Raw genomic sequence first — 57671 nt, 5'->3', positions numbered from 1 at the left:
ACGAGCGGTCTCGTCAGTTAGGAAGATACCAGTTGCTTCAGCAACTACATCAACACCAATTTCACCCCATTTTAGATCTTCAGGGTTGCGCTCTGCAGTTACGCGAACAACGTTGCCGTTTACTACTAAGTTACCGTCAACTACTTCTACGCTGCCGTTGAAGCGACCGTGAGTTGAGTCATACTTAAGCATGTAAGCCATGTATTCAACGTCGATTAAGTCGTTGATGCCTACTACTTCAATGTCGCTGCGCTCAACAGAAGCACGGAATACGAAACGTCCAATACGGCCAAAACCGTTAATACCAACTTTAATTGTCATAGTGATACCTAATGTTCCAAGTGTTAACAGATGTAGAAATTGGTTGTAAACTTACAACATTTTTAAAAATGGTCAAGTTCAATCGCCAATTAATTTGCGCGATATCAATTAATGGTTTAAAAATGAGCAAGCTAACATTTGCAGAACGAAGTATTAGCTCAGAAGTAAAAAAAAACAATCAATATCACTAAATCTCGGATAAAATTAATTTAGCGAAATTTGTGCTAGATCGATAAATCGAGCGTTAGGATGAGTACAATACACGCGCTAAAAAATAATAATTAGTTAGACAAAAGCAATAACTCGGGAAATGTTATGTCAGATCAAATCATTGAACAGTTGGTTAAGCTTCGCGGCATTGAAACCAGCTATGTAGATGCTTGGGGTAATCCGGCGCAAGTCGTACCTGAAAGCAAATCAAAACTGTTAAAAGCGCTTGGCTACCCTGTAGACGATGCAGAGCAACTAGCACAGCGTTATGAAGAGGACGTACTAAACTATTGGCAAAAAGTTATGCCGGTAGTAAAAGTGGTACGTGTAGCTTCTGAATATCCATTAGAGATCCGTGTTCCTATCGAGTTAGCTAATAAAGCGTTCACTTGGAAGTTGAAGACTGAGCAAGGTGAAGAGTTTAAAGGACAAATTACTCCTGTAGAGGGAGAGTTGATAGAAACTCACACTGTTAATGATGTTGAATACCAAGCTTACATCGTTAACTTAAACTTGGATTTACCTATTGGTTATCACTCTTTAAGTGTCTCTCTTAAAGGTGGTCGTAAGGTTCTGGCTGAAACTCGCTACATTGTTGCTCCCAAAGCCGCTTACATTCAGCCTCAAATTGCTAATGGCAAAAAAGTATGGGGCCCAAGTGTACAGTTATATTGTTTACGTACAGAGACTAACTGGGGTATCGGCGACTTCTCAGATTTACAGGTATTAGTTAAAAACATTGCTGAGCGTGGCGGTGATTTTGTCGGTCTAAACCCGATTCACTCGCTATACCCAGCTAACCCAGAAGCCGCCAGCCCTTATAGTCCATCCTCGCGTCGTTGGTTGAATATTGTTTATATCGACGTAGAAGCTATCACAGAATTTGCCGATTCAGATGCTGCAGCCCTAGTGGCTAGCGGTGCTTTCCAAAACCGTTTGGAACAGTTACGCAGCAGCGAGTGGGTAGACTACACCGGTGTAACGGAAGCAAAACTCGAAGCACTTAAGCTTGTTTTCAAGCAGTTCCAAACTATTCAGAAGGGTCGTACTAAGCGAGCTAATGAATTCCGCACTTTCGTTAAAGAAGGTGGCGAAAGCTTACAAGCTCAAGCTACTTATGATGCGCTACAAGCACATTTATACGACAGTATTGGTAATGCTTGGGGTTGGCCAGCGTGGCCAGACGAGTACAAAGAATACCACCTACCAGCAGTAGCTGAGTGGGTAAAAGCTAACCAAGAAGCTGTAGATTTCTACTTATGGCTACAGTGGATTGCCGATGAGCAATTAGCTGCTGTAGATGCGGTTGCTAAAGAGTCGGGCATGGTCATGGGCTTATACCGTGATTTAGCTGTGGGTGTGAGTGAAGGTAGTGTTGAGATATGGGCAAATGGCGATTTGTACTCTCTTGACGCAAGTGTTGGTGCTCCGCCAGATATTCTTGGCCCACTAGGTCAGAAGTGGGGCTTGCCTCCAATGGATCCAGCTGTGCTAGAAGAGCAACAATATCAGCCAATGGTTGATTTATTCCGTTCTAATATGCGCTCATGTGGTTCTTTGCGTATCGACCATGCAATGGCTCTATTGCGCTTATGGCTAGTTCCTGTTGAAGATTCAGCAGATAAAGGTGCTTACCTTTACTACCCAATTCAAGACTTGCTAGGTATTCTGGCACTTGAAAGTCATCGCAACCAGTGTTTAATCATTGGCGAAGACTTAGGTACTGTTCCTGATGGCATCTTTGAAGTTCTACAAGAAAACGGTGTTCACTCTTACCGTATTTTCTTCTTTGAGCAAGCAGAAGATGGTGGCTTTATTTCACCGGCGCATTACCCAGAGCAGGCAATGTCTGCGGTAACTACTCACGATATGCCAACCTTACGCGGTTTCTGGCATTGTGATGATTTAGCCTTAGGTCGCGAGCTAGGCATTTACCCTGACGAAGAAGTGCTACAAAGTCTTTACCAAGATCGTCATGAGAACAAGCAAAAGCTGTTAGATACCTTGCACGGTCACCAAAGCATTCCTGATTACATTTCTCGAGATGTAAACTGGGTGGGCATGGACAAAGGTTTGAACTACGGTATACAAGTTCACATGGCAAAGGGCAGCTGTAACTTACTATCTGTTCAGTTAGAAGATTGGATGGAGATGGATAAGCCAGTCAATGTACCGGGTACTTCAAGCGAATACCCAAACTGGCGCCGTAAGTTAACTTGGAATTTAAGTGACTTGTTTAACAATCATGATGTTCAACACTTAATGCACTCATTAACAGACGCTCGTAACAAAGCTAGCAAGTAAAAGTGATTATTTTATAAACAGGCGCTCTTCGGAGCGCTTTTTTTTGCCTATGAAAATGTTTTCTATCTCACTTTACTACTGATTAATTGAGAAAAGCGGTGAGAGTTGCGCTAACCTAAGCATTAATGACCAAATCCCCTTATTCTCAGGACGTTAAGGTAAGTACATAATGAAACAATCTTTGTCTTCTCAGGTTTCTAAATTAGTTCAACAATTGTCCAGCGTGCGTTTAAGTGAGCCATTTAATGCTCTTGGTTTAAACGTAAAAGCCAAAGGTAAAGGCTTGGTATTAAGGGCTTGGCAACCTGATGCAAAAGCGATAGCTGTGATGTCGCTAAATGGCGAAGTTTTGGGAGCAATGGGCCAGTTATCTCCGCAAGGCCTTTTTGAATTAGAGTTTGATACTGAAGAGCACTTTGCTTACCAGTTAGAAGTTGAATACGCCGACAGCAAACTAACAGTAGTAGACCCTTATCAATTTACCGACCAAGCTTATGAGGGTTTAGCCACAATGACTCATGCGCCGCAAAACCTTTACCAGGTGTTAGGCGCACAGGTTAAAACTATTGAAGTGGACGGCGTACAAGTAAAAGGGGTGCGGTTTGGTGTGTATGCGCCTAGTGCATCAAGTGTGAGTTTAATTGGTGATTTTAACCACTGGGATGGTCGTCGCTTGCCGATGCAGCGTTCACTAGACGGCCATTGGGTTTTGTTTGTTCCAGGATTGGATTCTGGTACCAAGTACAAGTACGAATTAAAAGATCGTCATGGTCATTCGCTGCCTCATAAAACTGACCCGGTAGGTTTTAGCTCTGAGCAGTACCCGTCATTTGCCTCAGTGGTTTGGGACCATGACCAATATCAGTGGAATGACGAAGAGTGGATACGTTCTCAAAATAACGATAAGCGTCACCAACCAATGAGCATATATGAAGTGCATCTTGGTTCTTGGCGTCGCAAAGTTGAGGCCACCGGCAACAACTATTTGAGCTATCGTGAACTAGCTGTTGAGTTGGTCCAGTATGTCAAAGAAATGGGTTACACCCACATTGAAGTATTGCCTATTTCCGAGTTTCCCTTTGATGGATCTTGGGGTTACCAGCCTATCGGTTTGTTCGCGCCAACCAGCAGATTTGGTAACCCAGATGACTTTAAATTTTTAGTCGATCAATGCCACCAAAATGGTATCGGCGTTATTGTTGATTGGGTTCCTGCGCACTTCCCAAGTGATTCTCACGGCTTAGCTCAATTTGATGGTACGCATTTATACGAGTATGAAGATCCGCGCCGTGGGTGGCACAACGATTGGAATTCATACATCTATGACTTTGGCAGAGATACCGTACGCCAATTCTTAGTTGCCAGTGCTCTAATCTGGTTAGATAAATTCCATGTGGATGGCTTACGAGTAGATGCAGTAGCATCGATGCTTTATTGGGATTACTCACGAGAAGAAGGCGAGTGGGTACCAAACGTAGATGGCGGAAATCATAACTACGAAGCTATTAGCTTACTTAAGTGGTTCAACGAAGAAGTTTATCGCCAGTACCCACATGCTATGACCATAGCTGAAGAATCGACGGCATTTTCGGGTGTTTCTCGTCCTACATTTACTGGCGGTTTAGGCTTCGGTTTTAAGTGGAATATGGGGTGGATGCATGACTCTTTAACTTATATGCAAAAAGATCCTGCATTCAGAAAGTATCACCACAACGAAATTACTTTCGCCATGGTATATAACTATGATGAGAACTTTGTATTGCCTATTTCACATGATGAAGTAGTTCACGGTAAGGGCTCATTACTAGGGAAAATGCCAGGTGATGAATGGCAACAAGCCGCTAACCTGCGCGCTTATACCGCATTTATGTACGCGCATCCGGGTAAAAAGCTAAACTTTATGGGTAACGAGATTGCACAAGCTAGTGAGTGGAATCACGATTCTAGCCTTGAGTGGAATGTATTGGAATATCCAAAACATAAAGGGCAGCAGGAGTTAGTTAAACAGCTAAACAAAGTATATCGCGAGCACCCAGCGATGTATGAAGGTGATTATGATACTCAAGGTTTTGAGTGGATTGATCACGACGACTGGGAAAAAAGTGTGTTGGTATTCCAACGTAATGCCCTAAATAGTCAGCAAAAAGTTATTGTTGTATGTAACTTTACTCCAGTTCCTCGTGATAACTATCGTTTGGCTGTGCCAGAAAAAGGCCGCTACCGGATCATTTTGAACTCAGATTCAGAAATGTACTGGGGTGGTAACTATGATGCAGGAACTGAATTCCAATCTGAATCTGTTGCTAGCCATGGTCGTGAAAATTCTGTGATTTTAAACTTGCCACCGCTATCAACATTGTATTTAATCAAAGTAGATTAAATACATTGTTAATAACCCCTCGCTGGAGCGAGGGGTTAATAAGGTTTGCATGTCTACAAGAAGTCAATTAAAGCCTTTACCTTTTAGCCTTAGTCAGTATCAGGTATCCCCTGGAAGGGACTATCCTTTAGGCGCTACTCTCGATGAAAATGGATGTAATTTTGCCATTCATGCCGGCGATGCTAAGCATATTGAGTTGTGCTTATTCGACGAACATGAAAATGAAGTCGCACGTCTAGTTTTACCTGGTAAGCAAGGCGGTATCCGTTTTGGTTATGTGAAGGGTATCAAGGTTAATCAATATTACGGCTATCGTGTTTTTGGTGCTTACCAGCCAGAACATGGCAGCTGGTACGACCCTCGAAAGCTCATTTTAGATCCCTATGCTAAAGCTATTTCACGGCCACTTATATGGGATAGTAAAGCTTACCAAGAAAATAATGCTGCTCTTATTCCAAAGTGTATTGTTTGTGATAACCATTTTGATTGGCAAGGGGTGACCAAACCTAAGGTAGAACGCCAAGATATGGTGTTGTACGAGACCCATGTAAGAGGGTTTAGTAAACTGAATGCCCAAGTTGCTGAGCACAACCGGGGTAGTTACCTAGGTGTATCAGATAGTGCAAGTATCAAACACCTAAAGGACCTAGGGATTACCTCTGTTCAGTTGCTTCCTACGGCTGCGTTTATGTCGGAACCTAGACTAAAAGGTCTTGGACTAAGCAACTATTGGGGGTACAACCCCATTTTATTTATGGCGCCGGAACCGCGTTATGCCAAAACCAATGCGCTGGTTGAGTTCAAAACCATGGTGCGAGAGCTACATCGAAATGGAATTGAGGTGATTCTGGACGTGGTGTTTAATCACACAGCAGAGTCTGGTGATGATGGCCCTACCTTATGTTATAGAGGTTTAGATAACAAACATTACTACCTGTTTGAACGAATTGGTGATAGCCCAGACTATAGCCATTACGCAAACAATACTGGATGTGGTAACAGCGTTAGTCTAGATCATCCGGTTAGTTTGAGGCTAGTGCTAGATAGTTTGCGCTATTGGGTTGACGAAATGCAGGTAGACGGCTTTCGTTTCGATTTAGCTGTTAGCCTTGGTCGAGAGAATAATCATTACACCAGTCAAGCTGCATTTTTTAAAGCTGTCGCACAAGATCCTATTTTGTCTCAAGCGAAGATGATCGCAGAACCTTGGGACATTGGCCCTAATGGTTATCAATTAGGCCACTTCCCTGAACGCTGGATGGAATGTAACGACCGATTTAGAGATACTAGCCGCGGATTTTGGAAAGGTGAGCATGGCTTATTGGGCGAGATGGCGACTCGTATTATGGGATCGCGAGATCTGTTTCTAGCCAGCCGCAGAAGTATTCACACTAGTGTTAATTATATTTGTTATCACGATGGATTTACCTTAGAAGACTTAGTTAGCTATGAGCAACGTCATAACCAAGCAAATGGTGAAGAGAATCGTGATGGTCACGGCCATAATATTTCAGCCAACTATGGTGAAGAAGGCCTAACTAAAGACAAAAAGGTTTTAGCCTTACGTCGTAAACAAAAGCGCAATTTACTCGCAACGCTGATGTTATCTCAAGGTGTGCCGCATTTTCTTGGTGGTGATGAACTTAGCCGCACTCAGCAAGGCAATAACAACGCATACTGTCAAAACAATGAAATAAGTTGGTTTAATTGGAATTTAGACCGTGATCAAAAACAGTTCTTGAACTTTTGTCAGCAACTTATGGCACTGCGCAAGCGTTCTCGTGTTTTTCACTATTTACAGTTGGAAAATGACAGCTACGAGAAATGCCATTCACAATTACATGGAGTGCGTTGGTATCGTCACGATGGTGAGAATATGCACCAAGAAGACTGGCATCAATCGCATGCTTGGGCTGTGGCAGTTGAAGTAAGAAATCTTCGAGAATCAAAAGAGCGTTGGTTATGGATTATTAACGCCAGCTCTCATGAAATTGACTTTGTGATCCCAACTGCCGAGGGTAAATCAATTTGGTGTCAACAAATGGATACTGCAAATGAGCAAGCCATATTTGAAAAGAAACTTCGCGGCGTAACTAGTGTCAAACTTAAAGCAAAATCAATGTTATTGTTGGAACAAGTAAAATCGTGAGTAAGATTGTAAAAGACGAGCAAGAATGGCATGCCTTGTTAGGTGAAATGGCTTACCAAGTAACTCGAAAAGGAGCCACTGAACGTCCATTTTCAGGTACTCTGCTACACAATAAACAGCAAGGTGTCTATCATTGTGTTTGCTGCAACCAGCTGCTATTTAACTCGGAATCAAAGTTTGATTCAGGTTGTGGCTGGCCGAGTTTTGATAAGATTGCAGAGAGCAGGGTAGTTACTTTTGTAAGAGACCAAAGTCATAATATGGAGCGGATCGAAGTACGCTGTAGCCAATGCGATGCGCATTTGGGCCATGTATTTAACGATGGCCCTACCGAGACAGGAGAGCGCTACTGTATAAATTCAGTCGCTCTAGATTTTACTGCTGAGTAAACCCGCCACTATAAACGGTATTGTCTTTTTTCTATTTGTTTAAAGATAATACTGGCTTCTTCTTTCAATACCTTCTGTTGCTCTTCTGATAGCTTTAACTTGTGGTTTAGACCGGAGTAGTCTTGTTTGCTGTGGTCCTCGAATAAGGCCGCTACTTGAGCCCACAAATAAGCCTGACGGTAATCTTTTAGCGTCATGTATTGAGAAGTAATCGCCTCTGCATATTTGGCAGGTATGGTTTCTTCCTCACCAAACAGCTTAAAGGAATTTTGCAGTATGCTGATAGTCTTTTTAGCGTCTTTGCCACTGTAGTAAATAGCCAATGTCCACTGTAAGTCGGGGTGATTAAGCTGCTCTGTTCCTTCAAGGGCAAGAAAGCGTTCTCCTGCTGCTTGATCGCGAAACTGTGTCCAGTGATACATAGACAAAAATGGGTAGTTAGACTCTTTAGTTTCTGCTTCTAGGCGTTCAAGTTCTTCTAGTGATGTTAGTAAGCCGATTACTCGTTGGGTTTTTCGAGACTTGTCGTATTTAGGTTCAATGCTGGCTGCTAGCTCTATGCAAAAATTATAATCTCGGTAGTTTTTAATCAAATGGTATTGGTTGATCTCATTTGTTTCATTCATTTCGTTGAAGCGGCTAATAATCACTCCATTGCGCTCTTTTTTACACCAGCCATCGCGATTTAAGTCTTCACATAATTCAGGGTTGCTTTTACATATACTTTTAACCGAGCGACTACCAAAGCCGAATAAATCAAATCCTGTGTCGCAACCACTTAGTACTAGAGGTAATGCTAAAAAAAAGCTATAGCCGAATGGCTTTACTAAAGACAAATCATTTCCCTGAATTCAATTTAAACAATGCTTTAATGGGCTAAGATTACCACAAATATTTTCCATATAGCTTCTCCTAATTTGCCCGATTAAGTTAACTGTTCACAATATAGCTTGGCAGTATTGTGTCGGTTTGTTAGTGTTTCCATAACATTATAGGAGTGATAAATGGATGTAGATAAATTGTTGGCTGCAATTAGCCCTGAGATTTACCAGAATATGCTAACGGCGGTAGAAACTGGTCGCTGGCCTGATGGTAAGCCAGTAACTGATGAGCAACGAGATCATACCCAGCAAATGGTTATCTTGTATCAGTCTAAACATAACCATCAGCCCCAACATTTTACTGTTGGAACAGATGGTGAGTTAGTAATGAAATCCAAACAAGAGTTGAAACGTCAGTACAAAGAGGACCAAACTATTATTAGTGTTCCTCAAAACGACAGTTAAATAGAGATTTCGCCTCGAATGTCTTGGCAAAGTAATTCACGAATTCGCTGGCTGGGTAGGTTTTTACTTAGTAAGTAATGCAATTTGGCCAGTGCCGCTTCGGTAGTCATATCGCCACCACTTACCACTCCAGCTTTCGCTAATGCATTGCCAGTAGCATAACCGCCCATGTTTACTTTACCTGTTAAACATTGGCTAAGGTTAATAACAATAATGCCTCTATCGCTAGCTTCTTGTAATTGCTCTAACATTGATTGATGCTGTGGGGCATTACCTACACCGTAACTTAGTAGTATTAACGCCTTAACGGGTTGAAGTAGCAAATTTCCAATAACTTCAGTTGATATTCCAGGGTAGAGGCTAACCACTCCTATAGGTTGCGGCACAATGGGGCTGATTTGTAGAGCACTAATCCCTGTTGGTCGAACTTGCCCTGTGATAACTTCAATATCAATGCCAGCTTTTAACAACGGCGGGAAATTAGGCGACATAAAGGCATCGAATCCGTCAGCATGCGCTTTAGTGCTTCTGTTTCCCCGTAACAATTTGTTGTTAAAGAATAAGCATACTTCATGAACTGGGTAATACGCCGCTAGGTACAAGGCATTTAGTAAGTTGGTTTGCCCATCTGATCGCAATTCACTAAGTGGAATTTGCGAACCAGTAACAATTACCGGTTTGCTTAAGTTCTCTAGCATAAAGGATAGAGCAGACGCTGTGTAAGCCATAGTGTCGGTGCCGTGCAGCACTACAAAGCCATCGTATTTTTCGTAGTTGGCTTGTATATCCTCAGCAATTAGTTGCCAATGCTGCGGATCCATATCTGCGGAATCTATTAGGGGAGAAAACTCATGTACCGTGAATTCGGGCATTTCATCGCGTTTGAACTCTGGCATCGCTTCTAGGCAATCACCCATGAACCCGGCAACAGGCACGTAGCCTCTTTCGCTACGTTGCATGCCGATGGTGCCGCCAGTATAAGCAATATATATTGATTTTCGATTCATCAGACTATAATTCAAAGAATTTGTGAAATTATAGTCTGATGTTTGTCTAAAGTAATTAGCCGTTTTTGTTTATTTAATTTGGCCTAAAATTGTTCACATACCGCACAGAAGCTGTATTGACCAAGTGGGTCGCTAAACTTGTCTATTGCAGGCGCTTGTCCAGCAATTTGGTTAAATAACTGCCAATTAGGAACAACATTAGCTAGCGCAGCACTAATTTGGCTGTCAAAGAATTGGGCAATTAGACGCTCTCTTGGGTTAAGCGGAGGAGTTAACGTTTCTACTTGGTAAGAATCCAACTCGTTTATACTCGCCGCGTAATCAATTGCGTCGTTTAAATCCCCTAGTTGGTCAACTAAGCCGTTGTTTAGTGCATCTTGGCCAGTCCAAATTCGTCCTTCGGCGATCTTTTCCATCTCAGATAACGGGATGTCTCGTCCAGCAGAAACTAGCGACAAAAAGTCGTGATATCCGTGTTCAACATTAAGTTGAATAATCTCAGCTAACTCTTTTGGTAAGGGCTGGAAAGGGCCAATCTCTGCCAGTGGGCTGGTTGCATAACCATCACTGCTAATGCCTAGTTTGGCTAAGGCATTTTCTAAAGTGGCAAACATACCAAAAATACCTATAGAACCAGTAATGGTTGTAGGGCTAGCAAAAATTTGATCCGCAGTTGATGATATCCAATAGCCGCCGCTAGCGGCTACGCTGCCCATGGAAACAACTACAGGAATTCCTTGTTCTTGGATTTGCTGCAATTTTTCACGGATAAGCTCTGAGGCAAATGCGCTTCCACCAGGGCTGTCTACGCGCATCACTACCGCTTTAATCTGCTCATCATCCAATACTTGATTGAGCTGGGCTAATACGGTGTCGGCTGCAATTACCTTTTCTTGTCCGCGGCCTCCCACAATGGCGCCTTGGGCAACAATAAGAGCGATTTTGTTTTCACTAGAAGGGTCATCTGCAACGTTTTGCAGATACTCAACGTAATGGCGAGCTTGATAGCTATCTCCTTCGTCATTTTTACCAAAAGTATCCACTAATATTTGTTTAGCTTGAGCGCGGGTAGTTAACTGGTCAACTAAACCAAATTTTTCTGCATATCGTGCCCCGTTGCCATCTACTGTTTTTAAGCGTGCTAGCAAAGCCGAAGGTTCAGGCAGAAGGTGATTGACCGATAGTTGACGGTTGTTTGCAACGGTATCTAAATAAGCAGACCACAATTGGTCCATCCAACGCGCTAAATCCTGTTTTGCTTCATCAGACATATCGTTGCGCAGATAGGGCTCTACAAACGATTTGTGGGTGCCTACACGAAACACGTGAGTGGTGATATCTAACTTGTCGATGGCATCTTTAAAAAACAAACGACGCGAGTTCATACCACGCATCAATACTGCGCCTTTTGGATTCAGCAATAACTGATCTGCAAAACTGGCTAAATAGTATTGGTGTTGGTCATAGTAGTCGGCATAAGCAATGATGGGTTTGTCGCTGTCTTTAAATCTTTCTAAGGCTTTGCCAATAATTGCTAATTTAGTCTGGCTAGTATTTGGCATTGCACCAAGCTCCAAAACTAATCCGGTAATGTTGCTATCAATCCTAGCTTCATCAATGGCTTTAACCACATTGTGCAGGTCAATCTCTTTTTCTGTGTTATTACCTAATAATTCGTTACTTAGCTCGGCCATCGGATTAACACGTTGGCGCTGCTCTACTATTTGACCATCTAATACAAGCCTTAGAGCTGCAGCACTTGGTGGTTCAACGGGATCTTGACTAACACTGCTTAATGCAATGATGACCATCACAACCATAAACAACAGAAACAAATTAACTAAAAGGGAGCGGATGAAGTTTAAGGTTCGCCAGAAAAAGCGAAATATGTTCTTAATTAATTTAAACACTGTGGGTCACTTAATAATGTCAACAATAACTAAACGTTACCATAGTCATATAAAACAGGCACCTGCAAATATTTAAACAAATGTTTGAAACAAAGGTTTGGTTTGTATACTCTATTAACAGTTTCATAACATTAACCAAGGATTGAGGTTACACAGATGACCAAGTACCCCCATTTACTAGCGCCATTAGACTTAGGTTTTACCCAATTGCAAAGCCGGGTATTAATGGGGTCTATGCATACTGGTTTAGAAGAAGAGAAGGGTGGTTTCGAAAAACTCGCTGCCTTTTATGCACTAAGAGCAAAAGGTGGGGTAGGTTTAATTGTTACCGGTGGTATCGCCCCTAATTTTAGAGGACGCTTAGCGCCAAACGGCTGCCAGTTAAGTTTTCCTTGGCAAGTAAAAAAGCATCGCACTATTACCGACGCGGTGCATAAAGAGGGCGGAAAAATCGCCCTGCAAATATTGCATGCTGGCCGATACGGATACCATCCATTTAATGTTAGTGCTAGTAAGATTAAAGCGCCCATTTCCCCTTTTAAACCTAAGGCAATGAGCGAGCGGCAAATAAAAAACACCATTGAAGATTTTGCCAACAGCGCAAAATTGGCTAAAAAAGCCGGTTATGATGGTGTCGAAATCATGGGTTCTGAAGGGTACCTAATTAACCAGTTTATTTGCGCACGCACTAACCAGCGTAGTGATGGTTGGGGAGGCAATTACCAAAATCGTATTAAATTCCCTCTAGAAATTGTTAAGAAAACACGTGCTGCCGTTGGAGACGATTTTATCATTGTATTTCGTCTTTCGATGTTAGATTTGGTTGAAAAGGGCAGCACTTACGACGAAGTTGTCACCCTAGCTAAAGCACTTGAACAAGCCGGTGTAACTATTCTAAATACTGGTATTGGCTGGCACGAAGCTCGTGTACCAACTATCGCCACCAGTGTGCCACGAGCAGCTTTTGCTTGGGTAACAGAAAAAATAAAGCAACATGTTAGTATCCCCATGGTTGCTGTAAACCGAATTAATACACCTGATGTAGCAGAGAACATATTGCGATCAGGGCAAGCTGATATGGTTTCCATGGCAAGGCCATTATTAGCTGATCCTATGTTTGTAGAAAAAGCCAAAAATAATCAAGCGGCTCTAATAAATACCTGTATTGGCTGTAACCAAGCTTGCTTAGATCATGTCTTTAAACAACAGCGAGCGAGTTGCTTAGTTAATCCGCAAGCCTGTTATGAAACAGAGCTTACCTTTGAAAAAAGCTCAAGCAGTAAAACTATTGCCGTTGTGGGAGCGGGGCCCGCTGGACTGGCATTTTCTTGTTATGCTGCGGAGCGAGGACACACAGTTACCATCTACGACCAAGGTTCTCAGATTGGTGGCCAGTTTAACTATGCTAAGCAGATCCCAGGCAAGGAAGAGTTCTACGAAACCTTACGTTATTTTGCTAATAGAATTAAACAGCTAAATATTAAGGTTGAATTAGAAACTAAAGTTGATGCGCCAATGTTAGCTGGATTAAATGCAGATGAAGTCGTAATAGCTACCGGTATTTCTCCAAGAACCCCTCCGATAGAAGGCATAGAGCACATTAAAGTGTATAACTATTTGGATGTATTAAGAGATCAAAAAGAAGTAGGAGAACGAGTTGCGATTATTGGCGCTGGCGGAATAGGCTTCGATGTAGCCGAGTTTTTGGTTGAACAAAAGCCTTCGTTATCAACCAATGTTGGACGTTGGCTTGACAATTGGGGAATAGATAGCAGTATGGCAGAAGCCGGTGGATTAAAAGAGCACACCAATCATCCTGCTTTGCGTAAGGTGTATTTATGCCAACGTAAAGCCAGTAAGGTAGGGAAAAACCTGGGCAAAACTACCGGTTGGATCCATCGAGAAACCTTAAAGAAAAACCAAGTAGAAATGCTAGCGGGCGTTGAATACAAAAAGATAGATGATCAAGGCTTACATATTTCCGTTAATGGCAAAGACTCGATTCTTGAAGTTGACCATGTGGTGGTTTGTGCTGGGCAAGAGCCGTTAAGAACCTTGCATGATGATTTAACTGCACTTGGTGTTAGCTCTCACCTTATAGGTGGAGCAGATGTAGCAGCAGAGCTTGATGCCAAGCGTGCTATTCGCCAAGGTGCTGAACTAGCGGCGCTTATTTAACTTAAGCCAACGCTGAACAAGAGCAGCTGTTTGCTTGGGGTTTTGTTTTACCCAATCTTGCAACTGCTTGAGTTGTTGTTGACGTATTTTGTTTATATGTTGATGCCGCTCTAAAACCATTTCAAAAGCGCCTAAACCTGTGGGTACTTGGCTTTACTTTTAGCATAATTCGCGCACAATGGCGCTATATTTAAGTGGTTAAGGAAAACAATGAAAGCCTTAGATTTATTACTAAATCGTCACTCTTGCGCGCGTTTAGCTGCACCAGCACCAGAAGGTGCAGAGTTGGAAACCATTTGGAAGGCTGGCCTTAGAGCGCCCGACCATGGAGGCTTAAGTCCATGGAGGTTTATTCATGTTAGTGGTGAAGGCCTTTCAAAGCTTGCGGGAATTTTTGAACAAGCTGCTCTGGCAGAAGAGGGTGATGCAGAAAAAGCTAAAACCATGCCGTTTCGTGCCCCGTTAATTACTATTGTCATTGCCTCACCGAAAACCCATTCAAAAGTACCTGAGATTGAACAAGTACTGTCAGCCGGTTGTGCTGTGCATGCCATGCAAATGGCTGCCTATGCCCAAGGGTATAATGGTATTTGGCGAACAGGGCCTATGGCGTATAGCTCAATCGTAAATCATGAACTTGGTTTAGTTGAACATGAATCAATTGTGGGCTTTCTTTATTTAGGTAGCCCACAAACTAAGGTAGCTAAGCCAAGGGAATTACCATTTAAAGACTATGTCACTTGGTTGTAAGTACTTATGGCTAAAGACCGACTGTACTACGTTCATGACCCTATGTGTTCTTGGTGCTGGGGTTATAAGCCAACATTGTTAGAGCTTGAGCAGATATTACCTAGCAATATCGAGTTGGTTTACTTACTCGGTGGTTTAGCGCCCGACTCAGATCTTGAAATGCCTGTAGAGATGCAGGCTTTTTTGCAGCAAACTTGGCGAAAGATTGCCAATCAATTGGGGGCACAATTCAATTACCAGTTTTGGGAATTAAATACCCCAAGACGTTCTACCTATCCAGCTAATCGAGCAGTTCTTGCTTCGAAGCAGCAGGGTGCTGAGAAAGCGATGATAGTTGCTATTCAGCAGGCTTATTATTTAGACGCAAAAAATCCCTCAGACCTATCTGTGTTAATTGATTTAGCTGAAGGATTAAACGTAGACCTAGAGAGGTTTAAGACTGATATCAGCAGTGAACAACTGAATGCTAATTTACTCGAAGAAATTCAGTTTGCTCGAAGCCTGCCTATTCAAGGTTTCCCATCTTTAGTGCTAGAGAAAGATGGTCATTTTCATTCGGTGGGTTTAAATTATAAAGATGCTCAAGCAAGCCTTGAGCATATTCAACAGTTACTGGCTTAAATACCTAGCTCGTCAAGTAAGTCTTGATCAATGGTTTGCGCTACGTCTTTGGGCTCTTGCTGTGCTTTCTTCTGTGTAGCGGCTTGCTCGATAAGATCATCTGGATCAACATCGTCTTCTGTTTCAAACTCATGAAGTTTAATAAACTCAGTTTTATCCATGGCCAGTTCAAGATAGAAGATGTTGTTCTTAGCGGTAGTGAAGGTTACTCGCCTAGCTTGAGGTCGGTCCAAGTTAGTATCAATTGAGATTAAAACTTGCTTGTTTAAAGCCAACATTTTGGGTTGGTTTTGAGTGAGCGAGGTTTGTAATTCTTTACCAATAACACCCGTAAAGTAACCCACCATCTGATTCATTAATTCACCCATTACGTTACCCACTTCGTCAGCGGTATGTTGCTGAGCGAGTTCTGATTCTGGGATCCCCATGTGAAGCATGTAATTGCGGTAAATTTCCATGGCCGCATCTGCAGTAAAGTTAATAACCACTAAACCAGAGAAGCCGCCATCAAACAGAACAAAGCAGCCAATATCTGGCTTTAAACAAGTCTTGTTTATCTTTTGCACCATGGCTGAATACTTAATTTCACTGGTGGTAGCCTTGCTCAATACATTGGTTACCGAGTTACACAAGGTAAGTAATACGTCTTCAGTGGTTACAACTTTTAATTTTTTCATGTAAATCCTTTTTAACTACTTCCCGGCCGCGCCGTGGTAATGGGCTTAAGTATGGATGATGAATACAAAGCTGTATAGCTTTGATTGCTATGGTATATGCTGCAAAGAGTTCGAGTGTGAGGATGATCTAGAAATAAAAAAGCCTCAAATAAATTGAGGCTTTTAGCGATATTTAGTGATTAACTAAATATTAGTATTCGGCGTTTTTAGGTGCGCGTGGAAACGGTATTACGTCACGAATATTGCTTACGCCGGTCACGTAAGATACTAAGCGCTCGAAACCTAAACCAAAGCCTGAATGCGGTACAGTGCCGTAACGACGCAGGTCGCGGTACCAAGAGTAGTCATCTTTATTAAGGTCTAGCTCTAGTAAACGGGCGTCTAGCACATCTAAACGCTCTTCACGTTGGCTACCGCCAATGATTTCGCCAATGCCTGGTGCTAGAACGTCCATCGCTGCTACAGTTTTACCATCGTCATTCTGACGCATGTAAAACGCCTTAATGTCTTTAGGGTAGTTTTTAACAACCACTGGCGCTTTAAAGTGTTCTTCTGCCAAGTAACGCTCGTGCTCTGAAGACATATCGATGCCCCATTCTACGTTGTACTCAAACTTCTTACCGCTATCCTTAAGGATTTGAATTGCATCGGTATAGTCTACCTGTGCAAAATCGGCATTTACAAAGTTCTCTAAACGGCTAATAGCTTCTTTGTTGATACGTTGGGCAAAGAAGTTCATGTCGTCCATGCGCTCATCAAGAACCGCTTTGAATACATACTTCAACATGTCTTCGGCTAATTTTGCTACGTCTTCTAAGTCAGCAAAGGCCACTTCAGGTTCAACCATCCAAAACTCAGCCAAGTGACGGCTAGTGTTTGAGTTTTCGGCGCGGAAAGTTGGGCCAAAGGTATACACTTTAGACAAGGCACAAGCGTATGTTTCAGCATTTAACTGACCAGATACTGTCAAGAACGTTTCTTTGCCAAAAAAGTCTTGTTGATAGTCGATATCGCCTTTTTCACTTAACGGTAGGTTGTTCATGTCTAGAGTAGATACACGGAACATTTCACCAGCGCCTTCAGTATCACTACCGGTAATAATTGGCGTGCTTACCCAAACATAACCTTGTTCGTGGTAAAAGCGGTGAATGGCTTGCGATAAACAGTTGCGTACACGGGTTACCGCGCCAATTACATTGGTGCGAGGGCGCAAGTGAGCGTGTTCACGTAGGTACTCAATGCTGTGGCGTTTAGCCGACATTGGGTAGCTGTCTGGGTTTTCTACCCAACCAAGCACTTCAACTTCTGTAGCTTGAATTTCAAATGATTGGCCTTTACCTGGAGATTCAACGACTTCACCAGTTACAACAACCGAACAGCCGGCAGTTAGTTTAACGACATCATTCTCATAATTGGCTAGGGTATTAGGTGCCACAGCTTGAACGGCGTCGAAACACGAACCGTCATGAATGGCTAAGAAAGAAAGACCTGCTTTTGAATCACGACGAGTGCGGATCCACCCCTTAATTGTTACTTGTTGACCAACGCTGAACTTTCCGCTCAAAACGTCTGTCACTGAAGAATGCGTCATAGCAAACAACTGCTCCGATTTGATAGTGCTAATATTGTAAGGTGACCAATGTTACTTCTTAGGGCTAAAGACTCAAGTAAAAATTGATAAAACTCTGGAAATCGATAACTTATGTTGAGCAAATACGCTTGTTGGAAGAAAGGTGAGTGGGTTAATGCGGCAAAACAGAAGAGAACGTCGAAAAGGGCCTGATGGTCTTCAAAAGCTATTTGTGATTATTTCCTTGTTAGCTTGGACAATGTTCATCGGTTCTTTGGTGGTTTATCATTACGCAAGACCAGAAATAGCTTACAGCGCTTTTCAAACCACCGACGGGCAAGGATATAGAGACCACTGGATAGAGGATTTAAGGCAAGTATTTGTGTTTTTGCTGTGGGGCTGCTGTGGCATTACCTTAGCGGGTATCTTTGTTAACTGGAGTCGCTCTCGCCGCAAAACAGACTATTTTAAAATGAACATGGGCCTGTTAGCGGCGATTGTTATCGCTATTTTGTTGTTCTATTACCTTAAGCTGTTTAGAGGCTAGTCAGCACCTTATAAATAGCATCAGTCAACTTTTGAAGCTGGCTTGCTGAAATGGTGTAGGGTGGCATGATGTAAATTAGTTTTCCAAAGGGCCTTATCCATACACCGAGTTCCACAAATTTCGCTTGAATGTCTGCTAGATTCACCGCCTGCTTTGTCTCAACCACGCCAATGGCTCCTAACACCCTAACATCTGTTACGGCTCCTAAGCTTAGGCACTGTTTAAGTTGAGTCTTAAGTGATTGTTCAATCGTCGCAACCTTAGTTTGCCAGTCTGAAGCAATAAGCAGGTCAATGCTGGCATTTGCCACCGCGCATGCTAGTGGGTTACCCATAAACGTTGGACCATGCATGAATACGCCAGCCTCTCCACTACAAATCGTATTAGCAACAGATTTGCTGGTGATGGTCGCGGCAAGGCTCATGTAGCCACCCGTTAAGCCTTTGCCTAGACAAAGTATGTCGGGCTCTATCTCTGCATGCTCGCAGGCGAACAGTTTACCGGTTCGACCAAAGCCGGTGGCAATTTCGTCGGCAATTAATAATAGCCGGTATTGGTCACACAGTTTTCGCAGTTCTTTTAAGTATTGAGGGTGGTAAATACGCATACCTCCAGCGCCTTGAACTACTGGTTCTAAAATCACAGCCGCTATGGACTGATGATGTTGCTCGAGCATCTTCTGCATTGGTTCGATGTCTGCTGGATCCCACGTTTCCTCAAAGCGAGTTTGCGGCGCTTCGCAAAACAGATGCTCGGGTAAGAAGCCTTGATAGAGTTGATGCATACCGCCATCTGGGTCACAGACCGACATAGCGCCAAAGGTGTCTCCATGGTAGCCGTTTCTTATGGTGGCAAACTTGGCACGTTTTTCACCTTTTGCGTGCCAGAACTGCAGCGCCATTTTTAACGCAACTTCAACCGCAACTGAGCCTGAATCACTAATAAACACTTGCTCTAAACTTGGTGGTGTTAGCGCAACTAGCTTTTTAGCCAGCTCTACGGCTGGTTTATGAGTGAGTCCGCCAAACATCACGTGCGACATATTGCCAAGTTGGTGAGCGGCTGCTTGGTCTAGCTCAGGCACTTTATAACCATGAATACATGCCCACCAAGAAGCCATGCCATCAACGAGCCGAGTACCGTCTTCTAAAATGATCTCGCAACCTTCGGCAGAGCTTACTGGATAACAGGGCAGTGGGTTTATAGATGACGTATAGGGATGCCATAAATGTTGTTGGTCGTAATCTAAATCTATGCTCATTTTTTAACCTTTGGTAAAGTTATCAGTTTTTTAAAGTTGACAGCGGCTTGGCTGTCGCTAGACTAGCGGATTATTATTTTTAAAGAAAGCTTCTCAAATGACTCAAGCACTCCGCCACGATTGGACCGTACAGGAAGTAAACGATTTGTTTGCTTTGCCATTTAACGATTTATTGTTTCAGGCTCAATGTGCGCATCGCGCCAATTTTGATCCAAACCAAGTGCAAGTTTCTACCTTGTTATCGATTAAAACTGGCGCGTGTCCAGAGGATTGTAAGTATTGCCCACAAAGTGCTCACCATAAAACTGACCTAAAAACAGAGCGTCTATTAGAGGTTGAACATGTGCTGAGCGAGGCCAAAAAAGCCAAAGCAAACGGTTCAACTCGCTTTTGTATGGGGGCCGCATGGAAAAACCCTAAACAGCGCGATATGCCTTACTTAGTAAAAATGGTAGAAGGCGTGAAACAAATGGGCATGGAAACTTGTATGACCCTAGGCATGTTAGAGAAGCAGCAAGCTGAAGAACTGGCCGACGCAGGTTTAGATTACTACAACCATAACCTTGATACTTCACGCGAGTATTACCAAGAGATTATTACCACCCGTACTTACGACCAACGCCTAGATACTCTCGATAACGTGCGCTCAGCAGGTATGAAAGTGTGCTCAGGTGGCATTATGGGGATGGGCGAGACAGCTACAGACAGAAGTGGTTTATTGGTTCAGTTGGCTAATCTACCTCGCCATCCTGAAAGTGTTCCCATTAACATGCTGGTAAAAGTGAAGGGTACTTTACTTGAAGATGTTGATGATATGGACCAATTTGAGTTTATTCGCTGTATAGCGGTTGCTCGTATCATGATGCCTCGCTCGCATGTGCGTTTATCGGCAGGACGTGAAGAAATGAACGAGCAGGTTCAAGCACTATGTTTTATGGCTGGCGCCAACTCTATTTTTTACGGGTGTAAGTTACTCACTACGCCAAATCCTGATGAAAACCAGGACATGCAGTTGTTTAAAAAGCTAGGTATTCGCCCTGAGCCAGCAGCGCTAAAAAATGGTACTGAAGAGCAAGAAGAAGATCTTTACAAAACTTTGGTGAAACAGCAGCAAAAAAACAGCCCTTCACAATTTTATGACGCCTCATAAATGGCATTTGAGTTTGTAAAACAGCAAGTAGAAAAGCGCAAACAGCAACAGTTGTTTCGCCAGCGCCGATGTCAATCTAGCGCCCAAGGGCGTTTGATCGACATTAATAACCAACAGTTTGTAAATTTCTCAAGTAATGACTATCTAGGTCTATCTCACCACCCAAGAGTCATTGACGCTTGGATAAAAGGTGCCGAGCGTTATGGAGTGGGAAGTGGTGGTTCTCCGTTGGTAACCGGTTTTCAAAAAGCGCATTACCAATTGGAAGAAACACTTTGTGAATGGCAGGGGCGTGAAGGTGCATTGCTATTTAACAGCGGTTTTTCAGCTAATCAGAGTGTTATCAAAGCTCTACTCAAAAAAAATGATGTGCTGATCCAAGATAAACTTAACCACGCCTCATTGATGGAAGCTGGCGTATTGTGTGATGCAAACTTTAGCCGTTTTCAACATAACTCAGTAAGTCAGCTTGCTAAAAGGTTAGAAAGCCAACAAGGTGAAAACCGTTTAGTGATCACCGAAGGCGTTTTTAGCATGGACGGTGATCAAGCACCATTAAAGCCCATTAGTGATTTATGTAAACAACACAATGCTTGGTTAATGGTTGATGATGCCCACGGTGTGGGATGCCTAGGTGATCAAGGCAGAGGTTCTGCAGACCAACAAAACCTGACTCCTAGCGATGTACAAATTCAAATGTTAACTTTTGGCAAAGCACTGGGTGTTTCTGGTGCAACGATTTTGTGTGACCAAGCGCTCAAAGACTATTTGATTAATTTTGACAAAAGTTATGTCTACTCAACAGCGATGCCAGCAGCCCAAGCTTGCGCAGTAACCGAAGCTATTCGGGTGCTACAAACGCAGCCAGAATTGCAGCAACAGTTAGCTGAAAATATTGCACTGTTTAGATCGTTAGCAATCGAAAACCATATTGCAGTTGCCGATTCAAATACTGCTATTCAACCAATTATTATCGGTGAGGCGGACAAAGCATTAGCAATGGCCGAGTCGTTGCAAGGCAAAGGTTTTTGGATCTCTGCAATTCGTCCTCCTACAGTGCCAGTAAACACCGCTAGGCTGCGGGTAACCTTAAGTAGTCATCACCAAGCCCAAGATATTGTTGATCTTGTAAATGCTATTCATGAAGTAAGTAAAGAAAACTATGGTCATCGATAAACAGCAGGTTGCTCGTCACTTCTCCAAAGCCGCTGATACTTATAATGAATATGCCGAGTTGCAACGCAATATTGGCGAAACCTTATTAAGCTACTTACCTAATAAGGTTTATCCTCTAGCTATAGATTTAGGCTGTGGCACTGGCTATTTCTCTCGTTCTCTAAAGGCTCACTCATCTCACGTTGTGGCCTTAGATTTGTCTTTAGCAATGGTAATTAAAGCAAAGCACTATGCTCAGCCAGGTGCAGCGTTGGTTAGTGATGCCGAACACTTAGGCTTAGCCGACAATAGTGTAGATTTAGTATTTTCAAGCTTAGCATTGCAGTGGTGCAATGATCTTTCCTCTGCATTGAAAGAAATTAAACGGGTACTTAAGCCAAATGGGGTTTTGTTATTTTCCACCCTCAGCCAAGGTACCTTATCTGAGTTAGAGCAAGCGTGGTCTAGTATCGATTCCCACCGTCATGTAAACCGATTCCTAACTCAGGAAGATATTGTACAAGCGGCTAGCAAAGCCGGTTTTACTAATGCCAAGTTTCACCATGAGCAACGAACTCTTTGGTATGAGCATGCCTTTTTGTTGCTAGCGGATTTAAAAGGTATCGGCGCAAACTATGTGGTTGGGGGAGAGCCAAATTCAACAAATCGCGGTCAACTAAAGGCTATGGCTAGAAACTACAAGGAAATGTTCGGCCAAGCAACCAACAACATGCAAATTAGTGCCACCTATAAAGTAAGCTATGGAGTATTGATTAATGACTAAGTCTGTTTTTATCACTGGTACTGATACGGAAGTAGGTAAGACCGTAGTAAGTTGTGGCCTGGTAAAAGCGTTACACAACAAGTTCTCAATTGTGAATGGGTTTAAACCCATTGCAGCTGGAACTGAAATATTTGATTCAGTTGAAGGCAATGAAGATGCGCTGGCATTAATGAAGGTCAACTCTAGTGAACTCGACTATGCAGAAGTAAATCCAGTAATGCTAAAACATGCGATAGCGCCGCATATCGCTGCGAAGCTTGAGAAAAAGCCGGTTGATAGCGCGTTAATGGCCAGTGGATTACAGCGTTTAGTTGGTAAATCAGATTTTGTTGTGGTTGAAGGAGCAGGCGGCTGGCATGTGCCACTTAATGAACAAGGGCTGATGATGTCTGATTGGGTAGCTTCGCAAGGTTTACCAGTAGTGTTGGTTGTCGGGGTAAAGCTTGGATGTCTTAATCATGCCTTGCTAAGCGCTGAAGCGATAAAAGCCAGTGGTTGTAATTTGGTCGCTTGGGTAGCTAATAATTTAAGTGAGCCTTCAGATATATCAAAATTGAATATCAGCTATTTGCAAGATGCCATAGATGCTCCTTGTATCGCTGAACTTCCTTATAGCACCAGCCTTAATGCTGACTTAGCAGCGGAATGCTTTGATATAGATGCTCTAGTCAGTCAAATCTAAACGTATTTACCTTGTTTAAACCATTGAAAAATGTGAGTTATACCCCATATATTATAGTAATTGGGTAATTCCATCATAATCGAGGAAGACGATGAAACGTATATTGTTGTTTTTAGGCACTAACTTGGCTGTTGTTTTAGTGCTAGGCATTGTAATGAATATAGTGTTCTCTGCTCTGGGGATCTCTACCCAAAGCATGGGCGGCTTGTTGATTTTCTGTGCTATTTTTGGCTTCGGCGGCTCTATCATTTCTTTGCTTATTTCTAAGTGGATGGCAAAGCGCTCTACAGGTGCTCAGGTTATTACAACACCGAGAAACCAAACTGAAGCATGGTTGGTTGATACCGTGGCAAGGCAGGCAAAAGCTGCAGGTATAGGTATGCCAGAAGTTGCTATCTACAATGCTCCAGATATGAACGCATTTGCTACTGGCGCTAAGCGAGATGATGCCCTGGTAGCTGTGAGTACAGGTCTTTTAGATAACATGACTCGTGACGAGGTCGAAGCTGTTCTAGCCCACGAAGTGAGCCATATTGCTAATGGCGATATGGTTACCCTTACTTTGATCCAAGGTGTAGTTAATACCTTTGTAATGTTCCTAGCGCGAATCATCGCTAACGTTATTAGCTCTGCTATGAGCAATAATAATGAGAACGGACAGGGAATGGGAACCTTTGCCTATATTGCAACTGTGTTTGTGCTAGAAATGGTTTTTGGTATTTTAGCCAGCATTATTGTCATGTGGTTTTCGCGTCAACGCGAGTACCGCGCCGATGAAGGCTCTGCCAAGTTAGTTGGTAAAGACAAAATGATTAATGCCTTACAGCGTTTAGGTGGAAGTAGAGAGCCTGAAATGGAAGGCTCTATGATGGCTTTTGGTATCAACGGCAAACGTTCCATGAGCGAGCTGTTTTTGAGCCACCCACCTTTAGAAAAACGCATTGCTGCATTGCGAGCGAGATAAACTCGGCCAATTGATCAAAAACTTTAATAAAAGTGCCGTATAGACGGCACTTTTTTGATCTTACGCTTAGTTTTTAAGCGTAAACTTTTATGTTTGTAAAATCCTCCAAAATTTTGAACTGATTGCTTTCTTTTTACGCTTGGTGCAAGCAGAATGGGTGATTAGTTTTAGTTGTACGCTCAGGAAGAGTTAAGAACTATCAGGGATATGAAAGTTACCTTTTTATCAACCAAAGCGATTAAGTGTGGACTACTGCTGTTTTTGGGTAGTTTCTTGATTGCATGTCAAAGTGAAATTCAACCGCTGCGTGTTGCCGTTTCCCCATGGTTGGGGTTCGAACCTATATTTCTGTCTAAACAGCTCTCTTTTGAGGGTTCAAACGATTACATTGTTAACGAGCTTACTACTCCCAGCCACGTGATGCATGCGATAAAAAGTGGGCAAGTAGATGCGGGTTTTTTAAGCCTAACCGAAACAATTAGTTTGTTAGCTGAGCGGGTCGATTTAACCGTGGTGGCAATCATCGACAGAAGTGTAGGAGGCGATGCTTTAGTCACTCGGCAAGATATAACCAACATTGAACAATTAAAGGGTGAGCGCATTGGTTATGAAAGTTTATCAGTAGCATCTCTTGTGATGGATGATTGGTTACAAGATACCAAAGTTAATGCTGATGATTTTGTATTAGTAGAAGCCAAACTTGATGAGCAGTTAGCGCTCTTTCGCAGAGGTGAAATTAGTGCGGTTATGACTTCTGGGCCTATTCAAAGCCGTTTAGTAGATAATTTATCTGCCAATGTGCTTTATAAGAGTGCTGCACAAGGACAATCTTATTATCGAGTCATGGTGGTAAGAACTGATGTGTTACAAAAGAAACGTAATAGTATTAGTAAACTATTAGGTAATTTTTACAAAGCGAATACTTGGCTAGAAGAGCATTCGCGAGAAGGCTACAAGCTAATTGCCAAGCGTACTCAGTTATATAGTAAAGAAGTTCGTCAAGCTTATGGAAATATTCAAATGCTTAATGCTCAACAAAGCATTGCACTTTTCTCGGGTAATTTTATTTTGAGACTTGCGCAAGAAAAAGCGCAACGTATGGCTGAGTTGGAATTGATCCACCGAGCGCCCGACTTGTCTCGAAGCTTTACCAGCCAGTGGTTAATGGAGTTGAACGGTGTATAGGTTTAAACGGATTTCATTAAGTGTAGTAATACCAATTCTAGCACTAGCTTTGTTAGTTATTGCTCAAGGTTTATTGTTATTGGGTACACTTCATGAGCAACGCAATAATATGGCAGAGCATGCCAGTCAACGTTTACTACATATTGGTTATCAGTTACAACAAAGTTTGTCCGATAGTCTGTCTCGTCATCAATGGGACATTGCCGAGAGACAATTGACTCTAGTTGCGCTAAATCAGCAATTAGATTCTCTTCAGGTTATTGACCCACAAGGTTTAGTACAAATATCGAATAAACGTGCTGAAAAGAGCTTGTTTGCTGCAGATAACGCTAATTATTTTAATACCGAGTTGTTCAATCAAGTAAAAACTAATCGTTCTCCAGTAACGCAAGTGTTGCCAGAGCAATGGCAAGTAAATCTATATTTGCCTTTAGATATGGGTCCAAGGGAAGACAGTTTGAGGCGAGCAGAGCAAGGCGCGATCTTTGTTAGCTATAATCTAAAAAATACTTGGTTGGTCAAGCGACAGATGATCATAGATGAAGCAATTAAAACCTTTATCTACATGTCTGTAGCGATGTTATTACTAGTATTGATGCTGAATCGTCTTTTAGTGCGACCGATTAATAAGTTGGTAGGACGGACTAAACAAATTCAAACTCACCGCAATGCAAATATCGCGGCAAAAAGCCAAGGTGAGATTGGTGCCTTAGAGTATGCTATAGGCAAAATGGCTAATGGTATTCACAGTAGCTTTGCTCAACTGCAACGCAGTGAACAACGTTGGCAGTTTGCTTTGAGCGGCTCTGGCGATGGTATTTGGGATTGGAATCTAATCACGAATTCTGTCTACTACTCGCCCCAGTGGAAGGCAATGTTGGGTTATCAAGATACTGAAATAGGAGAAAAAATTGAGGAGTGGGAGTCTCGTATTCATCCAGAAGATCTAGATAAAACCCTCAATGAATTACGTAAACACCTTAAAAAGAAAAACAAGGTGTATGAATCGATGCACCGGGTTAAACATAAAGATGGTCACTATTTATGGGTGTTATCTAGAGGCATGGTCGTAGAGCGCAGCGAACGTGGTCTACCTTCACGAGTGATTAGCACGCAGACAAACATTTCCGAAGTGCGTTCAGCTCAAGAGTTGGTGCGTTTTCAATCTTCACATGATGACATTACGCGATTGTCTAATCGTAGAAAACTTCTAGAAAATCTGGATTTGGAAATTGAAAGAGGACGTAAGTCCAACAAAGTTGGTGCGCTAATTTATCTCGATATTGACCACTTTAAAAATGTGAATGACATGTTAGGGCATGCCGCTGGTGACTTATTGCTTCGATTAATCGCTCACCGACTTAGAGAAGGGCGAAGCAGTACTGAAACGGTTGCTCGTCTTGGTGGTGATGAATTTGCGTTATTGGTGCCTAATCTTTCTAGTGACCGCGAAGAAGCGAAACAGCTTGCCAGTAACATGGCTGAGCATTTAGGTCGAGTTATTCACAAAGAGTTTGTGATTAAAGGTAACCAAATATCGCTAAACTTAACCACTGGTGTAGCCTTGTTCCCTAATCACGATAGTAATGCTACAGAGATTTTACGTCAGGCAGACATTGCACTCTATCACGGTAAAGATAACGAACGCTCCAGTGTTCATGTATTCTCTGATCAAATGGCCGACGAAATTCAAGAGCGTCACCAGTTAACTAAAATGATGAGAGAAGCGCTAGAAAACGAAGATATGGTGGCGTATTTTCAGCCACGTTATAACGCCAATTTTGAGATGGTGGGTGCCGAAACACTGCTTCGTTGGTTCGACACCAAATTAGGTTGGATTTCTCCTGGGCGGTTTATTCCACTGGCCGAAGAAACTGGCTTAATTGTCACCCTAGGACAATGGGTTATGCGTAGTGCCTGTGAAACGTTAAAAACCTGGGAAGATCGAGGTTTACCAGAAAACTTTAAAACTTTATCAATAAACGTTAGCCCCAATCAGTTCCACCGCAACACCTTTGTGCAAGAAACACTAGCCATTATTCAACAAGCTGGCTGTGACCCTAAACTCATTGAGTTAGAAATTACAGAAGGTGTATTGGTAGATAACGTGCAAGACACGGTAGAAAAAATTCAAGCGCTACGTGATATAGGGGTTCGTTTCTCGGTAGATGATTTTGGTACTGGCTATTCGTCACTGGCGTATTTAAACAAGTTGCCAATTAATTGTTTAAAAATTGATAAGTCCTTTGTGAGCGAATTACAAAGTGGTGGTAGTGAATGTGCCATTATTACGACCATCATCTCTATGGCCGAGAACTTGGATTTAGAGGTTATTGCAGAAGGTGTAGAGACCGAGTATCAATTAGAGTTCTTAAAGTACCGTCGTTGTACGGTTTATCAAGGGTTTTATTTTAGTGAAGCACTTGAGCCAGAGATTTTTGAAGAACGTTTATTTGTGGGTCAGGCTGAAATAGCCTGACCCAGATAGCTTGGTTAAGCTTTTCTTGTCCATGTATGGAATCTTTCAAGATAAGATAAGATTTTTTCAGGAGCGTGATTACGCTTCCATTCACCAGCAACGTACTTGTTGGCTTCCATCATGGTTGGGTAGGCATGTATGGTTCCTAGGATTTTATTTAAGCCAAGGCCATGCTTCATTGCTAAAGTAAACTCGGCCAGTAATTCTCCAGCATGCTCGCCAACAATAGTTGCACCAAGTATTTTGTCTTTCCCTGGCACAGTAAGCACTTTAATGAAACCTTTAGTTGCACCTTCTGCAATCGCGCGGTCTAGTTCTTCCAGTTCAAAATTAGTCACTTCGTAGCCAATGTCCTGTTGCTTGGCTTCTTGTTCATTTAAACCTACACGAGCAACTTCAGGATAGGTGTACGTAGCAGCTGGAATTACTGAGTAATCCGCTTTGAATTTTTTGAATCGACCAAATAGCGCGTTTACAGCGGCATACCAAGCTTGGTGAGCAGCAAAATGAGTAAATTGGTAAGGGCCAGCTACATCGCCAACTGCATAAATATTGGGGATACTGGTTTGCAAATGTTCATTTACCGCAATCGTGCCGCGCTCTGAATTTTCAATACCAAGCTCTTCTAATCCAAAGCCCTTAGTATTTGCAACACGGCCTAATGCCAATATTACTTTATCAAAATTAACCTCTTTTTCTTGCCCGCTTTTAAACAGTTTCACACTTTGCAGACCGTTTTGATTATGAAAACTAACCGCTTTCCAACCTAATAGTAGATTGATGCCTTCATGGGTAAACTGCTCTTCTAACAACTTACTAACTTCTAGATCTTCTCGTATCAATAAGTGGTCGGCCATTTCGATTTGGGTCACTTGTGCGCCTAATCGTGCAAAACTTTGCGCTAATTCACAGCCAATAGGACCGCCACCTAACACCAGTAGCTTCTGTGGGAGTTGTTTAAGCTGCCAAAGCGTATCAGAGGTTAAATACTCGACGTCTTGCAAACCGGGGATGCCAGGTACTAGTGGCCGAGCACCAGTAGCAACCACAATGTTTTGGGTAGTCACCGATTTACCATCTATTTCGACTTCCCAAGGGCTAATAATTTTTGCGGTGCCTTGAACGCAGTTAACCCCTAATTTGGTATAACGCTCGACCGAGTCATGGGGTTCCACTTGTTGAATAACATCATGTACACGTTGCATGACCTTGGCAAAATTTGCTTGTGCATCAACTTTCTCATAGCCAAATTTTTCTGCATTACTCGCTTCATAGGCAAACTTAGCGCTACGTATTAATGCTTTAGAGGGGACACAACCAGTGTTTAAACAATCGCCCCCCATTAAGTGCTTTTCTACTAGGGTGACTTTAGCTTTAACAGCCGCAGCAATGTAAGAACTCACTAAGCCACCAGCACCCGCTCCAATAACCAACATGTTGTTATCAAATGAACTTGGCTTTTGGTAGGGGGCGTAGACTTTACGTTGCTTCACTCCGTTTAATATAGCCTTACTAATGTAGGGAAGAATACCCAATAGGGTGAAGGCGATAAGAAGAGACGGTGACAATATTCCCGATAAGCTATCTAACTTTGCTAACTCGGTGCCTGCGTTTACATACACTACGGTTGCTGGGAACATACCTATTTGGCTTACCCAATAAAAGGTTTTAAGAGGCAGTTTGGTTAAAGCCATTACAAGGTTGATTAAAAAGAAAGGGAAGACGGGTATTAGCCGTAAACTTAAAAGATAAAAAGCACCTTCTTTTGCTATACCTTTATTTATGCTCTTTAGTTTTTCGGCATAGCGCTGTTCTAAGCTGTCTCTTACTAAGTAACGAGCTACTATAAACGCTAAACTCGCGCCGATAGTACTGGCAAATGAAACCATTATTACGCCGTTCACTACACCAAATAATGCGCCGGCCAACAACGTAAGAAGGGCTGCGCCTGGTATCGAAAATGCGGTTACAAATACATACAAAAAGAAATAAGCAACAATAGACACTAAGAGGTGATTTTCTACGGTGCTTTGTAAATCAGCTTGGCTTTGCTTAATGGTTTCGAAGTTGAGCCATTGGCCTACGTCGAACCACATGATAAGGCCTATAACAACAGTAAGCACTGCAACAACAATCAGTTTATTTGGTTTCATATTTTGTTCTCTAAACAGTAGTAACAGTTTATAGACCGATAAGTTTATGATTCTATTTCACAAATTTTTCGTTGTTAGTATAGGCCAATATGAAATCGGCTATAAGCTCAGGTTTGTTTAAATCAAACAGAGGTAGGTCGGTACTGAGGTGATTGGGACTAGCAACGGCGATGATGCGCTTATCATTTTCGAACAATAACGGCTTTCCAAGGTCACTTCGATGAATCTCTATTTTTGCCACTTCGCTATGTCGGTAACCTTCAACTATTACTAAATCGCATAGTTGCCAGTTTATCCAAGACAGTTGTTCGTCTAGTTCGTCATGTTGTTGTTGAATACTAAAGTGGTACCGTTTGTGAGGGCAGGAGAGTATGACTTGATCGGCTCCAGCTGCTACAAATTTTTGGCTGTCTTTACCCGATTTATCCAACTCTATTGCGTGATGGCTATGTTTTATAACCGCTACATTTAACCCAGCTGCCTTTAGCTGCGGAATCAGTTGACTTAGCAAGGTAGTTTTTCCACTACCACTGTAGCCTGCCAAGGCAATAATTGGTTTTGGCCATTTTGTATTCATTATATCTCCATGTTAGCGATTTTTTACTAATTTACCAAAGCCTAAGCCGATAAGTGGTTTTAAACTTTAAAAAAAGCATTACACTGAAAGATTAAAGGATTATCTAAGGATTTAAGCATTTGTTGTTTCGCTTGTGGCCGTTGTTACTTGTATTGTTTACCACCTCGGTAACAGCGATAAATTTTGATTACTTGGGGATTTCAGGTGAAGCAAAAGATAATGTAAAAGTCTACCTAGAAGCGCAAACCTTTCCCGATAACAGTAGTGCCCGCCGTATTATCAGCGCTAGTAGTGAACAAACAAAGCTAGCCTTGCGCGCTTTAGGTTATTACCAAAGTAGAATTAAAATAACAAAACACGCAGAAAATACGTTTTTGGTTGACGTTGAACTAGGTGAACGCTTACAGATAAACAAGTTTGACTTGAATATTGTGGGCGCGGCAAGCAAAGACAGTCGCTTTAACAGTGCTGTTACTCGTAGTGGTTTAGCGCAAGGGCAAGTTTTTACTCACGCAGCATACGACAACCTTAAATCTGAGTTTAACCGCTTAGCTTCTCGTTATGGTTACTTTGATGCGGTTTATCATAAGGCTGAAGTTCAAATAAGTATTGTAAATAATACTGCCGACATTCACTTAAGCTATGATTCAGGCGAGCGTTATCGTTTTGGCGACATCGTATTTACCAACCCAGAGTTACCAAGAACCATGTTTGCGAATTTAGCTGAGTTTAGTAAGCAAGATTATTACGATTCGCAAAAGGTTGGGGAGTTTAATCAACGACTAGGCGAAACAGATTATTTTCAAGTGATATCCGTTCGCCCAGATGTCGAAAATCGCCATGATGACCAAATTGATTTACTGGTTGGCTTGCAATTAAAACCTCGTGATACCTTTGAAGTGGGTGGCGGTATTACTACTGACATTGGCCCTAGGGTTAGATTTAAATGGACTCGCCCATGGGTAAATGATAATGGTCACAGTATCGCCTTTGAAATTGAAGCCGCAGCACCAAAACAAAGTGCCTTGTTTGTCTACCGTATCCCTATTGATAACCCTGTGGATGATTATCTTGATATCCAAACGGGTTACATTAGAGAAAAGACCAATGATACCGAAAGTGAAAAAACCATTTTGTCTACCACTCGCCAATGGCGCCTAGAGAGTGATTGGACTCCTTCTTTATATTTGAGATGGCAACACGAAAGGTATCGCCAGGCAGAACAGTTCTCTGTGTCAGACTTAGTGCTGCCTGGTGTAAACTTTGCACGTTTACGAACCAGGGGGGGGTTAGATCCTTATTGGGGAGATAACTTACAAGTTAGTCTCGAAGTCGCACATCCATATTGGGGCTCAGATGTTGAAATGTTGCGCCTAGCAGGTTTGAGCAAATGGTTACGTTCATATCAAAATCATCGAATGTTACTAAGGGCTGACTTAGGCGGTATTTTTGTAGATGATATTAGTGATGTCCCTGCATCTATGCGTTTCTTTGCCGGTGGCGACCAAAGCATTCGTGGTTACGATTATAAAACGATAGGTCCAAAGAACGAGCTTGGGCAATTAATTGGTGGTAAATACCTCGCGGTTGCCAGTGTCGAGTATAACTATCAATTTGCCGAGAAATGGCGCTGGGCAACCTTTGTAGATGGAGGGACTGCAACCAATGATTTTTCTGAGCCTGTTTCTGTTGGTGTTGGTATGGGTATACGTTGGTTAACGCTTATTGGTCCCCTTCGTTTAGATGTTGCGAAGGGTTTACAGAATGAGTCTGACCCATGGCGCTTACATTTTTCTTTAGGGCCGGATTTATGATTTTTAGGGCCGTTAAATACACGCTAATTTCCTTAAGCGCTTTATTATTTTGTTTAATATTTGCCTTATCCTTTACGCCTAGTACCCAGTGGATATTAGCTAAAGTTAGCGACTTGGTTGATGGTTTAGACATTGTCGAGCCAAATGGTAATTTGTATGAGGGAATACACGCTCAAAATTTGAGCTGGCGACAAGCAGGTTTATTGGTCGAATTACAGGATCTTGAGCTTGCTTTAGATTGGGTATGTATCAGTCAAACTAAGTTATGTGTTGAAAAACTTATTAGTTCGGCACTCGTTGTTACAATCGATACTGAGGTCATGGCTAATGCCTATGCAAGCGAGCCACAAACCGCAGAACCTGAAGAAAGCACCGATCTTTGGCAACCTCCATTTCCATTTGTCGTTAATTTACTTGATGTGAGTAACGCTTCGATCGTCATTGATGGTATTGATATTTCTTGGCAAAAAGTGGTTATTCAAGCTAATTGGGCGGAAGACACTATTCGAGTAGTGCAATTGGATTTAAGTAATTGGCACCTTGCCCTGCCAGTTGAGGGTAAACAGAACGAACAGAGCGCTGCCGAGAGTTTACCAAACAAACCACTATTACCGTTATTGATTGAAGTACCTCAGATTACAATGCCATATAGGGTATATGTTGACGATCTTCGATTAACTAACGGAAATTTGAAGTTTAATAGTCAAGAACTCAAGTTTCCTGTTGCTGAGCTTCACGGGGTTTTAGGGCTTGCTGATATAGAGCTAGCAGATCTTTACATAGAAAGCCCTTGGGGAAGTCTTAAGTTAAGCGGCAAGCAGGCATTTCAACATCGATATGCGTCTTTATTGAAAGGTGTATGGGATATGCCGGTAGGTGATCAGCAATTACGCACCGTATTCAGCTTAAATGGTGATGGTGATGAGCTAAATGCTGAAATTACCACATCAGGGCTGATTGAGAGCCAGTTTGATAGCCAAATAGCTTGGTTGCACACAAATTTACCGTTTGAGCTAAGGGGTGACTTTGCGCAGGCTTTTACCCTAATTGACGAGCAATTAACCCTTACAAGTCTTAGCCTTAACACCAGCGGCGACTTATCCGGCTATAAATTACAACTACAGAGTGAATTATCTGGCGTTCAAGATCTTTGGCTAAACGCTCAGTTACACGGTGATTTAGATAAGCTAGAAGACGTTGATATTAACCTAGAGCTAGTTGAAAAACTTGTTACTGATGAAGCGAACATATCAGTCAAGCGAGATGCAGAAGAACTAAGAACGAGCGAATTTAGCGAGGTGGCTAGAAATGTGGTTGGCGCTTTTAGATTTAATGGGACATTGGCTTGGCAGCCCGAGTTGAGCGCGCATTTTGTTGCTGATATAGATAACTTGCAGCTTAGTCATTGGTTAGATCTGGGTAAAGATATGGCGCTACCTAATTTAGATGGAGATCTCGTTGCTTCAATTAAGGACCAGGCCTGGTCTCTCGATAAAGCCAATATTAAAGGTGAGTGGCTACATCTCCCTTTAAGCGTACGCGCTTCGGCAAGGGGAGATTTAGCTAAAAAGACTAATCAACTTAGTGCGCAACTTACCTTGGCAAATACTAAAATTGAAAGTCGTCTGGAGTTAAACAACCAAGTTCTAGCGCTTAATGCAAATGTAAGTGCAGAAAAGTTAGCTGAGTTGCCTTGGTTGGATGAAGGGTCTGCAAATGCAATCGTTACGATAAGCGGTGGGCTCTCTGAACCTAAGGTTAATTGGGATATTCAGGCAGAAAAACTAGCAAGTAAGCAATTCACGTTAAACACCATAACCAGTAAAGGCAGCGTGAGTTTAGATGAAAGCTTCACTGGTAATCTTGAACTTGCGCTAGCCAACTTAATGGTAGCTGGCGAAACCATTGATGAGGCAACGGTTAAGTACCTTAGTAAGAATAAAAAACAACAACTCAATCTCGCTCTAGACCAATCTAGCCGCAACTTATATTTCGATTTGACAGGGGGCGGCACCTTAGCTTCGTGGCAAGGACAATTAGAGGAAGCTGAATTAACTGCAGAATTAGGTACTTGGCACTTACAAAATTCAATAGATCTTGCTTATCAAGAATCGGTTGCAAGCATTGGCAGCCATTGCTGGTCTCGCGACAATAGTGAGTTGTGTTTACTTTCGCCATTTTCAACAGATGGTAATGGTAATTTGGATTTACGGGTGAAGAACTTTGACTTCTTGTTACTTAATCATTTAATGCCAGAAGGTACAGAAATAAAGGGGCAAGCATCTGCAGATATAAAGGCAAAGTTTAATCAATGGGTTCCTGATACCGCATTGCTTAATTTGCGCCTGAGTCCAGGAGTAGTTTCTCAAAAAACAGACCTTAACAAGGTTAAGTTGAGTTATGAGGTATTAACCTTAGACGCCGACTTATCAGGTGATAGCTTAACTTGGCAAGCATTATTTGAGTCTGAAGAGTTGGGAGCATTGCGGTCATCTGGTGTTACATCGGTTGACAAAAAAGGACAAATAAACGGTAAGTTGCATATAGATAATATACGCCTATCTCCTTTACTACCTTTTGTTGATGTGCTCGACAATTTAGAAGGCCGAATCGACGGTGAGGTTTTAGTTAAAGGCAAGGTAACCTCACCTCATTTACAGGGAGAAATAAATCTAACAGAAGGTTATGTCTCTGGGCCTAACGTCCCCTTGAGTATTGAGCAACTAGAAACACAAGTCGCACTTAACAATCAGCAAGCTAATATCAGCGGTAAATTTAATAGTGAAGATAAAACGGCTCAATGGCAGGGAGTGTTCACTTGGCCCAATAACATCATAGAGGGCGAGCTAAATATAAATGCTAAGTTGTTACCAATTATTGTCGATCCCTATGCTACGTTGGCTGTTTCGCCAGATATAGAAATTAAGCTGGTAGATGACCTTATCGATGTTAGGGGAACCATTGCCGTTGAAGAGGGGGCAATAAAAGTAAAATCCTTACCAGAATCCGCAGTATCAGAATCGGCTGATGCGATTGTTATCGAAGAACAAAATGAAGCCGTTGCATCTCAACGAACCAAGATAGATCTAACGGTGACTTTAGCTGATGTTATTACTTTAGACGCTTTAGGTTTAAACACTAATCTCAAAGGCCACTTAAATTTAAAACAACAACCCAATGAGGCTTTGTTGGCTGATGGCCGAATTGAGCTAGTTGATGGGCGATTTAAAGCTTATGGACAAAATTTAGTTATCGAGAAAGGTTGGCTAATGTTTACTGGTCCGCTAGAACAACCTTATCTTGATTTTCAAGCGATACGTAACCCAGATACTATTTCTGACAACGTAACAGTAGGCGTACAGGTAGTTGGCTTGGCGGATGCGCCACAAGTGAGTTTATTTTCTGAGCCGTCTATGTCTCAAAATGAAATGCTATCTTACTTACTTAGGGGGCGACCATTAAGTGATAATGAACAAGACAATAATGCCTTGTCTTCAATGTTGCTTAGCGCCGGTATTGGTAAAACCGAAGGGCTAGTGGGAAATGTTGGTAGTACTCTTGGCTTAGATGATTTGTCTTTAAGCACCGCAGGTTCGGGAAGTTCCACGCAAGTAGAAGTTAGTGCCTACGTATTACCTGGCGTTCAAGTAAGGTATGGAATGGGCGTATTTGATCCAGTCAACGAATTAACCATCAGGTATGAAATTTTACCTAAACTTTTTATTGAAGCCTTTTCGGGGTTAAATAATGCAATTGATGTTTATTACGAGTTTTATCTAGAGTAAAACTCTAATGGATGTGTTTACACTACGTTTATAAGGTCCTGGATGAATAAAAAAATCTTTGCAAGAGCGCTTGTAGTTGCAGTTATAGTTGGATCGATCTTAAACATAATAAACCAATGGGATATTGTTAATGGCGCGAGCCCAAAGTGGGGCGCGCTGTTATTCACCTATTGCGTTCCGTTTTTAGTATCTTATTTTAGTGGGGCGATGGCTAACAACAATAAGTCAGCTAGCAATGATGATTTAATCGCACAGCTAAACCAAGAGGTACTGAACCTAGAATCAACATTAGAACCACTTGCTCCGTTACCTGCTAACACTAGAGAAAACCTGCTAAGCATTAAATCTCTGTTAAAAATTTACTCTTAACAGCCAACAAGCGGTTAGCTAAAATTCATCATTGTTTAACATTTAATAATTTCTACTGGTTACAAAATTAAGATTTAGCGCGTGGTTTAATCTGTTGATTTTGAGTTGTGTCGCATAAAATTAATATCGTAACTGAGGTTAATTATAAAATAATAGCCTGTCAATACTGATTAAAACAAAATCATTTCCGAAAACCATAAGATGATTTCGGAGATCAGATGAGCACAATTAACCTCACGGTTAAGGAAAAAGTAGCCTACGGCCTGGGCGACATGGGATGTAACTTTGTTTGGCAAACGGTGATGCTGTTTTTAGCTTACTATTACACCGACGTATATGGCCTATCCCCAGTACACATGGGTACTATGTTTTTGTTAGTTCGCTTTATCGACGCGATAACCGACCCAATAATGGGTTCGTTAGTAGATAGAACGCGTACTAAGTATGGTCAATTTAGGCCGTATATTTTGTGGATGGCCATTCCGTTTGGCATAGCCTGTATGGTGACATTCTATACTCCCGATTTAGGTTCTACTGGCAAGGTTATTTATGCCTATGCTTCATACATTCTGCTAACTCTAATGTATACCGCCATTAACGTGCCTTATTGTGCGATGGCAAATGCCATGACCAATGATCCTAAACAACGTGTGTCATTGCAATCTTATCGTTTTGCTTTAAGTACCGCAGGCGGTTTAGTGGTAGCTCTGGTAGCACTTCCCTTGGTTCAATACATCGGACAAGGTGATGAGCAAAAAGGCTATCTTGGTGCAATGGTTGTGATGGGTATTGGCGCAATGTTGCTGTTCTTTTATTGTTTCGCAAATACCAAAGAGCATCATACTGCCGAGCTGAATCCAAGCAAAAAAGGTTCTACCTTTAGTGATGTGAAGTTACTTTGGAAAAATACCCAGTGGCGAGTATTGTTTATCCTAAATATTGTTTTGCTCACTGGCGTTGTTCTAAAAGCAGCTTCGACCATGTACTACGTAAACACAGTGATGGGACGCGCCGATCTAGCCACTATGATGATGGTGGCAGGAATGCTGGCTAATATTGTTGGTGCTATGGCGTCTTCGCCAGTGCTTGGCCGTTTTGACAAGATTAAAACCTATAAAGTGCTGATTGGCATTTCTGGGGCATTATCAGCTGCAATGTTCTTTATTGATCCTAGCAATGTGATTTTAGTGTTTGTTGTAATGATAGTGCTAAGCGTTGTGCAAATGAGCACTACACCGTTGTTGTGGAGCATGATGAGCGATGTGGTTGATTATGAAAAATCACGCAGCGGTCGTTCGTTAAGTGGCATGGTGTTTTCTACCAATCTGTTTGCCATTAAAGCTGGCATCGCTATTGGTGGCGCTATGGTGGGGTGGATTTTAGCCGGTGCAGGTTATGTAGGTGGTGCTGAGCTCCAATCAACTCAGGCAGCTACTTGGATTAACTTACTGTACACCTTTATCCCCGGTGTGTTTTTCTTCTCCTTGGTATTTGTAATGCATTTCTATCGCTTAGATGCGAATACCTTAGAACTGGCGAAACAACAAAGCCCAGAGCAAGCTAACAAGTTTGCTGCCGATGCAGTGTAAGCCACATAGCATTTAATAAAAAAGCCAACATCATCGATGTTGGCTTTTTTGCATTAGGATTTAGCTTTACTGCTAGTACAAAAGGCTGAAGTACTTTCTGCGGTACTGAGAAGATAAAGGGTCGCCATTTAGTGTGGCTAACATGTCCAAGAAATTCTTTTTAATCTGGCCGTCTAGGCACTCTAAGTCTTTTTGAAGTATCGCTAGTAGCAGCTCAAGAGCTTCCTGATTGCGGCCTGCTTGAGAATACTGAATGGCTAAGCTTAAGCGCAGCTCAGCGCTATCGTCAGCTGTGTTAAGTTTGCTTTCAAGGGCTTTAATCTCAGGGCTTTCGGCTGCTGCTTTTAACAGCTCAAGCTGGCTTTTTAACTCATGAAAATCGGCTTGTTGGTCTTCTAGTGGCAAGCCGTTTAACAGTGTTTCGGCCTCGTCAGCGATTTGGTTATTAAGCAAGGCTCTAATCAATACTAAGATAATGTCGTTACGTTGAGGGGCTAGATTATGGGCTTCACGTATCACGTTTAGTGCTTCTACCGATTGGTCTTCTGCTAGTAGCTCTTTAGCTTTAGCTAATAGTTGATCTTCGGGGGCAGGTAAATGACGAACAATGGTTTCGGTGACTTGCTCTGGTGAAGGGATGTCGGCAAAGCCATCAACTGGACGACCTTCTTTTAGGATGACTACTGCTGGAGCTTGTGCAACACCAAGTTGCTGAGCAAGCGGTGCTAACTCATCCATATTCACGCGAGCTAAAGTAAAGCTAGCGCCTGTTTGTTGATGGATTTGTTGTAGCAGTGAAAACAGTGGCTCACACTGAGGGCTAGAAGGCGACCAAAAATGCACCACTACAGGCAGGTTCATTGAACCTTCAATTAACACTTGTTGGGCGTTCTCAAAACTAATATCGATAACAGACGTTGTGGGCTGCATAGCGTTTTCCGTTGGTTGTTTAGCCTTAATTTGGTGACTAAAAGCATGTTTTTCAAGTAAGAATGCTAGATTAGCAAATTAGCGATAAAAATGGATAGATTAACGCGTTACTATGAGTATTCCTATTGTTAGTGAAACAGGAAGTTATGGATACATTGTCGTTAGCTGATCTTACGATCTTATTAGTTGAGCCTTCAAACATGCAACGCAACATTATTCGTACCCGTTTACATGAAGCCGGTATTGATAATTTTTTAATGGCAGAAAACTGTCAACAGGCTCTGGAGCTAGCAATTAAAACTGCTCCAGATTTGGTGGTTAGCTCAATGTATTTTAGCGACGGTACTGCTACCGATTTAGTACAGCAGTTGCGAGCCAATGATTTAAGCCGAGATGTGGCCTTTATGCTGATATCTAGTGAAGCTTGTCACCATACCCTAGATGCAATCAAACAAGCTGGGGTTATAGCCATTTTGCCTAAGCCTTTCGAGTTCACGCATTTATTGTCTGCACTGCAAGCTACCATAAGTTATATAGAGCCAGATAGTGACGTTATCGATAACTTAGATTTCTCTGATAAAACGGTACTGGTTGTTGATGACAGCCAAACGGCTCGCCGTCATATTTCTAAAGTTTTAGAAAACATTGGTTTAACTAAACTCTTGTTGGCAGAGCATGGTCAAGAGGCTTTATCGTTAATGGTTAACAACCAAGTAGATTTGGTGATTACCGATTACAACATGCCGATAATGGATGGGGCAGCATTAATCGAAGCACTGCGTCAACATCCAACATTCTGTGAGATCCCAGCTCTAATGGTAACGTCTGAAAATAACTGCGCCAAGCTTGATGGTGTAAGACAAAGTGGGGTATCAGCTTTAGTCGACAAGCCGTTTGATATTGACGCGGTAAAACAGGTGCTAACCCGATTATTCGATTAGCACCGTTTTTGCTTAATCGAATATTTGCTCACCCATTTGATCAATAAATGTTTTGCATTTGTGCATGGCTAGTTCGGCAGCGTCATCTGAGCTAGCGCATGTGTCAGAGCGAATAAATATGTGCTCTTTCAATTCACCATTTACAGTTTTACTGATTTTAGCCGCCACTCGGTATTGGCCATTTGAAGATTGTGGCTGAGGCATAATGGTGAACTCATTGTAAACTTCCGCTGGATAGCTTTTGGGGGTAACTGGCGCAGCTTGGAACATTTTTTTAAAAGCTGAAAAGATACTCATCTTAATGATTTTCCTAAATTTAAGCTAAAACATGTACTACAGCTTTAAGATTGGCGAGCTGCATACTGTATGATGCATGATAACGAGCAATTCAACATAATCACAATGGAATTACTGTGAACTTAGAGACTATTTTTTCTCAATTTAACCAAACGAGTGCTGCCATTACTTTTTTCTTATTTTTTTTGCTACTTATAAGCCTGTTGGTAAATAGCATAAAAGGTAGAGCTTTTTCCAAAAAAAACGATGAGTTTTCATTGTTAAAACAACAGCTCGAAACTGAATTACAAGAGCAAAATCTAGCTAATCAACAATTACAGCAACAACTCCACGACAAGGATATTTCACTCGCCGAGTTACATACCGAGCTGCAGCACCTGCAAGAGCTTAAACAAGACTTAGATACCTGCCAGCAATTGTTGCAACGTGAACAGCAACGCTGTGCTTTACTCCAGCAAAAGGACATTACGCTACAAGAACGAATCAGCTATTTAGAGAAGAGTGAAGAGCGAGTTAACAAGCAGTTTGAGTTGTTAGCTAATCGAATATTTTCAGAGAAAGGCCTAGAGCTACAACAACAAAGTAAGCAGAGTATTGAGTCGGTATTACAGCCATTAAAACAGCAACTTGATGGTTTTAAGCAGCAGGTTCAGCAAAGCTACGAAAACGAAGCTAAGCAGCGCCATTCTTTAAAAGACCAAATTGTTACTTTGCAATCGCTTAATCAGCAGATCAGTGAAGATGCGGTGCGCTTGACCAAAGCGTTGAAAGGGGATAATAAACAACAAGGTGACTGGGGAGAGCTGATATTAGAGCAAATTTTGCAATCTTCAGGTCTTAGAGCAGGGCATGAGTATCAAACTCAGGTAGTAGGGGTTAACCAACATGGTCAAACCATTAAACCCGATGTTGTAGTGAAACTCCCGGACAATAAGTCAGTGATTGTTGACTCAAAAGTAAACCTAGTTGCCTATGAGCGTTATTACAACAGCGAAGATAGTGAAGCTCAGCAAGCTGCTTTAAAAGAGCATGCTAAAAGCTTACGCCAACAAATTATCGGTTTATCCAAAAAGGATTACCATACTTTGTATCAACTCCCATCCTTAGATTATGTGTTGTTATTCATTCCAATTGAAGGCGCTTACCTTAGCGCCTTAGAGCAAGACCCTTCGTTAATTAACTTTGCACTAGAGTCCAATATATTACTGGTGAGTCCAAGTAGTTTGATGGTGGCGCTTAGAACAATTCAGAACTTATGGAAAACTGAGCACCAACAACAAAATGCCCAAGTGATCGCCCAACGGGCAGGGAAATTATTCGATAAGTTTGTTGCGTTCACGGAAGATTTAAAAAGTCATGGTCAACAACTGCAACGCTCTAATGATAGCTATCAAAACGCCATGAATAAACTCAGCACTGGTAAGGGAAACTTAGTTAGGCAAGCCCAGCAGCTAAAAGACTTGCAGATAAACGCCAGCAAGTCTTTAGATGCGAAATTACTGACAGATAGCCAGTATGAGGAATAAGCCTATTGGCTAATTAATACCACGGAAGATTGGGCAGCTAGTGATAGTGCCAATTTTCCATCTGTATCGGCAATCAACTCTTGGTCGCTATCTAATACTTTGTAAGGAACCTTGTCTTGTAGGTGGGCTAGGTTTAAGTAAAGCTCTTGAGACTCCCCTCGGTTAATTACCACAATACTGTGTTGCTCTGGCAGCCAACGCATAAACACCCATACGTCGTCATCCTCAAGCAAGCTTATAAGGTCACCTTGCTGTAACTCACTACGCTGTTTGCGCAGCGAAATCAGTTGCTGGTAATGCTTTAGCAAAGCTTGTTTCCATTGCTTCTCATCCCATGGGAAGCAACGGCGACAGTCTGGATCATTAGCGCCAGTTAAGCCTACTTCATCACCGTAGTAAATAGACGGCACACCGATATATGTAAGCAGCATGGTAGCCGCAACTTTGGCAAGTTCTTCGTTTTCGTTCACTAAATGAGAAAAACGCGGCGTGTCATGGCTATCTAATAAGTTGTATTGAGCTAATTGATTGGCAAAGGGGATAGAGCCGCGTGCTTCGGCTAGCCAAGTCGCTAAATCAGCAGCGTTAAGTCTAAGAGGTACGTAGCGTGGAACATCAACACCGGCTAAAAATGCTACTAAGGGTTGGTTAAAACCGTAGTAGTTCATGGCTGCGTCCTCTTGGTCACCTTGCAGCCATTGAGTCGCTTCTGCAAAGTGCTCACCTATCATGTAGGCTTCGCTGTTTGTTTGCTTGATAGACTCTCTAAATTTAGCTACATAATGGGCATTGTTTTGTGCGCTATTATGTTCACCAAGCATGTGAATAACATCGAAGCGCCAAGCGTCGATAGAAAAGGGCGGTTTTAACCAATGCTTTAGTACCGATTGCTCACCTTCATAGATAGCTTGCTGCACCTCAAAATTAGCGAAGTTTAGCTTAGGTAAGGTTTCAACCCCTTTCCATGACCAATAATTACCGCTGTCATCAAAGTGGTACCAATCTTTAAACAACGAATCTTGGTGGTGATATGCGCCGCCTTGATGCTGCTGGTAGTAATCCATCCAGTGGTGTTGATTAGAGGTGTGATTAACTACCGCGTCTAGCATTAGCTTCATACCCCGGCTTTTCATATTTGCTGATAGGCTAATTAAAGCCTCGTCTCCTCCGAAGTGTGGCTCAACTTTAAAGTAGTTGGTGCAGTCGTATTTGTGGTTGCTTGGAGAACAAAAAATGGGGTTAAGATAAAGTGCTGTAATTCCTAGCTGTTGCAGGTAATCGAGCTTTTGTTCAATACCAATTAAATCGCCGCCATAAAACTCTGTAGCGCCAGTGCCGGAATGGGATTTAGCGACTGGCTCGCCCCATTGTTTTTGTACAATTTCGCGGCCATCTTCTTGGTAACTGTAGTTACTTTTACTGGGGGTTAAACTAGGGTCTCCATTTGCAAAACGTTCAGGGAAAATCTGATAGAAAACCTGTCTCCTCACCCACTCTGGCGGCTTTGCTTGGCTGTTTATTCTAAAGTGAAAGTGTTTTTGAGGGAGCCGTTTAGATTCGCCGGCTGCATGTAGATAACACTGGTCATTGCCGGTTAAAAACTTAAAACAATAAAGCGTTAGAGGCGAGTGCGGGCTAACAGGTATGCTAATTTGCCATTTAAGCCAATTAGCCTCAATGTGTGGTTCGGTCATTTCTATTAGCCACTCTTCGTGATCAGGTTCAACCCGAACAAACACCTTTTGATAAGGGTGATTAATAGAAGTATAAAGCGTTATTAAATAGCTATCTTGCTGCTGTATAACCTGACTTTGAGGATGAAAGCGAAAATCAGTCATGTATTTACCTTGTTGTTTTTTGCTAAGTATCCTAGTAGCCCGTTAAGCATTCAAGTATGAATATTCAATTTCATATTATTTGATTTATTGTTTGTTTTTTCCAAAATTGCTGTAGTTTTCCAGAGCAAAACTGCTTAAGTTGTTTAATAATGGGGTGTATTCAAATAGATCTTAAAGTGCGCACTTGAATTTACATTTTCTTAAAACAAACATTTCGTGGCGAAAGAAAGCAAGCTTTTGGACTTTGTTGGTGACCTTGCTGTTTGCTACGGTGATCTTTCATCGTTACCAGACTATAAAAAATCAGATTGTAGAAGAAGTAGAGTTGTCTTTTGGCGGATTTAAGACTGCTAACAAGCATTTAATAAGCCTGTTGTCGCAACGCCTTTCACTGTTAACCCGAACTCTAGGGTTACTTAACTACGTTAATGATGAATCTGAGTTAACCTTGGTCACGCTCGCTACAGAATGGCAAAGGATCGCTCGTGATGTGAATTTAGAAGGTGATTTTTATTATATTCACCGAGATGGACGCGTTGATCTCGCGTTGGTCCAAGCAAGTACTGGTCATAAACTAGAATGGGGAGCTAAAACTAATCCTTTTGTGAAAAATTATTTTGCGAAGCTGTTATGGGGAGATGAAGGAGTTGTTTACGCTAAGTCCATTTTTGATCCAGACATTCAGCAAACCTTTTACGTATTATATATTCCAGTATTTGATAAATGGTCAAAATTAGTAGGGTGGATGGTTAACGAATATGATCAAAAGGCGATTAATAAGACCGTGCATTTTGTTGGACGTCCTCAGTTAGTAGAGAGAGCCATTATCTATACGAGCGACGATATCCTTATCGAAGGTGAAACTAGTCAGTCCACCTCGAAAAAATTAGCAGAGTTAGTGGGAAAGTTAAGCTTCTCATCACTTAGCAGTTATTTTACTAACACGCCCTACAGAGCAGTTGCCTCTCCATATAATGTTGGTAGTGGACTAATGTTCACGTCTGTTCTTGATGATAATAATGGTCAGGAACGTAATATGGCCTTTTTGTATATCTCTTATGGCGATTTAGCGTCAGATAGCAGGCATTGGTTAGTGTTTATAGCCGTAGCTTACGTGGTGTCGACGATAGGTTGTTTTATAGCTGCTTATTTAACAGAAATGATTCGCCGTGAAAAATCTGTGGTAGAAGAGCTAAATGCATTAAGAGAGGCTGCTTTTGAAGGCGAGTTTTCTCAAGCCGTTACTAACCCGCAGGGCGAGATATTACAAGTTAACAAGTATCTGGCTAAGAAAGCAGGGGTAGATGTAGAACAAATGATTGGCAAAAAGCTTACTGACTTTGGTCGCTCTGATATTCTATTTGATGAAGTTCTTCAAATTGCTGCGAAGCAAGGCAGTTGGTTAGGTGAGGTGGCTCTTCAGAGTAATAACGGCGTTACATCATTTCAACAAATGACGGTAACTGCTGTTTATTGGCAAAACAAATTACATAACTTTGTCTGTTCAAGTATTGATATTAGTGCTCAAAAGTCCTTGGAAAGTAAATTAAAACAACTTGCCAATACTGACCCCTTAACGGGTGCAGCAAATCGTCGCTATTTTGAAGATAGGGTTTTTCTGGAACAAAGCCGCAGTGACCGAAATGGCTCGTGTTTTTCGATTATGATGATAGATGTTGATCATTTTAAAAAACTAAATGACGAATTTGGGCACGATACTGGTGATTTATGTTTAATTCGTCTGGTAGAAACAATTAATAAGTTGAAACGAGAAATAGATCTACTCGCACGCTGGGGCGGGGAGGAATTTATCATGTTGTTACCAGAGACTGATGTAACACAAGCTGCTAACTTAGCAGAGCGATTACGTTTAGCCTTTGAGCAAGCTAAGGTAACGCCCGGTTTTACCTGTAGTTTTGGAATTACTCAGAGTGAAAAAGATAGCAGTTTTGCCAAACTCTATAAGCAGGCTGACAAGGCGTTGTACGTTGCTAAAAACAATGGGCGTAATCGAGTAGTTGATTATGCATCCATGAGTGAGAGTTAGTTTGGTGGGGTTAGGTAAAACATCTAATTTCTGTTTCACTAAGCTCTCTATACTCACCTGGTTTTAGAGCTTGATCTAGCGTTACTTCACCAATTTTTTCACGGTGTAAGGCAATGACCTTGTTGCCCAATGCTGCGCACATACGTTTGACTTGATGGTAACGGCCTTCGCTAATACTCAATATGAACTCGGTCTGACAAAGTCGTGCAGTTTTGGCTGGGGTAGTGGGTTTGTCTTCGCCTCGTAACAATATGCCCTGTTCAAGTTTACGTAATTCATCATCACTGATCGCTTCAGCTAAGGTTACACGATAGTGTTTGAACTTATTGCTATTTGGGCTAGTTACCTTATGCGACCATTGACCATCGCTAGTGAGTAGTAATAAGCCAGAAGTATCTATATCTAATCGGCCTGCGGCGTGAATTTTTCGTGGTGAGTCAATTAAGGATAAAGCGCTAGGGTGATTTGCTTCGGCCTCTGTACTTACATAGCCCAGCGGTTTATTTAACATGAAATACTGGTGTGTGGTTAGGCTTAACTCATTACCATCCAAGCTTACTCTATCACCCGTATGGATACTTAATTGAGCATTAATGTTTTTATAATTATTTACATTTACCCGTTTGTTTCTAATATACTTTTTTGCCTCGCTTCGAGAAATGTGAGCGGCTTTAGAAAGGAATTTGTCTAATCGGCACGGGTATTTCATAATGAGGTTCTGTTGCTACTTTGTTGTAGCATAAGTTTACTAAACAATGCCTTTAAAGGCTTCAGGTGGAGAAAAGTTTTTGCAAGTAATCTGTCGCTCATCGGTAGAAATTCTAGGCAACATTGTGTCTAAGGAAATTACTCTTCGCTACTTTAGTGATGGGACTGCCATTACTCAGTTTGAAGTATTGTTCAAGCGAAAGCCCAAAGGAAGTGGTAAAGAGCAAATAGAAGTATTTCAGCTTAATGCCCGAGGTGAGCAAGCCGAAAGAATTAAGCAGTATGCCAAAGCGGGTGATGGTGTAGTGATCAGCGGGCACTTAAAAAACCAAAAAGACAGCAAAGGCTCTATCACCAGCGCGATTGAAGTTGAACAAGTGAGTTTTGTTGGAGCGCCTTCTCAACTCTATTGGAACAAGGTCACTTTGGTTGGTGAAATTGTTGGAAAGTCCTCTTTGCGAAAGAGTATAAACAATCAGAGCTATTTGAAGTTACAAGTTTCTACTGATCTGTCGGATCAACAGCATGCAGTTAATTGCAATTTGTGGGCTTACCCGGCAGAGTTAATTGATAAACAGGCAGAAGTGGGTGATAAGTTGGTACTTGACGGTTCGCTCAAAAAGGCTTTTGCAGAAGACAAATCAATTTCACCGATCTTGGTAGATGGGCATACTTGTCTCCATCTAAAAGCTTGATGTATAGCTTTAACACTGCTTGGTTAAAATAGGCTCAATATTTTGTTAACGCGCTGCTGGAGTAGTTGTTAGCATCTATGTTCAGATTAAACTGTTCCGCTTGCTGCTCAAGCTTTTTCTCTGAAATACTTAATTCGTTAAGCATAAGGGTATTGTCATCTAACTCCCAAATTTGACGGCTACCCAAATAGGAAAACTTAACGATTTCGAAAGCTGTTTTATCACCTTTATTCATGGCGTTAACTAAAGCTGCCATCTTACGGTTAATTTTGTTGAGTTCTTGCTTTAAACGCCAAACATACATGACCTCATAAAACCATGCTCTCTCTTTCAGCGTTAATACGATAGGGATAATGGTAACCACTGCTGCTACCACACCCATTAGGTTGAGATAAAAGTTATCAGAACCCTTCGAAAACAAGGCAATAAATAGGCTTGACCAAAACAAGGTGAACAAAATCAATAAGCCGGAAATACCCAAATAAGTATAGCGCGATCGTTGTTGATATAAGGCTTTGTCTATCTTTTGAAACTGCATGTTAAGCTCATAAAACAAGTTATAAAAGGATGGTATCAAAACCTTGCATATACAGGAAATAGAAACGAACCTTGTATACAGAGTAAGCTGTTGTTTAATATTTAGAAAAATGTGGTGCAAAAATGGCTCCTTTGGTTTTCATGCTCCCACATTAGGACTATGATTAGTAATGGTTTACTCGGTATACAAAAATTTACAAGGAATGTTTATGAACCGCACACCTGTTGTAGCGCGTGTGGCAAAGGTCTTGGGCCTTACGCTTGCCTCACTTTCATTTTTAAGTGCGTGTGATACCGCACCACCTCCTCCGCCAGTTGTGAAAGCTAACGTTAAAGTTTTTGAAGTTGCGATGAAACAAGTAACACCAAGTAGAGAATTTGTAGGCAGAACAGAATCTACTCAAGATATCACCATTAAATCTAAAGTTCGCGGTAACTTACTAAAGACTAATTTTGAAGAGGGGAGCGTTGTTGAGGAAGGGGCATTACTTTTTGAAATCGACCCAGCTCAATATGACGCAGCAGTTAAAGCATCTGAGGCCTTAGTAGCCCAAGCTAAGGCCGCATACGACACCGCTGTTCTCAATTTTAAACGCGGTGAAGGCTTGATTAAAGATAACTTCATTAGCCAATCTGATTACGACAATCTATTATCTCGTAAACTGCAAACGGCTGCGTCTTTACAAAGTGCAAATGCCGAGTTGGACAATGCCAAACTAGAACTTGGTTACACCAAGATTTACGCGCCGTTTACCGGTCGTATTAGTCGCGCTGCTGTATTCACTGGTGACCTTATTTCGCCCGATCAAACAAAACTGGCGGACTTGGTTCAAATGGAGCCTGTTTGGGTTAACTTCCAACTACCGGAAAAAGTGCTCATTGAAGCGCAACGGGCGCACAAATCTGTAACTACACCGTTTAAACTGAACGAATTCCCAGTGAAAATTAAGTTTCCTGATGGCACGTTATTTGACGAGATCGGTAAAATGGATTTTGTTGATAACCGAGTTGATGCCACAACTGGTACCTTAGCCATCCGTGCAGAGTTTCCGAATAAAGAACATATTATCGTACCGGGTTTGTACGTAACAGTAATCATCGAGTCGCCTGAGCAACAGGAAGTAATGTTAATTCCGCAGCGGGCCGTTCAAGAGGACCAACAGGGACGCTATGTACTAACGGTTGATAAAAAAGATATTGTTACCCGTCGAAATGTAGAACTTGGCGAACGCTATGGCATTGATTGGCAAGTAGAAAAAGGCTTAGAAAAGGGTGATTTAGTTATCACAGAAGGCCTGCAAAAAGCGCGTATAGGTGCGGAAGTCGATCACGAAATGGATACTATTCAACCATTCTCTGATACCCAGTCCTAAGGAGTCGGTGATGATTAGTAAGTTTTTTATTCATCGACCCAAGTTTGCCTTTGTTATTTCTATCGTTTTAACATTGGCTGGCTTTTTGTCGATACCGGTATTGCCAATTGCTGAGTTCCCCAATATTTCTCCTCCAATGGTTTCAGTCACCACCAGTTACCCAGGAGCTAGCGCGGAGGTTGTTGCAGATACCGTCGCTAAGGTTATTGAGGCCGAAGTAAACGGTGTAGAAAACATGATCTACATGGAGTCAAAAGGTGCGAATGATGGCTCTTATAGCCTAAACGTGACTTTTGAAGTGGGCAGCAATGTTGATATGGCGCAGGTAAACGTGCAAAACCGTGTTCAACAAGCTATGCCCAGACTTCCCTCCGAAGTTCAACGAAATGGAGTGAAAGTAGAAAAACAAGATCCAAATATCTTGATGATGCTTAACCTAGTTTCACCAAATGAATCTTTAGATAACCTGTTCTTAAATAACTACATGGGGATCAATATTAAAGATAACCTTGCTAGGGTAAATGGGGTATCTAAAGTAAGCATTATCGGTGGCATGGACTATTCGATGCGTATTTGGTTAAACCCAGATCGTATGGCCAGTTTAGGTGTTACCGTTGAAGATGCAATAACCTCTATTCAAGAGCAGAATATTCAAGTTGCCGCTGGTCGAATTGGTGCAGCCCCCGTGCCGCGCGACCAGCAGTTTCAGTACACCTTATCTACGAAAGGGCGTTTAAGTCATCCAGAAGAGTTTGAAGAAATTATCGTTCGCTCAAACCCTGATGGAAGTGCAGTTTATTTAAAAGACATTTCTCGTATAGAACTTGGCGCAGCTAGCTACGATGCTGAAGCTAAATTAGACAATCAAGATTCGGCCTTACTATTTATTTATCAAGCAAGTGGAGCAAATGCTTTAGAAGTAGCTAAAGGTGTTAGGGAAGAGATAACGCGCTTAAGTGAGCAGTTTCCCGAAGATATGGATTACAAAGTGTTGTACGACACTACCGAATTCGTTGAAACGTCGATAGATGAAATGTTGGAAACACTTCTCATCGCAATCGCCTTGGTTATTTTTGTTGTTTATATCTTCTTGCAAGATGTTCGACAAACGCTGATCCCAGCCATTGCTATACCGGTATCTTTAGTTGGTACTTTTGCTTTCTTGCTTGCTACCGGCATGAGCATTAACACCGTATCTTTATTCGCGTTAATTCTCGCGATTGGTATTGTGGTCGATGATGCCATTGTAGTTGTTGAAAACACTACGCGTTTAATGCAAGACGAAGGTTTGAATGCTGTAGAAGCAACCACCAAGTCTATGCAAGAGGTTACAGGTCCGGTTGTTGCCACTACCTTGGTGCTACTAGCAGTATTTGCACCTACAGCTGTAATGCCTGGTATTACCGGTCAAATGTATGCCCAGTTTTCGATTACAATTTGTATCTCGGTACTAATTTCATCTGTCAATGCTTTAACGTTAAGCCCGGCGTTATGTGCCTCGTTATTGAGAACACCTAAAGTTCATGAAAAAGGTTTTCATGCTTTCTTTAACAAACACTTTGATAAAGTCACTGGTAAATACAGTGGTTTTGTAAGTGGAATGGTACGAAAACTTTCTATTGTCGGAATAGTCTACGTTTTACTTATAGGTGCAACGGGGTATTTGGCAACATCACTTCCCTCTGGTTTTGTGCCCACTGAAGATAAGAAAGCTTTTTTCATTGATGTTCAACTGCCAAATGGTGCGTCGATTAACCGTACTAAAGAAGTCGTATCCCGAATGGTGGACGAATTAAATGAAATGGATGGCGTAACCAACGTAATTTCAGCAAGCGGCTATTCGATTATTTCTGGTGCAGTTTCTTCTAATGCCGGCTTGATGGTTGTAATTCTTTCTCATTGGGATGAGCGAACAGACCCTGCATTAATTGAATCTAATATAGTCCAAAGAGCTAACGGAGTATTGGCCAGTTACAACGAAGCACAAGCTGTTGGTTTTTCTTTACCTGCTTTACCTGGAGTAGGCACGGTATCGGGTGTTGAATTCTACATTCAAGATACCTTAGGCCGTTCACCAGAGTCACTTGCAAGTGTTATGCGCGCTACTGCCATAGAGGCAGCAAGCAACCCCGATCTCACTGCGGCCTTTAGTACTTATCGAGCTGACGTTCCGCAACTATTCGTAGATGTAGACCGCCAAAAAGCAAAAGTACAGGGTGTCCAGTTAAGTAGTATCTTTACAACATTGCAAACCATGCTTGGCTCTATGTATGTGAATGACTTTAACCGATTTGGTAAAGTGTTCCGGGTAAACATGCAGGCCGAAACAGAGTTCCGCGATTCTGAACAGGATATAGCCCGGTTTTACATTCGAAACAAGTTTGATGAAATGGTCCCTCTCAATACCTTAGTTCAAGTTGAGCCAAAGCTAGGGCCTGAGTATATCAACCAGTTCAACTTGTACGGCGCAGTTAAGATGAATGCTTTCCCAGCACCTGGTTTTAGTTCTGGTCAAGCCATTGATGCAGTGAAGAGGATTGCTGACACAACCTTCCCAGCAGGCTATACGTACGAGTGGTCTGGTCAAACTTACCAAGAACTTAAGGCAGGTAACTTAGCGCCGTTCATTTTTACTTTGGCATTAATATTTACCTATTTATTCTTAGTTGCTCAATATGAAAGTTGGACTGTGCCTATCTCGGTTATGTTAGCTGTTCCTATCGCGATACTAGGTGCATTTGTTTACATTTGGATTATGGGTTCAGATGTAAACTTGTATACCCAAATTGGCTTAGTATTGTTGATAGGTTTGGCGTGTAAGAACGCAATTCTTATTGTGGAATTTGCAAAGCAGCTACGTGAAGGGGGAATGAGTATTCGAGACTCTGCGGTTAAAGCGGCTCGGCTACGTTTTAGAGCTGTATTGATGACAGCGTTCTCTTTCATTCTTGGTGTTATTCCTCTTGTTATTGCAACTGGAGCTGGAGCTGCAAGTCGAGTTTCCCTTGGATACGCAGTAATGGGAGGCATGATTGCGGCCACAATTGTGGGAACGTGTTTAGTGCCGGTATTCTACGTAATGTTACAAGGCTTGAGAGAGAAAGCTAAGGGTATTAAAGATGCCCCCAATTTATAGTTAAAAAAAATGCAAAAAAGCCCGAATTATCGGGCTTTTTTTTGATTGGTATTTAGTGAAGTGTCACTGTTCAGGGTCGAAAAAGTAACAGCTACGTAGTTTAGGATCGAAGTTCTTTACCAGGCTAGCGGGTACATCTTCCCATTTTACTGTTTTGTTGATTTTCAACTCTTCTTTAGCCAAATCGAGAATACTTGCATTGGAGAAATTTTTTCCTTTGTCCAACAGTAACACTCTTGGTTTTAATTTCTCTTTAGGATTGCTAGACATAACCATCGCGTAGCTGCTATTTGATAAACTCACAATTGAACCTGGTGGATAAATTCCAAGTGTATTCATTAGCTGTTCTAAGTAGAGTTTATTGTATTTGGTGTCGGCACTTTTGTAGAGGAAAGCAAAAGCTTCTTGTGGGGTCATACGCTTTTGATTAGGTAAAGGGGCGCATAAATGTTCAAAGGCATCTACGATTGCTAGAAGTTGTGTCTCTTTGCTTAGAGCCTTAGCTTTTAACCCTTGAGGATAGCCGGAGCCATCAAGGCGTTCATGATGGTTTACTACTATGGGTAAAACTTCTTTGGGAAAAGAGCCTGCTTTTTTAATGAGTTCGGCACTAAATTTTGGATGAGTTTGATAAAAATTCTGCTCTGCCTGAGTCCATTCTGTTGGTTTTCTGCGTATCTGTTGAGGTACCTTCAATTCGCCAATATCGTGAATCATCGCTGCTATGCATAGGTGCTGGCATTCTTTTTGGGTAAAACCAAGGTTTTTGGCGACTAAGATCGAGAGCACGGCAACGTTTACGCTATGAAAGAAAATATCTTCATCACTACTAGGTTCCAAACTTACATACACACTGTGGGCTGCTGAAGATTTGAACATCATTTGTAGGGTAATATTCACTTGTTCAAAGATACTGTAATAAGCCTCTTCAGGTTTACTGGTAAACTTAGTTAGTGCTAAACGGAAGTTCTCTGCATTTTGTAAATAGGCCTTGTTTGCACGCTTCTGCCCATCTCTAAGTTCATTTAGCCAAGCTTGGTCTGGGTCAGCATTAGTGACTTCCGCTGTGTTCTCTTCAATCGTATCATTTAGGTTGGGAGTCGGAGTCGTTATTTTAGACTTACTAGGAACCACTTCTATGAGTTCTAATCCTAAGGATTTTACAACCATAAGCTGCTCATTAGTTTTTATGAGAAAGCTATTTCGCATGAAAGGGTGTGCTGTCCACCCTAGAGGAAGGCTGATGTAATGTCCTACTTGTAATGACTGAGTGGGTATTTCCGTTTTAGACATAGGCCAAGATTGATTAATCCTTTAAGTAATTGTAGTAAATAGTCACAGATTTATAAATGGTTGATTGTTCATAACAAGTCGCTAAGCACAGTTAATCCCGCTACAATCACTTTAAAGTTTATTCCATAGACTTAATAATTACATTCCTTGGATGTTTCGCGATCTATAACAACGAGTTAATCATCATTAAGAATATGAAAAAAAAAGAGATTACTTTAGCTATTACTGGGGCGTCGGGAGCGCCTTATGCGCTGTGTTTATTAGAGCAACTAGTTAAAAAGCAGTTTACTATTCATTTGCTGGTCTCCAGTGCAGCAAAAGTTGTTCTAGCTACAGAGGTTGACGAGCAGTGGCCAAATAATTCAGATAAAGCGCAAACATTTTTGCAAGAACGGTTTAAGGCTGAATCTGGACAAATTATTGTGCCAGGCAAAAATGATTGGTTTTCCCCTGTTGCTTCTGGTTCAGCTGCACCTAAAATCATGGTTGTTTGTCCTTGTAGTATGGGGACGTTAGCCTCTATAGCTATGGGGCTTTCAGATAATTTGATTGAGCGAGCGGCAGATGTGGTTATTAAAGAGAAAGGTAAGTTGATAATGGTGCCTAGAGAAATGCCTTTCTCGGCGATCCATTTAGAAAACATGCTTAAGTTAGCTAAGTTGGGGGTGGATATACTGCCAGCTAACCCTGGTTTCTATCATAAGCCAGAGACCATTCAAGATTTGCTTGAGCATGTAACATCGCGAATTTTAGATCACATTGGTGTAGAAAACGATTTAGTTGAGCGATGGGGCTACTCAGGAAAGTAAATACAGGTGAGTGAATCACCTGTATTTTAGAAACTAGTCTTCGCGGCTTTCGCAGTCTGCTTTGGTGCAGTTGCCGTATAAATAAAGGCTATGGTTGGTGAGTTTAATATTATTTTCTTGAGCAATATCTTTTTGTCTTTGCTCAATAGTTTCATCGTTAAACTCTATAACTTTACCACAATCTAAACACACTAAATGGTCGTGGTGGTGTTGACTATTCAATTCAAATACTGATTTACCACCTTCAAAGTGATGACGGGTAACAATACCTGCATCATCAAATTGGTTCAATACACGATAAACTGTAGCTAAACCGATTTCTTCGCCTTGGTCGATTAAAAGCTTGTATAAATCTTCAGCACTAATATGCTGATTGTTCGGCGTTTGTAGTAGCTCTAGAATTTTCATTCTGGGCAAGGTCACTTTAAGGCCTGCTTTTTTTAGAGCTAGATTATTATCAGACATAGGTGAAATTTTTTCCCTTGCTGTTATTCATTCCAAAACTGCAAGTAGTATACGGATTTACAAGACAAACAGAAAGCTCGATAAGAAAACTTGTAGCCCAGTTAAATATTTATTAACCTACCTCTAACATGTCTGACCAGTTTAGCCTATGGATATATTATTAAAAAAAGCTGGAGTTGCGAAAGTTATCTTAAACCTGTGGCCCCCATTTTGGGGCTCAGGGATAAGAATTACTCGACTAAGCGAAGATTTTCACGATTGTCAGGTTCGGTTGGCATTTAGGTGGTGGAATAAGAACGCTAACCGAAGTCAATTTGGCGGTTCTATGTTTGCAATGACGGATCCTATTTATCCTTTGATGCTAATGGCCATTTTAGGCAATCAATACCATATATGGGACAGTGAAGCATCGATTAAGTTTGTAACGCCCGGTCGCGGGAAGGTGTTTGCAAAGTTTCAGTTAGATAAAACATTCATTAGTTCCATTGTTAAAGCTGCTGCTTCAGGAGAAAAATTTGAGCCTGAAGTGTCAACAGAGGTATTTGACGAGAAGGGCAAAGTTGTCGCGGTTATAAAACGTAAGCTATATATTCGACTTAAGCGGCAGTTTCGCCCAGAGTTAAAGCAAGTCGCTTGAATGCATTACTGAATGAGGCTTAAGTTTTTTTTGTAGCGTTCTATAACTTTGGTTACGTAGTTTTGTGTTTCTTTATACGGTGGAACAGTAAAGCCATAACGCTTAACTGTGTTTTCACCCGAGTTGTAAGCCGCTAGTGCAAGTTGCAGTGATTCGAATTCGTCTAGTAACCATCGCAAGTAGCGGCTACCAGCCTCTATATTCTGCTCTGGTATGAAAGGATCTGTAACAGAAAATCGCTCTGCAGTCGCCGGCATTAGCTGCATTAAGCCCATAGCACCGGCACGGGAAACCGCATCGTGTCGATAGTTAGACTCTGTGGCAACAACTGCATGTATTAAAGCAGGGTCAAGTTTATGACGCTTAGCACTATCTACAATTAATTGGTGGTAAGGACGCTCACTAGGCGCTAGTTGTGGTAATAATTTGGCTTTTGGAGGATCAAGAGATTTTGGCGTTCGCATCAATAAACGCCATTTGGAGCCTTTTTTTTCTTGGGCAAAGTGCATGACGCCTTGTTGGTCTTCATAAAACCAAACATCAGCTCTAATTCCACTGGATATCCCAATGAGTATTAATAATAAGTATTTATACAATTTGCTCTCCCTCTGAACTAAGTTAAGCATAAACTTAGCCAACTATACGAGGGCTAGAACCAAAAACTGGGCTTTCGCCCAGTAAAATTTAGTCTGCTAATTCAGCCAAGCACATTTCTTCATATACTTGTTTACACCAGGCTTTAACACGCTCTTGAGTTAGCTCTGGTTGGCGATCTTCATCGATACCTAAGCCAACAAAATGTGCATCGTCAGCAAGCGCTTTTGACTCTTCAAAGTCATAGCCTTCAATTGGCCAGTGACCCACAACAGTAGCACCTTTGTTTACTACAATGTCGTTGATAGTACCCATGGCGTCTAAAAAGTACTCAGCGTAATCTTCTTGATCACCACAACCAAATATCGCAACTAGTTTCTCTGAAAAATCGATTTGTTCTAGGTCTGGGAAAAAATCATCCCAATCACATTGCGCTTCACCGTAATACCAGGTGGGAATACCTAGCAGTATTAATGAAAATTCATCAATATCTTCTTTAGAAGACTTGGCTATGTCTTTTACTTCAACCAGCTTTTTACCTAGTTCTTTTTGAATCATTTGCGCAACAGCTTCGGTGTTACCGGTGTCGCTACCAAAAAATATTCCTACACTCGCCATAAATGTTACCTGTAATACAAACTATTGATTTGTTGAAAATTGACTGACTTGCTTGTTCAGCATTTTTTCGATTAACTCACTGCGGCTTATGCCTGACTCAGTAGCTAATTGATTTAACTTCTCAAAGAGAGGTTGCTCAACTTTCAACTCGATTCTTTTAAGCCCATTTGCACGATCGCGTTTTAGCTGGTTGCGCTTATTGGTTTTTAATTGATCTTTTCGCTCTAAAGGGTTGGTTCTTGGTCTTCCAACTCTTTTTTCACCGGCGAATAGATCAATAGTTGTTCGATCTGTATTTTGTTTTGCCATTAATTATAAAACAACCGTCTAAGCTAAGCCGCTGCCTTCCCAAGATAGCTGAATTAGCCCTTTTGCAATAAAGCCTGCACACCCCAAAAATAATACTAGCCATACAATCGCTCGGCCGAAAGGAGGTACATTGCCTTTTTTCAATACGTCTTGAATAGCCATGCCGATAAAGAAAAATAGAATAACGAAGCCTACATTTAGCGCTAGGCTTTCAATAAGATCTATATGCTTTGCGAACATCACTATCCTTGAGATAAAAATTCGACGCGCACTATATCATAAAGCACAGCGGGGTGTTAAATATGCTTGGCTAAAAACTGCTCAGTTAGACGGTTAAAAATTGCAGGTTTTTCAGCATGTAACCAATGCCCAGTTCCGGCGATCATCTTTAGTTCTGCTCGAGGGAATTGTTGAATAACAATTGGTTGGTGTTCACTCATGATGTAGTCGGATTTTTCACCTTTTATAAATAAACATGGGCCGTTATAACGAGCAAACTCTTTCCATCCAATAATGTTGCTATAGCATAGTTCTAATCGTTGTACATCAAACAGCCACTGCCAGCCTTGGTCTGTTTTGGCTAACGATTTTAGTAAAAACTGCCGCACGCCTAGTTCTTGCACGTGTTTTGTAAGTAGTTCGTCTGCCTCATTACGTGAGCTGATATCTTTA

At 41.8% G+C, this 57671-nt stretch carries 49 protein-coding genes (2 of these 49 cut by a window edge); 28 read left to right on the top strand and 21 right to left on the bottom strand.

The window, feature by feature from the left end:
- Window positions 1–321: the start of a type I glyceraldehyde-3-phosphate dehydrogenase gene (gene gap, locus K5L93_RS00530; RefSeq protein ID WP_220718012.1), read on the bottom strand. 675 nt of this gene lie to the left of the window's left edge; only the first 321 of its 996 coding nucleotides appear in the window; the start codon lies at window positions 319–321; its stop codon lies off the left edge, out of view.
- Window positions 322–636: 315 nt separating this feature from the next.
- Between gap and malQ the strand changes: the two genes are divergently transcribed.
- The 4 genes from malQ (at window position 637) to msrB (ending at window position 7753) form a co-directional block, all read left to right on the top strand.
- Window positions 637–2835, top strand: a complete 2199-nt coding sequence (gene malQ / locus K5L93_RS00525) for a 4-alpha-glucanotransferase (RefSeq protein WP_220718011.1) — start codon at window positions 637–639, stop codon at window positions 2833–2835.
- 169 nt (window positions 2836–3004) lie between these two features.
- On the top strand, window positions 3005–5215 hold the full coding sequence (glgB, locus tag K5L93_RS00520) for a 1,4-alpha-glucan branching protein GlgB (RefSeq protein ID WP_220718010.1): 2211 nt from the start codon (window positions 3005–3007) through the stop codon (window positions 5213–5215).
- 49 nt (window positions 5216–5264) lie between these two features.
- The gene (glgX, locus tag K5L93_RS00515) at window positions 5265–7364 is read left to right on the top strand and encodes a glycogen debranching protein GlgX (RefSeq protein WP_220718009.1); all 2100 of its coding nucleotides are present in this window, start codon (window positions 5265–5267) and stop codon (window positions 7362–7364) included.
- Window positions 7361–7753, top strand: a complete 393-nt coding sequence (gene msrB / locus K5L93_RS00510; protein WP_281422532.1) for a peptide-methionine (R)-S-oxide reductase MsrB — start codon at window positions 7361–7363, stop codon at window positions 7751–7753. Before glgX ends, msrB begins: the two co-directional genes overlap by 4 nt.
- An 8-nt stretch (window positions 7754–7761) precedes the next feature.
- Here the strand turns inward: msrB and K5L93_RS00505 are convergent, their stop codons facing one another.
- Window positions 7762–8589 carry a DUF2989 domain-containing protein gene (locus K5L93_RS00505; RefSeq protein ID WP_220718008.1) on the bottom strand — a complete coding sequence of 276 codons (828 nt, stop codon included), beginning with the start codon at window positions 8587–8589 and terminating at the stop codon, window positions 7762–7764.
- A gap of 168 nt (window positions 8590–8757) precedes the next feature.
- On the opposite strand from K5L93_RS00505, the gene K5L93_RS00500 reads away from it, so the two are divergent.
- On the top strand, window positions 8758–9039 hold the full coding sequence (locus K5L93_RS00500) for a YeaC family protein (protein WP_016403283.1): 282 nt from the start codon (window positions 8758–8760) through the stop codon (window positions 9037–9039).
- Here the strand turns inward: K5L93_RS00500 and ansA are convergent.
- Window positions 9036–10046, bottom strand: a complete 1011-nt coding sequence (ansA, locus tag K5L93_RS00495; protein WP_220718007.1) for an asparaginase — start codon at window positions 10044–10046, stop codon at window positions 9036–9038. The genes K5L93_RS00500 and ansA overlap by 4 nt on opposite strands.
- Before the next feature lie 83 nt (window positions 10047–10129).
- The gene (gene sppA / locus K5L93_RS00490) at window positions 10130–11956 is read right to left on the bottom strand and encodes a signal peptide peptidase SppA (protein ID WP_220718006.1); all 1827 of its coding nucleotides are present in this window, start codon (window positions 11954–11956) and stop codon (window positions 10130–10132) included.
- A 156-nt stretch (window positions 11957–12112) separates the two neighbouring features.
- Between sppA and K5L93_RS00485 the strand changes: the two genes are divergently transcribed.
- From K5L93_RS00485 to K5L93_RS00475, 3 genes are all read left to right on the top strand, one after another.
- Complete coding sequence (locus K5L93_RS00485) at window positions 12113–14134, top strand: oxidoreductase (protein WP_220718005.1); 2022 nt, start codon at window positions 12113–12115, stop codon at window positions 14132–14134.
- 210 nt (window positions 14135–14344) lie between these two features.
- On the top strand, window positions 14345–14884 hold the full coding sequence (locus K5L93_RS00480; RefSeq protein WP_220718004.1) for an NAD(P)H nitroreductase: 540 nt from the start codon (window positions 14345–14347) through the stop codon (window positions 14882–14884).
- 6 nt (window positions 14885–14890) lie between these two features.
- Window positions 14891–15505 carry a DsbA family protein gene (locus K5L93_RS00475; RefSeq protein ID WP_220718003.1) on the top strand — a complete coding sequence of 205 codons (615 nt, stop codon included), beginning with the start codon at window positions 14891–14893 and terminating at the stop codon, window positions 15503–15505.
- Here K5L93_RS00475 and K5L93_RS00470 read toward each other — a convergent pair.
- Window positions 15502–16182, bottom strand: a complete 681-nt coding sequence (locus K5L93_RS00470) for a DUF3334 family protein (protein ID WP_220718002.1) — start codon at window positions 16180–16182, stop codon at window positions 15502–15504. The genes K5L93_RS00475 and K5L93_RS00470 overlap by 4 nt on opposite strands.
- Before the next feature lie 190 nt (window positions 16183–16372).
- On the bottom strand, window positions 16373–17773 hold the full coding sequence (asnS, locus tag K5L93_RS00465) for an asparagine--tRNA ligase (RefSeq protein WP_220718001.1): 1401 nt from the start codon (window positions 17771–17773) through the stop codon (window positions 16373–16375).
- Between the two features lie 154 nt (window positions 17774–17927).
- Here asnS and K5L93_RS00460 point away from each other — a divergent pair, with 154 nt between their 5' ends.
- Window positions 17928–18299 (top strand): hypothetical protein, encoded by a 372-nt coding sequence (locus tag K5L93_RS00460; protein ID WP_220718000.1) that lies wholly within the window; start codon window positions 17928–17930, stop codon window positions 18297–18299.
- Here K5L93_RS00460 and bioA read toward each other — a convergent pair.
- Entirely contained in the window at window positions 18289–19560 is a 1272-nt protein-coding gene (gene bioA / locus K5L93_RS00455) for an adenosylmethionine--8-amino-7-oxononanoate transaminase (protein WP_220717999.1), read from the bottom strand. The two genes, K5L93_RS00460 and bioA, sit on opposite strands and share 11 nt — an antisense overlap.
- Before the next feature lie 97 nt (window positions 19561–19657).
- On the opposite strand from bioA, the gene bioB reads away from it, so the two are divergent.
- The 7 genes from bioB (at window position 19658) to K5L93_RS00420 (ending at window position 27959) form a co-directional block, all read left to right on the top strand.
- Window positions 19658–20710 (top strand): biotin synthase BioB, encoded by a 1053-nt coding sequence (gene bioB, locus K5L93_RS00450; RefSeq protein ID WP_220717998.1) that lies wholly within the window; start codon window positions 19658–19660, stop codon window positions 20708–20710.
- A complete protein-coding gene (gene bioF, locus K5L93_RS00445) occupies window positions 20711–21886 on the top strand; it encodes an 8-amino-7-oxononanoate synthase (RefSeq protein WP_220717997.1) in 1176 nt (391 codons plus the stop codon).
- Window positions 21873–22649: a malonyl-ACP O-methyltransferase BioC gene (gene bioC, locus K5L93_RS00440; RefSeq protein WP_220717996.1), complete on the top strand. Its 777-nt coding sequence runs from the start codon at window positions 21873–21875 to the stop codon at window positions 22647–22649. Before bioF ends, bioC begins: the two co-directional genes overlap by 14 nt.
- Complete coding sequence (gene bioD, locus K5L93_RS00435) at window positions 22642–23331, top strand: dethiobiotin synthase (RefSeq protein ID WP_220717995.1); 690 nt, start codon at window positions 22642–22644, stop codon at window positions 23329–23331. Before bioC ends, bioD begins: the two co-directional genes overlap by 8 nt.
- Before the next feature lie 91 nt (window positions 23332–23422).
- Complete coding sequence (gene htpX / locus K5L93_RS00430; protein WP_220717994.1) at window positions 23423–24295, top strand: protease HtpX; 873 nt, start codon at window positions 23423–23425, stop codon at window positions 24293–24295.
- Window positions 24296–24502: 207 nt separating this feature from the next.
- Window positions 24503–25480 carry an ABC transporter substrate-binding protein gene (locus K5L93_RS00425; protein ID WP_220717993.1) on the top strand — a complete coding sequence of 326 codons (978 nt, stop codon included), beginning with the start codon at window positions 24503–24505 and terminating at the stop codon, window positions 25478–25480.
- Entirely contained in the window at window positions 25473–27959 is a 2487-nt protein-coding gene (locus K5L93_RS00420; RefSeq protein ID WP_220717992.1) for a putative bifunctional diguanylate cyclase/phosphodiesterase, read from the top strand. The genes K5L93_RS00425 and K5L93_RS00420 overlap by 8 nt, the downstream gene beginning before the upstream one ends.
- Before the next feature lie 14 nt (window positions 27960–27973).
- On the opposite strand, the gene K5L93_RS00415 is transcribed toward K5L93_RS00420, so the two are convergent.
- Together K5L93_RS00415 and mobB are read right to left on the bottom strand one after the other, a co-directional pair.
- Window positions 27974–30112: a dihydrolipoyl dehydrogenase family protein gene (locus K5L93_RS00415; protein ID WP_220717991.1), complete on the bottom strand. Its 2139-nt coding sequence runs from the start codon at window positions 30110–30112 to the stop codon at window positions 27974–27976.
- 52 nt (window positions 30113–30164) lie between these two features.
- Entirely contained in the window at window positions 30165–30689 is a 525-nt protein-coding gene (gene mobB, locus K5L93_RS00410) for a molybdopterin-guanine dinucleotide biosynthesis protein B (protein WP_220717990.1), read from the bottom strand.
- 119 nt (window positions 30690–30808) lie between these two features.
- Here mobB and tamA point away from each other — a divergent pair, with 119 nt between their 5' ends.
- The 4 genes from tamA to K5L93_RS00390 all read left to right on the top strand — a co-directional run bounded on the left by tamA (window position 30809) and on the right by K5L93_RS00390 (window position 38246).
- Window positions 30809–32503 carry an autotransporter assembly complex protein TamA gene (tamA, locus tag K5L93_RS00405; protein ID WP_220717989.1) on the top strand — a complete coding sequence of 565 codons (1695 nt, stop codon included), beginning with the start codon at window positions 30809–30811 and terminating at the stop codon, window positions 32501–32503.
- Window positions 32500–36288, top strand: a complete 3789-nt coding sequence (tamB, locus tag K5L93_RS00400) for an autotransporter assembly complex protein TamB (protein WP_220717988.1) — start codon at window positions 32500–32502, stop codon at window positions 36286–36288. The genes tamA and tamB overlap by 4 nt, the downstream gene beginning before the upstream one ends.
- A gap of 42 nt (window positions 36289–36330) precedes the next feature.
- Complete coding sequence (gene nrtS / locus K5L93_RS00395; RefSeq protein ID WP_220717987.1) at window positions 36331–36657, top strand: nitrate/nitrite transporter NrtS; 327 nt, start codon at window positions 36331–36333, stop codon at window positions 36655–36657.
- Between the two features lie 218 nt (window positions 36658–36875).
- Window positions 36876–38246, top strand: coding sequence for a glycoside-pentoside-hexuronide (GPH):cation symporter (locus K5L93_RS00390; protein WP_220717986.1), 1371 nt, complete (start codon window positions 36876–36878; stop codon window positions 38244–38246).
- Between the two features lie 72 nt (window positions 38247–38318).
- Here the strand turns inward: K5L93_RS00390 and K5L93_RS00385 are convergent, their stop codons facing one another.
- Window positions 38319–39176, bottom strand: a complete 858-nt coding sequence (locus K5L93_RS00385; RefSeq protein WP_220717985.1) for a tetratricopeptide repeat protein — start codon at window positions 39174–39176, stop codon at window positions 38319–38321.
- Window positions 39177–39322: 146 nt separating this feature from the next.
- Here K5L93_RS00385 and K5L93_RS00380 point away from each other — a divergent pair, with 146 nt between their 5' ends.
- Entirely contained in the window at window positions 39323–40117 is a 795-nt protein-coding gene (locus tag K5L93_RS00380) for a response regulator (RefSeq protein ID WP_220717984.1), read from the top strand.
- 12 nt (window positions 40118–40129) lie between these two features.
- Here K5L93_RS00380 and K5L93_RS00375 read toward each other — a convergent pair whose 3' ends face one another.
- Window positions 40130–40414, bottom strand: coding sequence for an HlyU family transcriptional regulator (locus K5L93_RS00375; protein WP_220717983.1), 285 nt, complete (start codon window positions 40412–40414; stop codon window positions 40130–40132).
- A gap of 116 nt (window positions 40415–40530) precedes the next feature.
- Between K5L93_RS00375 and K5L93_RS00370 the strand changes: the two genes are divergently transcribed.
- On the top strand, window positions 40531–41940 hold the full coding sequence (locus K5L93_RS00370) for a DNA recombination protein RmuC (protein ID WP_220717982.1): 1410 nt from the start codon (window positions 40531–40533) through the stop codon (window positions 41938–41940).
- A 2-nt stretch (window positions 41941–41942) separates the two neighbouring features.
- Here K5L93_RS00370 and malZ read toward each other — a convergent pair whose 3' ends face one another.
- Window positions 41943–43778: a maltodextrin glucosidase gene (malZ, locus tag K5L93_RS00365; protein WP_220717981.1), complete on the bottom strand. Its 1836-nt coding sequence runs from the start codon at window positions 43776–43778 to the stop codon at window positions 41943–41945.
- 184 nt (window positions 43779–43962) lie between these two features.
- On the opposite strand from malZ, the gene K5L93_RS00360 reads away from it, so the two are divergent.
- The gene (locus tag K5L93_RS00360) at window positions 43963–45825 is read left to right on the top strand and encodes a sensor domain-containing diguanylate cyclase (protein ID WP_220717980.1); all 1863 of its coding nucleotides are present in this window, start codon (window positions 43963–43965) and stop codon (window positions 45823–45825) included.
- A gap of 10 nt (window positions 45826–45835) precedes the next feature.
- Here the strand turns inward: K5L93_RS00360 and K5L93_RS00355 are convergent, their stop codons facing one another.
- On the bottom strand, window positions 45836–46534 hold the full coding sequence (locus K5L93_RS00355; RefSeq protein WP_220717979.1) for a pseudouridine synthase: 699 nt from the start codon (window positions 46532–46534) through the stop codon (window positions 45836–45838).
- Between the two features lie 79 nt (window positions 46535–46613).
- Between K5L93_RS00355 and K5L93_RS00350 the strand changes: the two genes are divergently transcribed.
- Window positions 46614–47228 (top strand): single-stranded DNA-binding protein, encoded by a 615-nt coding sequence (locus tag K5L93_RS00350; protein WP_220717978.1) that lies wholly within the window; start codon window positions 46614–46616, stop codon window positions 47226–47228.
- A 34-nt stretch (window positions 47229–47262) separates the two neighbouring features.
- Here the strand turns inward: K5L93_RS00350 and K5L93_RS00345 are convergent, their stop codons facing one another.
- Window positions 47263–47766 (bottom strand): DUF3087 family protein, encoded by a 504-nt coding sequence (locus tag K5L93_RS00345; protein WP_220717977.1) that lies wholly within the window; start codon window positions 47764–47766, stop codon window positions 47263–47265.
- Between the two features lie 208 nt (window positions 47767–47974).
- Here K5L93_RS00345 and K5L93_RS00340 point away from each other — a divergent pair, with 208 nt between their 5' ends.
- Together K5L93_RS00340 and K5L93_RS00335 are read left to right on the top strand one after the other, a co-directional pair.
- Window positions 47975–49138 (top strand): efflux RND transporter periplasmic adaptor subunit, encoded by a 1164-nt coding sequence (locus K5L93_RS00340; RefSeq protein ID WP_220717976.1) that lies wholly within the window; start codon window positions 47975–47977, stop codon window positions 49136–49138.
- 10 nt (window positions 49139–49148) lie between these two features.
- Window positions 49149–52274: an efflux RND transporter permease subunit gene (locus K5L93_RS00335; protein ID WP_220717975.1), complete on the top strand. Its 3126-nt coding sequence runs from the start codon at window positions 49149–49151 to the stop codon at window positions 52272–52274.
- Window positions 52275–52337: 63 nt separating this feature from the next.
- On the opposite strand, the gene K5L93_RS00330 is transcribed toward K5L93_RS00335, so the two are convergent.
- A complete protein-coding gene (locus tag K5L93_RS00330) occupies window positions 52338–53567 on the bottom strand; it encodes a cyclic di-GMP phosphodiesterase (protein ID WP_220717974.1) in 1230 nt (409 codons plus the stop codon).
- A gap of 194 nt (window positions 53568–53761) precedes the next feature.
- On the opposite strand from K5L93_RS00330, the gene K5L93_RS00325 reads away from it, so the two are divergent.
- Window positions 53762–54376 carry a flavin prenyltransferase UbiX gene (locus K5L93_RS00325; RefSeq protein WP_220717973.1) on the top strand — a complete coding sequence of 205 codons (615 nt, stop codon included), beginning with the start codon at window positions 53762–53764 and terminating at the stop codon, window positions 54374–54376.
- A 33-nt stretch (window positions 54377–54409) separates the two neighbouring features.
- Here the strand turns inward: K5L93_RS00325 and fur are convergent, their stop codons facing one another.
- Entirely contained in the window at window positions 54410–54841 is a 432-nt protein-coding gene (fur, locus tag K5L93_RS00320) for a ferric iron uptake transcriptional regulator (protein ID WP_220717972.1), read from the bottom strand.
- Window positions 54842–54989: 148 nt separating this feature from the next.
- Between fur and K5L93_RS00315 the strand changes: the two genes are divergently transcribed.
- Window positions 54990–55478, top strand: coding sequence for a DUF4442 domain-containing protein (locus K5L93_RS00315; RefSeq protein ID WP_220717971.1), 489 nt, complete (start codon window positions 54990–54992; stop codon window positions 55476–55478).
- Window positions 55479–55483: 5 nt separating this feature from the next.
- On the opposite strand, the gene K5L93_RS00310 is transcribed toward K5L93_RS00315, so the two are convergent.
- From K5L93_RS00310 to K5L93_RS00290, 5 genes are all read right to left on the bottom strand, one after another.
- A complete protein-coding gene (locus K5L93_RS00310; protein WP_220717970.1) occupies window positions 55484–56074 on the bottom strand; it encodes a lytic transglycosylase domain-containing protein in 591 nt (196 codons plus the stop codon).
- An 88-nt stretch (window positions 56075–56162) separates the two neighbouring features.
- Entirely contained in the window at window positions 56163–56690 is a 528-nt protein-coding gene (gene fldA / locus K5L93_RS00305) for a flavodoxin FldA (protein WP_220717969.1), read from the bottom strand.
- 21 nt (window positions 56691–56711) lie between these two features.
- The gene (gene ybfE, locus K5L93_RS00300) at window positions 56712–56999 is read right to left on the bottom strand and encodes a LexA regulated protein (RefSeq protein WP_220717968.1); all 288 of its coding nucleotides are present in this window, start codon (window positions 56997–56999) and stop codon (window positions 56712–56714) included.
- An 18-nt stretch (window positions 57000–57017) separates the two neighbouring features.
- Window positions 57018–57239, bottom strand: a complete 222-nt coding sequence (locus tag K5L93_RS00295) for a DUF2788 domain-containing protein (protein ID WP_220717967.1) — start codon at window positions 57237–57239, stop codon at window positions 57018–57020.
- A 56-nt stretch (window positions 57240–57295) separates the two neighbouring features.
- A protein-coding gene (locus K5L93_RS00290) for an alpha/beta fold hydrolase (protein ID WP_246614952.1) crosses the window boundary here: on the bottom strand, window positions 57296–57671 show its end. 395 nt of this gene lie beyond the right edge of the window; 376 of the gene's 771 nt are visible here — the last part of the coding sequence; its start codon lies off the right edge, out of view; it ends in the stop codon at window positions 57296–57298.

Origin of the sequence: Agarivorans litoreus (assembly GCF_019649015.1) — a bacterium.
GTDB lineage: Bacteria > Pseudomonadota > Gammaproteobacteria > Enterobacterales > Celerinatantimonadaceae > Agarivorans > Agarivorans litoreus.
The sequence above is the reverse complement of the archived record's forward strand: the minus strand, read 5'-3'. Positions and strand labels throughout refer to the sequence as shown.

Excerpts from the sequence above, each read along its gene's own strand:
- K5L93_RS00345 (WP_220717977.1), bottom strand. The coding sequence starts at position 47,766 with ATGCAGTTTCAAAAGATAGACAAAGCCTTATATCAACAACGATCGCGC.
- malQ (WP_220718011.1), top strand. The coding sequence starts at position 637 with ATGTCAGATCAAATCATTGAACAGTTGGTTAAGCTTCGCGGCATTGAA.
- K5L93_RS00475 (WP_220718003.1), top strand. The coding sequence starts at position 14,891 with ATGGCTAAAGACCGACTGTACTACGTTCATGACCCTATGTGTTCTTGG.
- K5L93_RS00415 (WP_220717991.1), bottom strand. The coding sequence starts at position 30,112 with ATGAAACCAAATAAACTGATTGTTGTTGCAGTGCTTACTGTTGTTATA.
- bioB (WP_220717998.1), top strand. The coding sequence starts at position 19,658 with ATGACTCAAGCACTCCGCCACGATTGGACCGTACAGGAAGTAAACGAT.
- bioC (WP_220717996.1), top strand. The coding sequence starts at position 21,873 with ATGGTCATCGATAAACAGCAGGTTGCTCGTCACTTCTCCAAAGCCGCT.
- K5L93_RS00295 (WP_220717967.1), bottom strand. The coding sequence starts at position 57,239 with ATGTTCGCAAAGCATATAGATCTTATTGAAAGCCTAGCGCTAAATGTA.
- K5L93_RS00385 (WP_220717985.1), bottom strand. The coding sequence starts at position 39,176 with ATGCAGCCCACAACGTCTGTTATCGATATTAGTTTTGAGAACGCCCAA.
- bioA (WP_220717999.1), bottom strand. The coding sequence starts at position 19,560 with ATGAGCATAGATTTAGATTACGACCAACAACATTTATGGCATCCCTAT.
- mobB (WP_220717990.1), bottom strand. The coding sequence starts at position 30,689 with ATGAATACAAAATGGCCAAAACCAATTATTGCCTTGGCAGGCTACAGT.
- bioF (WP_220717997.1), top strand. The coding sequence starts at position 20,711 with ATGGCATTTGAGTTTGTAAAACAGCAAGTAGAAAAGCGCAAACAGCAA.
- K5L93_RS00500 (WP_016403283.1), top strand. The coding sequence starts at position 8,758 with ATGGATGTAGATAAATTGTTGGCTGCAATTAGCCCTGAGATTTACCAG.
- glgB (WP_220718010.1), top strand. The coding sequence starts at position 3,005 with ATGAAACAATCTTTGTCTTCTCAGGTTTCTAAATTAGTTCAACAATTG.
- K5L93_RS00425 (WP_220717993.1), top strand. The coding sequence starts at position 24,503 with ATGAAAGTTACCTTTTTATCAACCAAAGCGATTAAGTGTGGACTACTG.
- ansA (WP_220718007.1), bottom strand. The coding sequence starts at position 10,046 with ATGAATCGAAAATCAATATATATTGCTTATACTGGCGGCACCATCGGC.
- K5L93_RS00335 (WP_220717975.1), top strand. The coding sequence starts at position 49,149 with ATGATTAGTAAGTTTTTTATTCATCGACCCAAGTTTGCCTTTGTTATT.
- nrtS (WP_220717987.1), top strand. The coding sequence starts at position 36,331 with ATGAATAAAAAAATCTTTGCAAGAGCGCTTGTAGTTGCAGTTATAGTT.
- K5L93_RS00390 (WP_220717986.1), top strand. The coding sequence starts at position 36,876 with ATGAGCACAATTAACCTCACGGTTAAGGAAAAAGTAGCCTACGGCCTG.
- htpX (WP_220717994.1), top strand. The coding sequence starts at position 23,423 with ATGAAACGTATATTGTTGTTTTTAGGCACTAACTTGGCTGTTGTTTTA.
- K5L93_RS00340 (WP_220717976.1), top strand. The coding sequence starts at position 47,975 with ATGAACCGCACACCTGTTGTAGCGCGTGTGGCAAAGGTCTTGGGCCTT.
- fldA (WP_220717969.1), bottom strand. The coding sequence starts at position 56,690 with ATGGCGAGTGTAGGAATATTTTTTGGTAGCGACACCGGTAACACCGAA.
- K5L93_RS00315 (WP_220717971.1), top strand. The coding sequence starts at position 54,990 with ATGGATATATTATTAAAAAAAGCTGGAGTTGCGAAAGTTATCTTAAAC.
- K5L93_RS00375 (WP_220717983.1), bottom strand. The coding sequence starts at position 40,414 with ATGAGTATCTTTTCAGCTTTTAAAAAAATGTTCCAAGCTGCGCCAGTT.
- asnS (WP_220718001.1), bottom strand. The coding sequence starts at position 17,773 with ATGACGCATTCTTCAGTGACAGACGTTTTGAGCGGAAAGTTCAGCGTT.
- K5L93_RS00470 (WP_220718002.1), bottom strand. The coding sequence starts at position 16,182 with ATGAAAAAATTAAAAGTTGTAACCACTGAAGACGTATTACTTACCTTG.
- ybfE (WP_220717968.1), bottom strand. The coding sequence starts at position 56,999 with ATGGCAAAACAAAATACAGATCGAACAACTATTGATCTATTCGCCGGT.
- tamB (WP_220717988.1), top strand. The coding sequence starts at position 32,500 with ATGATTTTTAGGGCCGTTAAATACACGCTAATTTCCTTAAGCGCTTTA.
- K5L93_RS00380 (WP_220717984.1), top strand. The coding sequence starts at position 39,323 with ATGGATACATTGTCGTTAGCTGATCTTACGATCTTATTAGTTGAGCCT.
- bioD (WP_220717995.1), top strand. The coding sequence starts at position 22,642 with ATGACTAAGTCTGTTTTTATCACTGGTACTGATACGGAAGTAGGTAAG.
- K5L93_RS00485 (WP_220718005.1), top strand. The coding sequence starts at position 12,113 with ATGACCAAGTACCCCCATTTACTAGCGCCATTAGACTTAGGTTTTACC.
- malZ (WP_220717981.1), bottom strand. The coding sequence starts at position 43,778 with ATGACTGATTTTCGCTTTCATCCTCAAAGTCAGGTTATACAGCAGCAA.
- K5L93_RS00460 (WP_220718000.1), top strand. The coding sequence starts at position 17,928 with ATGCGGCAAAACAGAAGAGAACGTCGAAAAGGGCCTGATGGTCTTCAA.
- glgX (WP_220718009.1), top strand. The coding sequence starts at position 5,265 with ATGTCTACAAGAAGTCAATTAAAGCCTTTACCTTTTAGCCTTAGTCAG.
- K5L93_RS00355 (WP_220717979.1), bottom strand. The coding sequence starts at position 46,534 with ATGAAATACCCGTGCCGATTAGACAAATTCCTTTCTAAAGCCGCTCAC.
- fur (WP_220717972.1), bottom strand. The coding sequence starts at position 54,841 with ATGTCTGATAATAATCTAGCTCTAAAAAAAGCAGGCCTTAAAGTGACC.
- K5L93_RS00330 (WP_220717974.1), bottom strand. The coding sequence starts at position 53,567 with ATGTCTAAAACGGAAATACCCACTCAGTCATTACAAGTAGGACATTAC.
- K5L93_RS00325 (WP_220717973.1), top strand. The coding sequence starts at position 53,762 with ATGAAAAAAAAAGAGATTACTTTAGCTATTACTGGGGCGTCGGGAGCG.
- K5L93_RS00480 (WP_220718004.1), top strand. The coding sequence starts at position 14,345 with ATGAAAGCCTTAGATTTATTACTAAATCGTCACTCTTGCGCGCGTTTA.